Here is a 56,760-nt window from a genome sequence, read left to right on the forward strand (position 1 = left end):
GGCCCGCGGACGGAGTCCGGGGGTGGCCGCCCGCTCGACCTGGCCGACGTGCACGGCCGCCGGGTCGTGGAGACCCGGCACCTGGGCAACGTCAACGTGCGCGAGGAGAACGCGGCGGCGGCCCTGGAGGTCATGAGCCGCTTCGCCGTCGACCCCCGTCTTGTGCCGTACCTGCCGCCGACCATGGCGCCCACGGCCACCTCCCGCGAGGACGGCTACCTGGAGCACCCGGCCGAGGCCTTCGCCCAGTACCGGGGGGACGGCATCGCCCAGGTGGTGTGCGAGGAGAAGCACATGGGCTCCCGCGCCACGGTCCTCGTCTGCAAGGACGCCGACGCGGCTCGGACCCGCTTCGGGGTCGACGGCCCGACGGGCTCCGTCTACACCCGCACCGGGCGGCCCTTCTTCAAGGACCCGGAGGTCACCGAGGAGGTCCTCACCCGGCTGCGCTCGGCGGTCACCGACGCCGGCCTCTGGGAGGAGCTCGACACCGACTGGCTGCTGCTCGACGGGGAACTCCTGCCCTGGTCCCTGAAGTCCGCCGGCCTGCTGCGCAACCAGTACGCCGCCGTGGGCGCGGCCTCCGGCGCCGTCTTCCCGAGCGCCGTCGCCGCCCTGGAGGCGGCCACCGCCCGGGGCGTCGACACCGGCGAACTGCTGGAGCGCCAGCGCGGCCGGGCCGCCGACGCGGCCGCCTTCACCGACTCCTACCGGCGCTACTGCTGGACCACCGACGGGCTGGAGGGCGTACGGTTCGCGCCGTTCCAACTGCTGGCGGTGGCCGGGCGGTCGCTGGCCGCGGTGCCCCACGACGAGCAGCTGTTCTGGCTGGACCGGCTGGTCGCCGCCGATGAGGCGGCGGGTACCGGACTGCTCCGCCGCACCGGCCGGATCCTGGTGGACACCGCGGACGAGGACTCCGTACGGGCCGGTACTGACTGGTGGTCGGAACTGACGGCGGCCGGCGGCGAGGGCATGGTCGTCAAGCCGCTCCAGGCGTACGCCAGGGACGGCAAGGGCCGACTGGTCCAGCCCGGGGTCAAGGTCCGCGGACGCGAGTACCTGCGGATCATCTACGGCCCGGAGTACACCCGTCCGCAGCAGCTGGAGCGGCTGCGCGAGCGGTTCCTCGGGCACAAGCGCTCGCTCGCCCTGCGCGAGTACGCGCTCGGGCTGGAGGCGCTGGACCGACTGGCGGCCGACGAGCCGCTGTGGCGGGTCCACGAGGCGGTCTTCGCGGTGCTCGCGCTGGAGTCGGAGCCGGTCGACCCGCGGCTGTGAGCCGGCACCGCCGCGGGAGCGGGCCGCGTCAGCACGGCCCGTAAAGGGGTGGCCTCCGTACGGCCTCGAATTAGGTCGTATGGGGGAACTTTCGCGGAGAACTCCGGGAAAACCACCAGCGGGATCGTTCAACCAGGGCAGCGGAATGTCCGCGACCCTGGAAGGACGGAACGTCACCTATGAAGATGACCGCGCGCGGAAGCATTGCGGCACTCATGACCTGTATGGCCGCGGCCGGTGCGGCCACCCCGGCCATGGCCCAGTCGGTGCCGGTCGGTGTCCCGCTGGACGCCGTGAAGACCACGCTGGGCGTGGACGTCCCGCGCGTGGACACCGGAGTGCCGGTGCCGGCCGTGGGAGCGCCCGAGTCGCCACGCTTCCACAAGGGGAACATGCTCCCGACCCCACTGCTCCCGTCGGTCCCGATCGATACCGAGCTCGGCAGCACCCTCGTCACCTCGCCGGTGCCGAACCTGCTGGGCAAGCCGGAGACGGACGGCGAGGGTTCCGTCGAGGCGCCGGCCGCCGACCTGCTCGCCCGGACCCCCGGTCTGGTCGCCGGCGGTCTGCTGACGATGCCGGACGCCTCCAACTCCGGGGTGCCGAACCTGACCACGCCCGAACTGGGCCTGACCACCCCGGAGCTGACCGGCGCTCCCTCGGCGCTTCTCGGCCTCGCCTCCCCTCGCTGAGCGGACGCCAGGTCAAAAAGCCGTTCGGTCTGGGAATGTGTACGGCATGGGATTCCATGTCGACTCCGAGACCGGGCGGCTCCGCCGCGTCATCCTCCACCGGCCCGACCTGGAGCTGAAGCGGCTCACACCGAGCAACAAGGACGCGCTCCTCTTCGACGACGTGCTGTGGGTGCGCCGGGCCCGCCAGGAGCACGACGGCTTCGCGGACGTGCTGCGGGACCGGGGCGTGGAGGTCCACCTCTTCGGTGACCTCCTGTGCGAGGCCCTCGAGATCCCGGAGGCGAGACACCTCGTACTGGACCGGGTCTTCGACGAGAAGGAGTACGGGCCGCTCGCCACCGACCATCTGCGCTCGGTCTTCGACGGGCTGCCCTCGGCGGACCTCGCGGAGGCGCTGGTCGGCGGGATGACCAAGCGGGAGTTCCTGGAGCGGCACGCCGAGCCGGTGTCGGTGCGCTTCCACGCGCTGGATCTGGACGGTTTCCTGCTGGGCCCGCTGCCCAACCACCTCTTCACCCGGGACACCTCCGCCTGGATCTACGACGGGGTGTCGATCAACGCGATGCGCTGGCCCGCCCGGCAGCGCGAGACGGTCCACTTCGAGGCGATCTACAAGCATCACCCGCTCTTCACCACCTCCGGTGCCTTCCACTACTGGTCGCAGGGGCAGCAGGACTACCCGTCGACCATCGAGGGCGGGGACGTCCTGGTCATCGGCAACGGGGCGGTGCTGATCGGGATGAGCGAGCGGACCACCCCGCAGGCGGTGGAGATGCTGGCGCGCGGTCTGTTCGCGGCCGGTTCGGCGAAGACCATCGTGGCCCTCGACATGCCGAAGTCCCGGGCCTTCATGCACCTGGACACGGTGATGACGATGGTCGACGGAGATACGTTCACTCAGTACGCCGGACTCGGCATGCTCCCCTCCTACACGATCGAGCCGGGCGGCGGTCCGCACGAGCTGAAGGTGACCGACCACCCGGAGGACCACATGCACCGGGCCATCGCGGCGGCGCTCGGTCTGGACTCGATCCGGGTGCTGACCGCGACGCAGGACGTGCACTCGGCCGAGCGCGAGCAGTGGGACGACGGGTGCAACGTGCTGGCCGTGGAGCCGGGGGTGGTGGTCGCCTACGAGCGGAACGTGACGACCAACACGCACCTGCGCAAGATGGGCATCGAGGTGATCGAGATCCCGGGCAGCGAGCTGGGGCGGGGCCGGGGCGGGCCGCGCTGCATGAGCTGCCCGGTCGAGCGGGACGCGGTCTGAGGCGGCCGGACCTGGGGGAGGAGTCCCGGGTCCGGGGGAAGACCCCGGGCCCGGTCTGTATATCAATACAGAGGATCGTATAGACTTCCAGCATCCCCTGTCACCGTGACGCTGGAGCGACCCCATGGCCACCGACCTCGCCGGCCGTAGTTTTCTCAAGGAGCTGGACTTCACGGCCGCCGAGTTCCGCGGTCTGATCGAGCTCGCCGCCGACCTGAAGGCGGCCAAGAAGGCCGGGGTCGAGCAGCGCCTCCTCCGGGGCAGGAACATCGCGCTGATCTTCGAGAAGACCTCGACGCGGACCCGCTGCGCCTTCGAGGTCGCCGCCGCGGACCAGGGCGCGCACACCACCTACCTGGATCCGGCCGGCTCCCAGATGGGACACAAGGAGTCGGTCAAGGACACCGCCCGGGTGCTCGGCCGGATGTTCGACGGGATCGAGTACCGGGGCGACAGCCAGCAGGCCGTCGAGGAACTCGCCGCCCACTCCGGCGTCCCCGTCTTCAACGGCCTCACCGACGACTGGCACCCGACCCAGATGCTGGCCGACCTGCTCACCATGACCGAGCACACCACCAAGCCGCTGGACCGGATCGCCTTCGCCTACCTCGGCGACGCCCGCTTCAACATGGGCAACTCCTACCTCGTGACCGGCGCGCTGCTGGGCATGGACGTACGGATCGTCGCGCCCCGGGCCTACTGGCCCGCCGAGCCGGTGGTGGCCGCGGCGCGGGAGCTCGCGGCGAAGAGCGGCGCCCGGCTCACCCTGACCGAGGAGGTCACCGAGGGGGTCGCCGGCGCGGACTTCGTCGTGACCGACATCTGGGTGTCCATGGGGGAGCCCAAGGAGGTCTGGGACGAGCGGATCGCGGCCCTGTCCCCGTACGCGGTGACCATGGACGTGCTGCGCGCCACCGGCAACCCGGACGTGAAGTTCATGCACTGCCTGCCGGCCTTCCATGACCTCGGCACCAAGGTGGCCCGGGAGATCCACGAGCGGCACGGGCTCGACTCCCTGGAGGTGACGGACGAGGTGTTCGAGTCGGAGCACTCCATCGTCTTCGACGAGGCCGAGAACCGGCTCCACACCATCAAGGCAGTGCTCGTCGCCACTCTCGGCCGGCGGTCCGGCCGAGGTGACGCATAGTCATGCGCCGGTGGGGCCGGTCCGCTGCGCGGGCAGGGTGAACCACACGGCCTTGCCGTGCGGGGTGGACCGGTGGCCGCAGTCGGAGCTCAGGCTCCGGATCAGCAGCAGGCCGCGGCCGTGCTCCTGCCAGGGGTCGGGCCGGTCGGCGTCCGGACGGGCCGACAGGTTCCCGGGCGGGCAGGGGTCGCCGTCGTGGACCTCGACCTGGCAGCCGTTCGCCAGCAGTTGCACGACCAACTCGATCGCGGCGCCGGAGCTGGTGTGCTCCACGGCGTTGGCGACCAGCTCCGCCGTCAGGAGCTCCGCGGTGTCCCGGTCCGCGGGCGCGTCGGTGTCGGCCAGCGCGGTGCGGACGAGGGCGCGGGCGAGGGGTACGGCCGCCGCCGTGTGGGGCAGGGCGATCCGCCAGGCGGAGGCGTCGGGCAAGGAAGGGCCATCCGTTCCGGGGTCGGGGGGTCGGCTTCGGGCTCGGATCCGGGTAGGGAAGGTAGACATCCCACTTTCAACGATACGAAGTCGAATTCTCATTCCGCAGGCGCCCCCTGGATCCTCCTGCGATGGCGAAGATGTCGCGCTTCTGTGACGGCAGTCACGATCTGGTGATACCGTCGGTGAGGTGAGCCCCTTCATCGGTTCCACACCAGCGACCGAACGGTGGCACCACCTCCGGGTCACCCGGCAGGACGGCGTCGCCACCGTCACCTTCGACCGCCCCGAAAAGCTGAACGCGCTCACCTTCGGCGCCTACGCCGACCTGCGCGATCTGCTCGGCGAACTGTCCCGTGAGCGCTCCGTACGCGCCCTCGTGCTCGGCGGCGAGGGCCGCGGCTTCTGCTCCGGCGGGGACGTGGACGAGATCATCGGCGCCACCCTCGCCATGGACACCGCCCAGCTCCTCGACTTCAACCGGATGACCGGCCAGGTGGTCCGCGCCCTCCGCGAATGCCCCTTCCCGGTGATCGCCGCCGTGCACGGGGTGGCCGCCGGAGCCGGAGCCGTCCTCGCCCTCGCCGCCGACTTCCGGATCGCCGACCCCACCGCCCGCTTCGCCTTCCTCTTCACCCGCGTCGGCCTCTCCGGTGGCGACATGGGCGCGGCCTACCTGCTGCCCCGGGTCGTCGGCCTCGGCCACGCCACCCGCCTACTGATGCTCGGAGAGCCCGTACACGCGGCCGAGGCCGAGCGGATCGGCCTGCTCAGCGAGCTCACCGAGGAGGGCAAGGCCCACGTACGGGCCGCCGAACTCGCCGCACGCCTGGCCGCGGGCCCCGCCCTCGCCCACGCGCAGACCAAGGCGCTGCTCACCGCCGAGCTCGACATGCCCCTGGCGGCGTCCGTGGAACTGGACGCCAACACCCAGGCCCTGCTGATGCACGGCCAGGACTACGCGGAGTTCCACGCCGCCTTCACCGGGAAGCGGCCGCCGGAGTGGAAGGGCAGGTAGCCACATGACTCCTGGTGCCATGCGGGTCGCCGTCGTCGGCGGGGGACCGGGAGGCCTCTACGCCGCCGCGCTGCTGGCCCGCCAGGGCCACACGGTGGAGGTCTGGGAGCGCAATGCCCCGGACGACACCTTCGGCTTCGGCGTAGTGCTCTCCGACGAGACCCTCGGCGGCATCGAGCGGGCCGACACCGTCGTCCACACGGCCCTGAGCGCGGAGTTCGTGCGCTGGGACGACGTGGACATCGTGCACCGAGGCCGGCTGCTGACCTCCGGCGGCCACGGCTTCGCGGCCATCGGGCGGCGCCGGCTGTTGGAGATCCTGCACCAGCGCTGCGTCGGCCTCGGCGTCCGCCTCCGCTTCCGCTCCGAGGCCCCGGCCGTGGCCGAACTCGCCGCCTCGTACGACCTGGTGGTCGCGGCCGACGGGGTGCACAGCGCGATCCGGGAGGCCGGCGCCGCACACTACGGGCCGACGCTGACCGCCGGACGCTGCCGCTACATCTGGCTCGCCGCCGACTTCGCCTTCGACGCCTTCCGCTTCGAGATCGCGGAGACCGAGCACGGGGTCATGCAGCTGCACGCCTACCCCTACGCGGCCGACGCCTCCACGGTGATCGTGGAGATGCGCGACGAGGTGTGGCGGGCGGCCGGCTTCGACCTGTGCGACGAGGACGAGTCGGCGGCCCGCTGCGCCAAGATCTTCAGCGAGGCCCTGCGCGGGCGCCCGCTGCACGGCAACCGCTCCACCTGGACGCGGTTCCGTACCGTCGTCAACGAGGGCTGGTCGCACGACAACGTCGTCCTGCTCGGCGACGCGGCGCACACCGCCCACTTCTCCATCGGGTCCGGCACCAAACTGGCCGTCGAGGACGCGCTCGCGCTCGCCGAAGCGGTGGGCGCCGCACCGGACGACGTCCCGGCCGCCCTCGCCGCGTACGAAGCGGCACGCCGCCCGGCGGTCGCCAGCACCCAGCGGGCTGCGGCCGCCAGCCGGCAGTGGTTCGAGGAGATCGCCGGATACGTCGACCAGCCCGCCCGGCAGTTCGCCTTCAACCTCCTCACCCGCAGCCGCCGGGTCACCCACGACAACCTCCGGCTGCGCGACGCGCGCTTCACGCGGGCGGTGGAGAAGGACTTCGGCTGCCCGAACGGCACCCCCGCGATGTTCACGCCCTTCACCCTGCGGGGCCTGACCCTGCGCAACCGGGTCGTCGTCTCCCCCATGGACATGTACTCGGCGCGGGAGGGCGTGCCCGGCGACTTCCACCTCGTGCACCTGGGGGCGCGGGCCCTCGGCGGCCCCGGCCTGGTGATGACGGAGATGGTCTGTGTGTCCGCCGAGGGCCGGATCACCCCCGGCTGCACCGGCCTCTACACCGAGGAACAGGCGGCCGCCTGGAAGCGGATCGCCGACTTCGTCCACACCTCGGCGCCCGGCACCGCCCTCGGCGTCCAGCTCGGCCACGCGGGCCGCAAGGGCTCGACCCGGGTGATGTGGGAGGGCATGGACGACCCCCTGCCCGAGGGCAACTGGCCACTGGTGGCCGCCTCCGCGCTGCCCTACCGGCCCGGCGCCTCGGCGCTCCCGCGCGCCCTCGGGCAGGACGACATGGTCGCGCTGCGCTCCGAGTTCGCGGCCGCCGCCGTCCGCGCCGCCGACGCGGGGTTCGACCTGCTCGAACTGCACTGCGCCCACGGCTATCTGCTCTCCGGGTTCCTGTCCCCGCTGACCAACCACCGTGACGACGAGTACGGCGGCTCCCTGGAGAACCGGCTCCGGTTCCCGCTGGAGGTTTTCGACGCGGTCCGCGCGGTCTGGCCCGAGGACCGCCCGATGACGGTCCGCCTCTCGGCCACCGACTGGGCGCCCGGCGGCACCTCGCCCGAGGAGTCGGTGCGGAGCGCGGCCGCCTTCGCGGCCCGGGGCGCGGACGCCATCGACGTCTCGACCGGCCAGGTGGTCGCGGACGAGGCCCCCGAGTACGGGCGCTCGTACCAGACCCCGTACGCCGACCGGATCCGGGGCGCGCTCGGCGTCCCCGTCATCGCGGTCGGCGCCATCTCCTCCTGGGACGACGTGAACTCCCTGCTGCTGGCCGGCCGCGCCGACCTCTGCGCCCTCGGTCGCCCCCACCTCTACGACCCCCACTGGACCCTGCACGCGGCAGCCGAGCAGTCCTACGAAGGCCCGGGTGCGCCCTGGCCGGCCCCGTACCGCGCGGGCAGCCGCACCCCGCCGACGGGCCGCGGCTAGGCCGTCTCGGCGGTCCTGCCGGACCCGGTGGATCGCCGGGTCCGGCAGACGAGACGCCAGGCGCGCGGGGGCCGTCAGGCCGCGACGATCTCGGTGCGGTCCTCGACCGGGGTGTAGCCCAGACGCAGGTACACGCCGTTGCTGGTGGGGTTGGCCAGGTCCGTGAAGAGGAGGACCTCGGCGGCGCCGGTCGCGTACGCCGCTTCGCTCGCCGCGTGCGTGACCCCGGCGGCGTAGCCGCGGCCGCGGTGCTCCGGTGGTGTGTAGACCGGGCCGATGCGGGAGGCCGAGCCGATCGCGCGGGAGAAACCGGCCAGCGAGACGGGGGCCCCGGCCCGCTCCCACAGCAGGGCCCCGCCGTAGGAGATCCGGTCGCGCAGCACGGGCTCGGAGGCGCTGCCCGGCACACCCGCTTCGGCCTTGAAGGCCGTGACCCACTCCAGCAGCAGCGGGAGGTCGGCCTCGGTGGCGGGTCGGGCCCGCCCGGCCGGGGCGGGGTCCGGGGCGGCCAGGGCGGCCAGCCGGTACAGGCGCTGCTCCTCGGAGGTCCGGGTGGGCCGCCCCCAGGCCTCGGCCAGCACCCGGGCGTCCGCGCGGCGGGCGTTGAGCGTGCGGACCCCGGCGAGCAGCGGTTCGGTGGCGAGCTCGGCCCCCAGCGCGCGGACCGCCTCCTCGGGCAGCACGCCGAGGTGCAGCGGGAACGGCGGGGTGCACAGCAGGCCACCGGTGACGGCTCCGTCGGCCCCGGTCCACCAGCCGAAGAAGGGGGTGTCGCCGCCGTAGGTGCCGGTGCCGCGCCGCGCCAGCGCGTCGGTCACGCTCAGCAGGACGGTGTTGGGGACGGGCCGCGCGGCCAGGGCCGGGCCCGCCGCGCGCACGAAGGCCGCCAGGTCCGTGGTGAAGGTCCAGTTCATGGCCCATCGTGGCGCGGCGCGCGGCCCGCCCGCACCCGGATTTCCGCCCCGGGTCCGCGGGACGGCCGTCGAGGGTGGCGAACACGGCCGGTCAGGGGTGCGCGAAGCCCTCCCCGCCGGCGCGCAGCCGTTCGTGCAGCTCGGCGAAGACGGCCGCCGCCCGGTCGCCCGGCCAGTCCGCCGGGAGCAGGTCCCGCGGCAGGCCCGGATCGGCGTACGGCAGCCGGCGCCAGGTGTCCAGCGCCAGGAGGTAGCCCCGGTAGGCCTCCTCCGGGGTCGGCTCCGGGCCGGACCGCAGGGCGCGCAGGACGGGTTCGTGCAGGTCCAGGAATTCCTCGTGCTGCTTGGCCAGGGCCGCCAGGTCCCACCAGCGGGCCACCGCCTCGGCGGTCGGGGCGAATCCCAGGTGGGCGCCGCGGAACAGTTCCACGTACGGGGTCAGGTGCAGCCGCTCCAGGGTGTGCGCGGTCTCCTCGGCGAACCGGGCCGGAGCGATCCACACGCCCGGTGCCACCGCGCCGAAACCGAGCCGGGCCAGCCGCGAGCGCAGCAGGTGCCGCTTGTTCCGCTCCTGCTCCGGGACCGAGAAGACCGCCACCAGCCACTCGTCCGACAGCTGTGGGCTGCCGTAGATCCGGCGATCGCCGTCGTCGAGCAGCTGCCGGGCCTCCTCGGAGAGCCCGTACGCCGCCGAGCCGTCCGCCGTGCGCTCGGGCAGCAGGAAGCCGCGCCGCTTCAGCCGGGACACCGACGAGCGGACGGACGGGGCGTCCACGCCGGCCGCGCCCAGCAGGCGGATCAGCGCGGCCACCGGGACCGGGCCCTCGAAGGCCCGCCCGTAGGCTCCGTAGAACGTGACGATCAGGGATCGCGGGGTGTGCTGCTCGACCACGGGTTCACTCTAGATCCTGTGGGGCGGTTCAGGTCGGGCGTCGGGATCGCGCAGCCGGAAGCGCTGCAGTTTGCCCGTCGCGGTGCGGGGGAGGGCGGGGAGGAAGACGAAGGAACGCGGGCACTTGTGCGGGGCCAGTTCCGCCCGCATGAAGGTGCGCAGGACCTCCTCCGTCAGCACCGCGCCGTCGCGTGCCACGGTGTACGCCACCACGATCTGCCCGCGTCGCTCGTCGGGGAGGCCCACCACCGCCGCCTCCACCACGTCCGGGTGGCGCAGCAGGGCCTCCTCCACCTCGGGGCCCGCGATGTTGTAGCCCGCCGAGACGATCATGTCGTCGGCCCGGGCGACGTAGCGGAAGTAGCCGTCCGGATCGCGGACGTAGGTGTCACCGGTCAGATTCCATCCGTCCCGTACGTACTCGCCCTGCCGGGGATCGGCCAGGTAGCGGCAGCCCACCGGGCCGCGGACGGCCAGCAGTCCCGGCTCGTCGTCCGGGACCGGCCGGCCGGCCCGGTCCACCACCCGGGCCTCCCAGCCCGGGACCACCCGGCCCGTCGTACCGGGCCGGATGTCCTCGTCGGCGGCGGAGATGAAGATGTGCAGCAGCTCGGTCGCCCCGATGCCGTTGATGATGCGCAGGCCGGTGCGCTCGTACCAGGCCTGCCAGGTGGCGGCGGGCAGGTTCTCCCCGGCCGAGACGCAGCGGCGCAGCGCCGACAGGTCGTACATGCCCACGTCGTACGGGCCCAGCGAGTCCAGCATCGTCCGGTACGCGGTGGGCGCGGTGAACAGCACCGTCACCCGGTGCTCGGCGAGCGCGGGCAGCAGCCGGCGCGGCACCGCCTCCTCCAGCAGCAGCGCCGAGGCCCCGGCGCGCAGCGGGAAGACGACCAGCCCGCCGAGGCCGAAGGTGAAGCCGAGCGGCGGGCTGCCCGCGAAGACGTCGTCGGGGCGGGGTCGCAGCACGTTGCGGGAGAAGGTGTCGGCGACCGCGAGCAGGTCACGGTGGAAGTGCATGCAGCCCTTGGGCCGCCCGGTGGTCCCGGAGGTGAAGGCGATCAGGGCGACGTCGTCCGCCGAGGTCGGGGCGGCCGGGAACGGGTCGGGGTGTCTCTCGGCCAGCCGGAGCAGATCGTCCGGGGCGGCGCCCCCGTACACGGTGATCCGCAGCCCCGGCACCTCCGCCTTGACCAGGTCGTCCAGCACGTCCGCGTGGCACAGGGCGTGCCCCACCCGAGCCATCGCGCACACCGTGGCCAGCTCCTGCGCGCGCTGCTGGGGCAGTACGGTGACGGCCACCGCGCCCGCCTTCATCACCGCGAGCCAGCAGGCCGCGAGCCAGGGGCCGGTGGGCCCGCGCAGCAGCACCCGGTTGCCGGGGACCACGCCGAGGTCGGCGGTGAGGGTGTGGGCCAGGCGGTCCACGCGCTCGCGCAGACCGCCGTACGTCCACACCTCGCCCGTGGAGCTGCGGAAGGCCGGGCGGTCGGCGCCCGCCGGACCGAACCGGGCGATGGTGGCGTCGAGCAGCTCGGCCCCGCAGTTCAGGCGGTCCGGGTAGGCCAGTTCGGGCAGATCGAAGACAAGCTCCGGCCAGGTGCCCGCGGGTGGCAGATGGTCACGGGCGAAGGTGTCGGTGTGAGCGGAAGGCTTGAGGTCCAAGGCGGGTCGCCCCCCTTGCAGCGGTCCGGGGTGGGGTGGAGCCGGCCGTGCGGTAGTTCCCCCGGCCACAGCCGGAAGGTCCTTCCAGGAGCGTATCGTGATGGTGACGGCAGTCAACAGGACGCGATAGATGCGGGGATATTCGGATGACCGGATTCGCGCTCGGGGTGGACCAGGAGGAGTGGTGCGGGCAGCTGCGCGCACTGGCGGCGGAGCGGCTGCGGCCACTGGCCGAGAAGGGGGAACCGGGGCGGGTCAACCGGCCGCTGCTGGCGGCGCTGGGCGAGCTGGGCCTGCTGGAGCGGGTGTTCGCCTCGGGCGCGCTGGAACTGTGCCTGCTGCGGGAGTCCCTCGCCTACGGTTGCACGGAGGCCGAGACGGCGCTCGCCCTGCAGGGGCTCGGGGCGTACCCGGTCCTGCGGGCGGGCAGCGAGGAGCAGCGCGAGCGCTGGCTGCCGCGGGTACGCGCCGGGCAGGCGGTGGCGGCCTTCGCACTGAGCGAGCCGGGGGCGGGCTCGGACGCGGCGGCACTGGCCTTGGCGGCGACCGCCGATCCTGCCGTCGATCCGGCCGCCGGTGGTGGCTGGCGGCTCAGCGGTGAGAAGTGCTGGATCTCCAACGCTCCCGAAGCGGATTTCTACACCGTGTTCGCCCGAACGGGCGAGGGGCCGGGTGCGAAGGGGGTCTCGGCCTTCCTGGTCCCGGCCGACCGCCCCGGACTCTCCGGCGCACCCCTGGACATGCTCTCGCCGCACCCCATCGGCTCCCTCGCCTTCGACGGGGTGCCGGTCGGCCAGCGGGACCTGCTCGGCGAACCCGGGCGGGGGTTCCGCGTCGCGATGGACACCCTGAACCTCTTCCGGCCGAGCGTCGGCGCCTTCGCGGTGGGCATGGCCCGGGCCGCGCTGGACGCGACGCTCACGTACACGGCGGACCGGACCGCCTTCGGCGGGACGCTGAGCGACCTCCAGGCGGTGGCGCACCGGGTGGCCGAGATGGCCACCCGCACGGAGGCGGCCCGGCTGTTGGTGTACGCGGCGGCCGGGGCGTACGACCGCGGCGCGGGGGACGTCCCGCGCCGGGCGGCGATGGCGAAACTGCTGGCCACGGAGACGGCCCAGTACGTGGTCGACCACGCGGTCCAACTGCACGGCGCGGTCGCCCTCCAGCGCGGCCACCTGCTCGAACACCTCTACCGGGAGGTGCGGGCACCGCGGATCTACGAGGGGGCGAGCGAGGTGCAGCGCACGATCATCGCGAAGGAGCTGTACGCGGGGGTGGTGGCGCGATGAGCCTGGAGCGGATCAACCCGGCGGAGCTGTCGCCCGCGACGGGCTTCTCGCACGCGGTCGCGGCGACCGGCACCCGGCTGGTGTTCCTGGCGGGCCAGACCGCTCTGGACGGTGCGGGCAAGGTGGTGGGCGAGAGCCTGCCGGAGCAGTTCGAGATCGCCCTCACCAACCTCCTGACGGCCCTCGCCGCGGCGGGCGGCACCCCGGCGGACCTGGCCCGGGTGACGGTGTACGCGGTGGACGTGGCGGCGTACCGGACCCACGTGGCCGAACTGGGCCGCATCTGGCGGCGGTCGGCGGGCCGCGACTACCCGGCGATGGCCGTCATCGGCGTGGCCCGCCTCTGGGACGACCAGGCCCTGGTGGAACTCGACGGGGTCGCGGTCCTGCCCTAGGGGGTGTCCCGGGCGCCGGGACGGCCGCGGGTGCGTGGGTGGGGCTGAGCCCCGCCCACGCACCTGCGCACACGGCTTCGCCGGCCGGACCGTGGTCGCGCGCCCGTCCCGCGGGGGCACTCCGCCGTGTCCGCCCCGGACCCCGGCAAGATCCGAAAGAGACGACCTAGTCCCGTGCGCGGATACGGCGGTACTCGTCCGTCCGGACGCCGCCCACGCCCCAGTCCTCCAGCTCCACCTCGTCGATGAGGACGAAGGTGGTGGCCGGGTCCTTGTCGAGGACCTGGACCAGCAGGTCGGTCACACCGGCGATGATCTCGGCCTTCTGGGCGGCGGTGGCGCCTTCACGGGTGATCCTGACGTTGACGTACGGCATGGTGACGGATGTCCTTCCGGTGGGCAGGGGAGAGGGGCGTCGGCTCAGGCGCGACCGGTGACGTGGCCGCCGTCCACGCGCAGGGCGTGGCCGGTGACGAAGGTGGCGCCCGCGAGGTAGAGCACCGCCTCGGAGATCTCCGCGACCTCGCCGACCCGGTTCAGCAGGGCGAGCCCGCCGAAGGAGTCCACATCGGATCCCGCGTGCAGCGGGGTGCGGATGATGCCGGGGGACACGAGGTTCACGCGGATGCCGTCGGCGGCGAGTTCGGCGGCCAGGCTGGTCGTCAGCGCGTGCACCCCCGCCTTGCTGACCACCGGCGCGGAGGACGGGAAGCCCGCCAGCGCGTGGTCCACCAGGACGGTGCCGATGTTGACGATGCTGCCGCCCCGGCCCTGCGCGCGCAGCGCCCGTACGACGGCCTGGGTGGTGAGGTACGTGCCCTTGAGGTTGCCGGTCAGGAAGCCGTCGAGTTCTTCCTCGGTGACCTCGGTGAAGGGCTTGGGGGCGAAGGTACCCGCGTTGTTGACCAGGACGTCGATGCGGCCGAATCGGTCCAGGGCGGTACGGACGAGGGCCTCGCCCGTCGCCGGCTCGGCGATGGCGCCCGCGACCCACGCGATCCGCCCGGGGTGACCGAGGTCGGCCGCGGCCTTGGCGAGGCGGTCGCCGTCCCGGCCGTTCAGGACGACATTGGCGCCGCTCGCGAGGAAGGCGCGGGCGATGTCCAGGCCGATGCCGCTGGAGGAGCCGGTGACCAGAGCGGTGGTGGCGGTGTCGTTGATGTCCGTGTGCGTGTCGTTCATGGCGCTGTGCCTTTCGTCGGTGTCGTCCGTCGGGGTCCCGACCGGCTGACACCACGAACCTAGGAGCGCCCAACTCATAACACCACGACGAAGATTGGAGCGTGCCATAATCTTTGATTATGGATGTGGATCTGCGTGACCTGGAGCTCTTGGCCGCCACCGCCGAGGCCGGCTCGCTGACCGCCGCCGCCGAGCGGCTCTACGTGAGCCAGCCCGCCCTCAGCCAGCGGCTCACCCGGCTGGAGGCCCGCCTGGGCATGGCCCTCTTCGACCGCAAGGGCCGCCGCCTGGTCCCCAACGCCGCGGGCCGCCGACTGCTGGTCGCGGCCCGCCACGTCATCGGCGAACTGGACTCGGCGGCCCGGGACCTGCGCGAGATCCGTGACGGGCGCGACCGGCGGGTCCGCTTCACCGCGCAGTGCAGTACGACCTTCCCGTGGCTGCCGCCGGTGCTCCGCGCGTTCCGCGAGCGCGCGCCGGACATCGACGTACGCATCGAGACCGTTGCCGACGACGCGCCGATCCCGGCCCTGCTCGCCGACCTCGTCGACGTCGCGCTGGTCACCAAGCCGGACCTGCAGATGGACCGGGTGTCGCTGACCAGACTGTTCGAGGACGAGATGGTGGCCGTGGTGCCCGCCGGCCACCCGTGGGCCTCGCGCGCGCACCTGACCGCCCGTGACTTCGACGGAGCCGACCTCGTCCTCTACGACTTCTACGACCAGAAGCGGATCCCGTCGATGCCGCTGCCGATCCCCGTCGGGGCCCGGCCGGCCCGGATCACCACCATGCCGGTGGTGACCGACCTGGTGATCGAGATGGTGGCCGGCGGCCAGGGCGTGACCGTGCTGCCCAACTGGGTGGCCGCCCCCTACGCGGCCTCGCACGGCCTCGCCCTCGTCGGCATCGGCGCGCGGCCACTGACCCGTACCTGGTTCTGTGCCACCCGCACCGGACCGCGCCCGCCCCACGTGGAGGCCTTCGTCGAGGAGCTGACCGCCCGGCTCACCACCCCGCACAGCGTCTAGTGGTGTGACCCGGTGGACCTTTCCGGTCACAGCGCCAGGACGTTCAGGGAGTCTCCAGGAGCAGGCCCATCCACTCCTCGATGCCGGCCACCGTGCGCGGGAGCGCGCCCGACATCAGGCGGGCGCCGTCCGCCGTGATGACCAGGTCGTCCTCGATGCGGACGCCGATGCCCCGCAGTTCCGCCGGGAGGGTCTCGTCGTCGGGCTGGAGGTAGAGGCCCGGCTCCACCGTCAGGACCTGCCCCTCCTCCAGGACGCCGTCCAGGTACGTCTCGGCCCGCGCCTTCGCGCAGTCGTGCACGTCCAGCCCCAGCATGTGGCCGCTGCTGCACAGCGTGTACCGCCGGTGCAGGTCGCCCTCCGCGTCCTTCAGGACGCCCCACTCCGCCAGGCCCTCCGCGATCACCCGCATCCCGGCCCGGTGGAAGTCCCCGAAGCTCGCCCCCGGGCGCAGCGCCGCGATGCCCGCGTCCTGGGCGGCGAGGACCAGTTCGTACACCTGGCGCTGGACGGGGGAGAAGCGGCCCGACAGCGGGAGGGTGCGGGTGATGTCCGCCGTGTAGAGGGTGTCCGTCTCCACGCCCGCGTCCAGGAGCAGCAGCTCCTCGCCGTTCAGTCGGCCGTCGTTGCGGATCCAGTGCAGGGTGCAGGCGTGGGCGCCGGACGCCGCGATCGTCTCGTAGCCGGTGCCGTTGCCCTCCGCCCGGGCGCGCAGACCGAAGACCCCCTCGATCCAGCGCTCCCCGCGCGGATGCGCCAGCGCGCGCGGCAGGGCCCGTACGACGTCCTCGAAGCCCGCCGTGGTGTGGTCGACGGCCAGCTGGAGCTGAGCCACCTCCCACGCGTCCTTCACCAGGCGCAACTCCGAGAGGGCGGAGGCGAGTTCGGCGTCGGAGGTCGCGTTGCGGCCCGTCGGTGAACCGAGCCGGTCCAGGTGCGCGCAGCGGATGCCGGTGAGGCGTTCGGCCTCCGCGAGGTCGGGCCGGCGGCCCACCCAGAACTCCCCGTACCGGCGGTCCCGGTAGAACTCCCCGTCCCCGCCCGTCCGCGGCGAGCGCGGCCGCAGGTACAGCACGGCCTCGTGGGCGTGCGGACCCGACGGCTCCATGACCAGGACGTGGCCCGCCTGGTCCTCGCCGGTGAGGCCGGTCAGCCAGGCGTACGCGCTGTGCGGCCGGAAGCGGTGGTCGCAGGCGTTGGAGCGGACCTTCAACTCCCCGGCCGGGACGATCAGCCGCTCGCCCGGGAAGCGGGCGGAGAGCCGCGCCCGGCGGGCCGGGGTGACGTCGTGACCGGGGACGCGGGCGGAGTCGGGCAGCGGGCTCGCGGCCCAGTTCCCCGCCATGAACCGGGACAACTCGGGTGACACCGGACGGTCGTGACTGCCCGTGTTGAGCGGGGCGGGAGCGTGGGCGGAGGCGTCGGCGGGGGCTTCGGTCACGAGGACTCCCTCAAGAAGTTGTGAACTGGTGTGCGCACAGGTCTTGTCAGTGCAATTTCACATTACTATGTTACAGCTCACATCGCGGCACGTTAACCCCCGTCAAACGCCGTGTGACGCAGGGCAGTTCACGCACCACCCCCCACCTCACCCTCTCCAATCAGGAGTCATCGGTGCTCAAGCACAGAGCTGTGCGCTCTTCCCTTCTCGCCTCCGCCGTAGCCGTGACCCTCCTCGCCACCGCGGGACAGGCCACCACGCAGGCCGCCGAGTTCGCGGCCCCGGCACCCTTCACCGGCGCACAGGCCGCCCCGGCCGCCCCCGCCCCCGCCCCCGGCCCCACGGGGAACCCGTTCGACGAGGTCGACCGTCTGGCCGACCCGAAGGACAACACCCCGGCGCCGGCCCCGGCCCCGGGCGGGCAGAACATCACCGGGCAGGTCCCGGGCGCCGCGACCGCCGCCGCGCCCGCCGACGACCTGCAGAAGCGCGGTAGGACGGCCAAGGCGGCCCCCACCGCGAAGAGCGTCGCCGCAGGCGTCCCCTGCACCCTCGACGGGATCACCGGACTCACCCCCGAGCAGTTCGCCGACTTCCTCGCGGACCAGGCCGTGCTCGCCGACGGCTGCCTGCGCGGCCTGATCTGGACCTGGGACGCCCGCCTGACCCCGGTCATGTCGGACGCGCACGTGCAGGCCGTCTCCCGCCGGATATCCGGCCTGGCCGCCGCCCACGACGGCCGTAACTCCTCCCACCTGGAGGAGATGTTCACGTACCTGCACGCGGTCGCCTACCACGACTACTCGCGCCCCGAGATCGACGTCACCGACGCCCCCACCGTCGACGCCATGCGCCGCGCCATCGCCGACTTCGGCGCCGCCGCCCACACCTTCGACGCGACGCCCTCCAACGCCCGCACCCTGCGCGAGGCCCTCTACGCCGGCAGCGCGCCCGGCCTGCGCCAGCACCAGCTCGGCCTCATCAAGAAGGTCCTGGCCACCATGGACCCGGCCCACCCGGCCACCCACCTCGACGCCGGCTGGGGTGGCGCCGCGCTGGCCGCGCTGTCCGTCTCCTACCTGGGCGTCTACCCGGGCAACCAGGACGCGGCGTTCCACTCCGCCGTGGCCGCGGACCCCTCCTACCGCGACGCCTTCAAGGCCTTCGCCGGCTACACCCACCTCAAGGGCACCGGCAACGCCTGGGTGGTGCGCGACGCGCTGAGCGAGTACGCCCGGTTCGGCCAGGTCGAGGGCCTGCGGGACCGGGTCGTGGCCGACCTCGGCGCGATGCTCGGCCCGGTCCGGGCGGCCTTCGGCGACGGGAGCGAACCGTGGGCCAAGATCGTCTCGTGGCTCAACGTCTACGAGGCCTGCAAGCCGTACGGGGTGTGCAAGGAGGACATCGAGAAGCAGCTCTTCCCCTACACCTACTCCTACGACAACGGCGCCATCAAGGTCCGCACCGCCCTGGACCGGGCCACGGTCGACCAGCTCTACTACGCGAGCAAGCAGGTGAAGGCCCAGTACCACCGGGTGCTCGGCACCGACCAGCCGCTCGCGGGCGACCCCAACACCACGCTGAACATCGTGCTCTACGCCTCCCGCGCCGACTACGTGAACTACCACCCGATCCTGACCGGCTACGACACCAACAACGGCGGCATCTACATCGAGAACGGCGCCACCTTCTACACCTACCAGCGCCGCGTCCCGCAGGACTCCTCGCTCACCCTCGAGGAGCTCTTCCGGCACGAGTACACGCACTACCTCAACGGCCGCTTCGCCGTGCCCGGCTTCTTCGGCGAGGGCGAGTGGTACGAGAGCGACCGGACGACCGCCATGGACGAGGGCACGGCCGAGTTCTTCGACGGCGCCACCCGCGACAACGGCATCGCCGTCCGCAAGTCCCTGGTCAAGAGCATCATCAGCGACACGGCCGGCGGCGGCCCGCGCATGAGCGTCGAGCAGCTGCTGAACGCCACCTACGACGGCGACGGCTTCCGCTTCTACAGCTACGCGGGCACCTTCTTCGAGTTCCTGTGGACCGAGAAGCCCACGCTGCTGCGCGAGATGTACACGCACCTGCGGAACAACGACGTGGCGGCGTACGACGCCTGGCGCCACCGGATGGGCGCGGACACCTACCTCCAGCGCGACTACGACCGCTTCCTGGACGCGCAGATCGCCAAGGTCGACCAGCTCTACGTGCCGAACACCTCCTTCACCCCGAACGACCAGCTGCGCGACGCCGCGCTCGCCTCGGTGAAGTCCTCCTTCGCCACGGCCACGCAGAACACCCCGGACTGCAAGGAGAACGGCGACGCCGCCAAGCGCCGCTTCACCTGTACCGGTCGGATCACGGCGAACCTGAAGAACTGGCGCAACGACGACCAGGTCTTCAAGGACATGTCGGAGACGGTCGACTACTTCATCCTCGACCGGGCGGGCGCGGCCTCCAACAACCTCGCCGACATGAACTGCTCCTTCGGTCCGGTGGAGATCTGGACCAACAAGGTCGCGGGCACCTCCAGTTACAGCTGTGAGGGTCCCCTCCGCGGCTGACCGGCACCCGGCCCGGCGCCACCGCCGGGCCGACGCCGGCCCGGCACCGGGCCGGTCCCGCATCCGAGGGGGGTGCGGGACCGGTCCGGGCGTCTGGGCAGGCCCTAAAGAATGTGACATATTACTGCCGTGCTCAAGAGACACTCCCTGGACGCCGTGATCATCGGCGCCGGCGTCGTCGGGGCGGCCTGCGCCTACTACGCGGCCCGCGCCGGACTCTCCGTCGCCGTGGTCGACCGGGGCCCCGTGGCGGGCGGTACCACCGGCGCCGGCGAAGGCAACCTGCTGGTCTCCGACAAGGAGGCCGGACCCGAACTCGACCTCGCCCTGTTGTCCACCCAGCTGTGGACCGAACTCGCCGCGGTCCTCCCGCGGGAGATGGAGTACGAGCCCAAGGGCGGGCTCGTCGTCGCCCCCGACGAGACCACCGTGAAGGCCCTGCGGCACTTCTCGCAGGGTCAGCGCGCGGCCGGCGTCGACGCGGTCGAGGTGGCGGCGGACGCCCTGCACGACCTGGAGCCCCACCTGGCCCCCGGCCTGGCGGGCGGATTCCACTACCCGCAGGACGCCCAGGTCCAGCCCGCCCAGGCGGCGGCCCGGCTGCTGGCCGCCTCACGCGCCCGGGTGCACCTCGGCGAGGAGGTGACACAGATCCTGCTGGAGGGGGGTGCCGTACGCGGGGTGCGCACGGCGCGCCGCGAACTCCTGGCCCCGGCCGTGGTGAACGCGGCCGGCACCTGGGGCGGCCACATCGCCTCCCTGGCCGGGGTCACCCTGCCCGTCCTCCCGCGCCGCGGCTTCGTCCTGGTGACCGAACCCCTGCCGAGGGTGGTCCGGCACAAGGTCTACGCCGCCGACTACATCGCGGACGTCGCCAGCGGCTCCGCGGCCCTGCAGTCCTCGGCGGTGGTCGAGGGCACCCCGTCCGGCCCGGTCCTGATCGGCGCCACCCGGGAGCGGGTCGGCTTCGACCGCACCCTCTCGACGGAGGCCCTGCGTCGTCTGGCCGGTCAGGCCGCGGCACTCTTCCCCGTGTTGGCCGACGTCCGGGTGATGCGCGCCTATCACGGCTTCCGCCCCTACCTGCCCGACCACCTCCCGGCGATCGGCCCGGACCCGCGGCGCCCCGGACTGCTGCACGCCTGCGGACACGAGGGCGCGGGCATCGGCCTGGCACCCGCCACCGGAGCGCTGATCGCCGCCGCCCTGACGGGGGCCGAACCGCCGCTCTCCCCGCACCCGTTCCGCCCGGACCGCTTCGCCGCGGCGCCGCTCGGCCCCGACACTCCCGAGGAGCAGCACTGATGCGCAGCCCCCGCTCGCTGGTCGGCGGCAGCCCGGCAGCCGCGCACGAGATCACCTTCGACGGCCGGGAACTGCCCGCCCTGCCCGGCCAGAGCATCGCCGCCGTGCTCTGGGGCGCGGGCATCCTCGCCTGGCGGACCACCCGGGAGGGCGGGGCCCCGCGCGGCGCGTTCTGCGGGATCGGCAGCTGCTACGACTGCCTCATCACGGTCAACGGCCGCCCGAACCAGCGCGCCTGCCTGGTCCCGGCCCGGCCGGGGGACTCCGTCACCACCCAGGAGGGAACCGGCCATGCCGACCTCGCCGTCTGAACCCGCCGCCCCCGCTGCTGCCGGGCTCGTCGACCTGGCCGTCGTCGGGGCCGGCCCGGCCGGTCTCGCCGCCGCCGTCACGGCCGCCCGCCTCGGGCTGCGGGTCACCCTCCTCGACGCGGGCGACCGCCCCGGCGGGCAGTTCTACCGTCACCCCGCCCCGGGTCTGGGCGCGGCCCGCCCCGAGGCCCTGCACCACGGCTGGGCCGCGTTCGCGACCCGCGAAGCCGCCCTGCGCGCCCACGAGTCGGCCGGCCGGATCACCCACCTCGCGGGCCACCACGTCTGGTCGGTGCTCCCGCACGAGGGCGCCTGGATCCTGCACGCCGTCGCCGGTCACGCCCCCGAGGAGGAAGCCGCCGCCGTCACGGCCCGGGCGGTGCTCATCGCCACCGGTGCCTACGAGCGGCAACTGCCCTTCCCTGGCTGGACCCTGCCCGGTGTGGTCGGGGCCGGCGGGGCGCAGGCCATGCTCAAGGGTGGGCTGGTGCTGCCGGGCGAGCGGGTCGTCGTCGCCGGGAGCGGGCCGCTGCTGCTGGCCGTGGCCGGGTCGCTCGCCGCCGCCGGAGCCACCGTGCCCGCCGTGGTGGAGGCCGCCGCCTACACCGCGTACGCCGGCCAGGTCCCCGCCCTGCTGCGTAACCCCGGCAAGCTCGTCGAGGCGGCCGGCTACGGCGGCGCGCTGGCCCGCCACCACGTCCGGCTGCTCACCCGGCACGCCGTCACCGAGGCGCACGGCACCGACCGGGTCGAGGCCGTCACCGTGGCCCGGCTCGACCGGGACTGGCGGCCGCTGCCCGGCACCGCCCGGCGGATCCCCTGCGACGCCCTCGCCGTCGGCCACGGGCTGGTGCCCCAACTGGAGCTGGCCACCGGCCTCGGTTGCGAGACCCGCCCGTCCCCCGACGGCACCGTCGCCCTCGTCCTCGACGCCGAGCAGCGGACCTCCGTCCCCGGCATCTGGTCGGCGGGCGAGACCGGTGGCATCGGCGGAGCCCAACTGGCCATGACCGAGGGCGAACTGGCCGCGCACTCCGTCGCGGGCGCACCGCCCGGGGCGCGCCTCGTCCGCCGCCGCGCCCGGCTGCGGGCCTTCGCCGACGCGATGGCCGCCGCCCACCGTCCCGGCGAGGGGTGGACCGGTTGGCTCCGGGACGACGCCGTCGTCTGCCGCTGCGAGGAGGTACCGGCCGGGCGGATCCGCGAGGCGGCCGACGACCTCGGGGCGCGGGACGCCCGTACGGTCAAACTCCTCACCCGCGCCGGCATGGGCTGGTGCCAGGGCCGGATGTGCGGCCCGGCCGTCGCGGCCCTGGCCGGGGAGGAGCCCGCGCCCGACCGGCGGCCGCTGTCCTGTCCGGTTCCGCTGCGCCACCTCGCCGAACTTCCGCCCGCCACGCACTGATCGGGGCGCCAGGGCCCTTGTGGCCGCACCGCACCCGCTAGTAAAATGTCACACACCACACTAGGGAGCTCTCACATGACCCACGCGCACACCCCCGCGCCCCGTACCCGTCCCTGGCACGGAATCATGGTCGCCACCGCGCTCCCGCTGCGCGAGGACCTCACCGTCGACCACGACGCGTACGCCGAACACGTGGCCTGGCTGATCGCCAACGGCTGCGACGGCGTCGTCCCCAACGGCTCCCTCGGGGAGTACCAGACCCTCACCGACGAGGAGCGGGCGCGTGTCGTGCGTACCGCCGTCGAGGCGGCGGGCGACGGGAGCCGCGTCATGCCCGGCGTCGCCGCCTACGGGAGCGCCGAGGCCCGCCGCTGGGCCGACCAGGCCGCCGAGGCCGGCGCCGGCTCCGTCCTCCTGCTGCCCCCCAACGCCTTCCGGGCCGACGAGGACGCCGTACGCGCCCACTACGCCGAGGTCGCCCGCGCCGGGCTGCCCGTCGTCGCGTACAACAACCCCATCGACACCAAGGTGGACCTGACCCCGGACCTGCTCGCCCGGCTGTACGCCGACGGCTCCATCGTCGCCGTCAAGGAGTTCAGCGGGGACGTGCGCCGCGCGTACGAGATCGCCGAGCTCGCCCCCGGCCTCGACCTGCTCATCGGCGCCGACGACGTCCTCCTCGAACTCGCCCTCGCGGGCGCCGTCGGCTGGATCGCCGGCTACCCCAACGCCCTCCCGAACTCCTGCGCCCAGCTCTACCGGGCCGCGGTCGCCGGGGACCTGGAGACCGCCCTGCCGCTCTACAAGTCCCTGCACTCGCTGCTGCGCTGGGACTCCAAGACCGAGTTCGTCCAGGCCATCAAGCTCTCCATGGACCTCGCCGGGCGCCCCGGCGGCGCCACCCGCCCGCCCCGCTTCCCGCTCACCGGCGAGATCGAGGCCGCCGTCCGCGCCGCCACCGAGAAGGCCCTCGCCGAGGGCCTCAACTAGTCACCGGGGGAACCGCACATGCGCACGCGTCACGTCTACCACGCGGTGGACTCGCACACCGAGGGCATGCCGACCCGGGTGGTCACCGGGGGAGTCGGGGTGATCCCCGGCGCCACCATGGCCGAGAAGCGGCTCCACTTCATCGAGCACATGGACCACGTCCGGACCCTGCTCATGTACGAGCCGCGCGGGCACTCCGCGATGAGCGGCGCCATCCTGCAGCCCCCGACCCGCCCGGACGCCGACTACGGCGTCCTCTACATCGAGGTGTCGGGCCTGCTCCCCATGTGCGGGCACGGCACCATCGGGGTCGCCACCGTCCTCGTCGAGACCGGCATGGTCCCGGTCGTCGAGCCGGTCACCACCGTCCGGCTCGACACCCCGGCCGGGCTGGTGAGCGTCGACGTCCGGGTCGAGGACGGGGCGGCCACCGCCGTCACCCTCACCAACGTGCCCTCCTTCAGCGTCGGCCTGGACCTCAAGGCCGAGGTCCCCGGCTTCGGCACGATCACCTACGACCTGGCCTACGGCGGCAACTTCTACGCCTTCGTCGAACTCGACGCCCTGGGGCTGCCCTTCGACCGGGCCCGCAAGGAAGACCTGATCGCCGCCGGGCTCGCGGTGATGGACGCGATCAACGCCGGTCCGGACCGGCCCGTCCACCCCGAGAACCCCTCCATCGCCGGGGTCAAGCACGTCTACCTCGCCGCCCCCGGCTCCGACGCCCACCGCTCCCGGCACGCCATGGCCATCCACCCCGGCTGGTTCGACCGCTCGCCCTGCGGTACGGGGACCAGCGCGCGGATGGCCCAGCTGCACGCCCGCGGCCTGCTGGAACTCGACACGGACTTCGTCAACGAGTCCTTCATCAGCACCGAGTTCACCGGCCGGCTCATCGCGCAGACGACCGTCGGCGGGCTCCCGGCCGTGGTCCCCACCGTCACCGGCCGGGCCTGGATCACCGGCACCGCCCAGTACTTCCTCGACCCGACCGACCCCTTCCCCGGAGGTTTCCTCCTGTGATCGCCGTCCGCACGGTGGACTACCACACCGCCGGCGAGCCCTTCCGGATCGTCGACAGCGCCGCGCCGGGCATGCCGCCGGTCCCCGGGGACACCGTCGCGGAGCGCTGCGCCACGGTCATCGGCCCAGGAGGCTCCGGAACCGCTCCGCGCCGGGGTGCGCTGGACGACGTACGGCGCCTGCTCGTGCAGGAGCCGCGCGGGCACGCCGGGATGTACGGGGGGTTCGTGGTCCCGGCCGACGACGACGGGGCCCATTTCGGCGTGCTGTTCTGGCACAAGGACGGCTACTCCACCGCCTGCGGCCACGGCACCATGGCCCTCGGGGCCTGGGCCGTGGACACCGGCCGGGTCGCCGCCCCGGACGACGGGGACGCCCCGGTGCGCATCGACGTACCGTCCGGGCGGGTCACCGCCACCGTCCACCGCGCCGGGGGCCGCACCACCGGGGTCACCTTCCGCAACGTCCCGGCGGTGGTGGGTGCGCGCAAGGTGCCCGTCGCCACCTCGTTCGGGCTCGCCGAGGTGGACATCGCGCACGCCGGGGCCTGTTACGCCGCGGTCCGCGCGCGCGACCTCGGCCTGGACGTCTCGCGGGCGGCGCTGCCCGCCCTGGTGCGGGCCGGACAGGAGGTCCGGGCGGCGCTGGCCACCCACCCCGACACCTGGCACCCGGACGGCCCGCTGCTCTCCGGCGTCTACGGGGTGATCCTGTACGAGGAGCTGCCCGACACCCCCTTCGGGCCGCACCAGCGCAACGTCACCGTGTTCGCCGACGGGCAGATCGACCGCTCGCCCTGCGGCTCCGGAACCTCGACGCGGCTCGCGCTGCTGGCGCAGGACGGGCGGCTCGGCCCGGGGGAGGACCTGCTGCACGAGTCGGTCACGGGCACGGTGTTCACGGGGCGGATGGCGGCCGACGGGGTCACCGAGGTCACCGGCACCGCCCACCGCACCGGCGCACACACCTTCGTGGTGGACCCGCACGACGCGCTCGGTACCGGATTCCTGCTGTGACGGGCATCCCCCAGCTCGGGGCGGGACGGATGGCGGACCTGATCGGTCCGGCGGCGGCCGCCGACGCCGTGGCCGCCGCCCTGCTCGGCGGCCTCGACCCGGAGAGCTGCCCGCCGCGTTCCGCGATCGAGGTGCCCGGCGGGGGCGAACTGCTGCTGATGCCGGCCGCGTCCGGCACGTACGCCGGGGTGAAGATCGCCGGGGTCGCGCCGGGCAACCAGGCCCGCGGGCTGCCCCGGATCACCGGCTCCTACCTCCTGCTGGACGGGCCGACCCTGCGCCCGCTGGCCCTGCTCGACGGTGCGGCGCTGACCACCCTGCGCACCCCGGCGGTCTCCGCCCTGGCGCTGCGTCACCTGGCGCCGGGGGGTCGCCCGCTGCGTCTGGTGCTCTTCGGCTCGGGGCCGCAGGCGTACGGGCACCTGGAAGCGACCCTGGCCGTACGGGAGTTGGTCGAGGTGGTGGTGGTCGCCCGGGACCGCGGGCGGGCGGAGGAGCTCGCCGCGTACGCCCGCACCCTGGGCCCGGCCGCCCGGACCGGCACCCCGAAGGAGGTGGCCGACGCCGATCTGGTGATCTGCTGCACCACGGCCCGGGAGCCGCTCTTCGACGGGCGCCTGGTCGGGCCGGGCGCCACCGTCGTCGCGGTCGGGTCGCACGAGCCGACGGCCCGGGAGACGGACACCGCCCTTGTGCGACGGGCGGCGGTGTACGTGGAGTCCCGGGCGGCGGCCCTGCGCGAGGCGGGGGACCTCCTGGTCCCGGAGGCCGAGGGTGCCATCGGACCCGGCCATATCAGCGGCACCCTCGCCGATCTGGTCGGCGGCCGGATCCCGGCGGGCGGGCCGCGGAGTTGTCCACAGCTCTTCAAGAGTGTGGGCATGGCCTGGGAAGATCTCGCTGTGGCGGTCGCGCTGTACGAGGCCGCCGGAGTGTGAGCAGCGCAACGTGACATTGTACGCTGTTCCTCTCCTCGTCGGTGGTGTACGGGGGTCTCGGAGGAAAAGCAATGGGTGACCTGAAGCAGCACAGTCTCATCAAGGCCCAGGAACGCCTCCGCGACCAGGTCGGCCACGCCCTGCGGGCCGCGCTGATAGCGGGTGAGCTGCGCCCCGGCAGCGTCTACTCCGCACCGGGCCTCGCGGCCGAACTCGGCGTCTCGGCCACCCCCGTCCGCGAGGCCATGCTCGACCTGGCCCGGGAAGGGCTGGTCGAACCGGTCCGCAACAAGGGCTTCCGGATCACCGAGGTCAGCGAGCGCGACCTGGACCAGTTCACCGAACTGCGCACGATGATCGAGGTACCGACCATCGGCCGGATCACGAAGATCGCCACCGCCGAGCAACTGGAGGCGCTGCGCCCCGTCGCCGAGGAGATCGTCACCAGCGCGCGCGAGCACAACCTCATCGGCTACCTGGAGGCCGACCGCCGCTTCCACCTCTCCCTGTTGGCCCTCGCGGGCAACGACCGGCTGGTGGAGACGGTCGGCGACCTGCGCAAGCGGTCCCGGCTCTACGGCCTGACCGGCCTGGACGAGGCCGGCAAGCTGGTCTCCTCGGCGGAGGAGCACATCGAGCTGCTCGACCTGATGCTGAGCGGCGACGCCGAGGCGGCGCAGGAGTGCATGCTCCGCCACCTCGGCCACGTGCGCTCCCTCTGGGCCCAGGGCCGCGACGAACCGGTCGGCCGCACCCCGGGAGTCCTCGGTTCGGGCCTTTAGATCTGCGGCGGTGGGGACGGGCGCCGCGACGGCCTCCGTGCGACCGGCGGCGGATCAGCAGGGCGCGCGGCCCGCGTCGCGGGCCGGCTGCGGCCGGTCCGCCGAGATGATCGCCGCCTCCGGGCGCGGTACCGGGGTGCCGTCGGGCAGGAGCAGCACCGGTGGGTCCACCACGGTGCCCACCGCGCCCGCCGTGCTGCTCGCGGCCGCCGCGGTGACCCGCCCCCGGGGCTGCGGGGAGAGCACCGCCGTCTCCCGCACGTACGCCACGAAGCTCTCGAAGTCCCGTTGGTGCCGGTAGGGCTCCTCGAACTCGGAGAGGGCCGGATAGCCGTCGCTCGCGAGGAGCGTGTACGAGGGCGCCGCGAGCCGGTAGCGGCGGCCGAGGTCCAGCGCGACGCCGTCGACGAAGACGTCGGCGGGGTGCACCCGGTCCCCGACCGGGCCCCGGGCGTCGAAGCTGTAGCGCACGTTCCGGGAGACGGCGAGCGGCGCGAAGCGCAGCTCGCCGGCCTCCGTCGTCGTCCACTGCTCCTCCAGCGCGTCGTGGATCCGCTGTCCGCCGACCCACGCGCTGACGATCGGATCGCCGAACCCGATGGCCCGCCAGGCACTGCCGAAGGTGACGGCGCCGCCCGAGGCCGGGTCGAGGACGAGGTCACCGGCGATGACCGCCTGGCCGACCCGGGGTGCCGCGGCGACCACGGCGAGCTCGGCCGGGACGTTGGGGTGGATGTTGGCGTCGTTCTCGGGATCGGTGGGCCTGCTGCCCGCCCACAGCGCCCAGTCGGCGGCCAGGTTGCCCATGGTGCTCTCGCCGGCCGTGTTCCGGGCGCGCAGGAACGAGCCGGTCTGCCGTCCGATCGGGGTCCGGTCGCGCTCGGCCGCCTGCCCCGCCCAGTAGGTGACGACCTCCCGCAGCTCCGGATGAGGTGCGATGTCACGGGTGTTGGGATGGTTGGTGGAGACGGTCAGTTCCCGGATCACCCGGCCGGTGAGCGGGTCGAGCCGCAGGTTGATCTCGTTGATGACCTGGCCGTAGCAGCCGGCCTCGACGAACGGGCGGGGGACGCCGTTCGGGTCGGGGACCATCATGTTGAACCGGGTGTGCCAGTGCCCGGTGACGATCGCGTCGATGTCCGGGGAGACCCGCAGCGCGAGGTCGAGGGCCGGCCCCGAAGGGTCGACGCCGCTGTTGAAGTCGGCTCCCGCCACCGCCCCGTCGTGCAGGCTGAGCACGATCGCGTTCACACCCTGGCTCTTGAGCAGCGCGGCGTAGCGGTCGGCGGTGGCGACGTCGTCGAGGGTGGCGAGGCCCGGCTGGAAGGAGCCGGGGAAGCGCTCGCTGCCCACGGCGGTGAGGTGGATGAACCCGATGGGCAGCTCCCGGCCGTCGGCGGTGCGTACCCGCTCGATGTTGTAGGCGGGCAGGACCGTCCGCCCGTCCTGTCCCCGGACGAGGTTGGCGCTGTAGTAGCGGAAGTCGGCGCCGTGGAAGCGCAGGCCGGCGGAGTCGGTGAAGGAGGTGTCGCGGCCCTCGACCGGGAAGGGGATGCCCTGCTCCATGTGGCGCTGGAGCATGGCGGGCGACTTGTCGAACTCGTGGTTGCCGGCCGTCGCGAAGTCGAGCCCCATGCGGTTCAGGGCCTCGATCGTCGGCTCGTCGGCGAAGGCCGCGGCGTCGAACTCCCAGCCGGAGAAGGCGTCTCCCGGGGTGAAGAAGAGGGAGTTGGGGTGCCCGTCGCGGAGCCGTTCGAGGTGCGCGGCCATGTACGCGACGCCACCGACGGTGTAGCCGATGCCGCCGTTGCCGACGATGACGGAGTTGCTGCCGGGTGCGCCCTGCAGGAAGCCGTGCAGGTCGGTGATGTCGAGGAGCTGGACATCGACGTACTCGACGGCCGTGGCGGCGTCCCGGGCGGCGTCGGTGGCCCGTGCGGGGACTCCGAGCGCGAAGGTCGCCGCCGCGGCGCCCATCGCGGTGAGGAACTCCCGCCGTCCCGGTTCCCGCCGTCCCGGCTCCCGTCGCGCCGTGTTCCGCCGCCCTGAACTCCTGCTCCGCTGCGTGGCCTTGGCCGTGGTGATCACATCGGGCATGTTCTCGCCCGCCGGGTGGGCTGTCGTGCCGACGCGCCGCCCGGCCGTTTTGGACACGGCTGGATAACGGCGGCCCCCACCCCTTGTCAGTGCAATTTCACATTACTATGTTACCGGTCACATCCTAGAGCGCGGCCCTTCACTGGAGTGACCCATGACCAAGCGCACCCAACTCGCCCTCGCCACCGCCCTGGTGGCAGCTCTCGCACTCGGCGCCTCGGGCTGCTCCGACACCAAGAAGGGCTCCGCCGGCTCGGGCGGTTCCAACCCCGCCGCCGCCAACGACGGCAAGATCCTCGGCGGGACCCCGGTCAAGGGCGGCACCCTCACCGTCCTGTCCAACCAGGACTTCGCGCACCTCGACCCCGCCCGCAACTGGACCATGCCGACCATGGACTTCGGCACCCGGCTGCTCTACCGCACGCTCGTCACCTTCAAGGCCGAGCCCGGCAAGGCCGGCAGCGAGCTGGTCCCCGACCTCGCCACCGACCTCGGCACCTCCTCCAACGGCGGCCGCACCTGGACCTTCACCCTCAAGGAGGGCGTGAAGTACGAGGACGGCAGCCCGGTCAAGGCCCAGGACATCAAGTACAACGTCGAGCGCTCCTTCAGCCCCGACCTCACCGGCGGCCCCGACTACGCCGCCCAGTACCTGGCCGGGACCGAGGGCTACAAGGGTCCGCTCCAAGGGCAGCACCTGGACTCCGTCAAGACCCCTGACGACCGCACCATCGTCTTCGAACTGAAGCGCCCGGTCGCCGAGTTCTCCGCGACCGCGACCCTGCCGACCTTCGCCCCCGTGCCCCGGTCCCAGGAGAAGGGCACCCAGTACGACGCCCGCCCGTTCTCCTCCGGCCCGTACAAGATCGAGTCGTACGACCGCGACAAGAAGCTGGTCCTCGTCCGCAACGAGCACTGGAACCCGGCCACCGACACCGTCCGCAAGGCCTACCCCGACAGGTTCGTCGTCGTCATGGGCCTCAAGGGCGGCCAGATCGACGACCGGATCATCGCCGGCGAGGGCGCCGACGCCTCCACCGTCCAGTACGCCGACATGCGGCCCGAGAGCGCCCCCAAGGTGCTGCCCAAGCCGGAGGTCAAGGCCCGGCTGCTCGCCGAGTCCCAGGGCTGCACGGAGATGCTCCACCTGAACAACTCCCGCGCCCCCTTCGACGACCCGAAGGTCCGCGAGGCCATGCAGTACGCCGTCGACAAGGAGGCCGTCATCACCGCGGGCGGCGGCCCGGCCCTCAACGAGATCGCCACCGCCTACCTGCCCCCGGCCCTCTCCGGCGGCAAGCAGGCCGACATCCTGAAGATCGCCCCGGCCGGCGACCCGGCCAAGGCCAAGGAACTCCTCAAGGCCGCCGGCAAGGAGACCCTCAAGGTGTCCCTCTCGGTCTCCACCGGTGACAAGGGCAAGGCGGAAGCCATCCAGCAGGGCCTGTCCCGCGCCGGCATCGAGGTCGTCATCGACACCGTCGACCCGGGCGCCTACTACGACGTCATCGGCGACCTCTCCACCACCCCCGACATGACCCTCACCGGCTGGTGTCCCGACTACCCCTCCGGCTCCACCTGGATCCCGTTCGTCTTCGACGGACGCACCATCAAGGAGAAGGGCAACCAGGGCAACTACAGCCAGTTCCGCGACGAGGCGACCATCAAGCGGATCGACGAGATCAACGCCATGGCCGACGCCAAGGAGGCCAACCAGGCCTGGATCGACCTCGACGCCGCCCTGATGGCCAAGTCCCCGAACGTCCCGCTCCTCCTGGAGCGCAAGCCGCTCCTCGTCGGCACCAACATCGCCGGCGCCTTCGGCCACCCCGTGTGGACCGGCACCATCGACTACGGGACCGTCGGGCTCAAGGACCCCGCGAAGAGCCAGGGCTGAGGCCCCGAAGGATCCCCGCAGCCATGACCACCACCCCGTCCACCGCCGCGTCGGACACATCCGCGGCGTCGGCCACGTCCGCCGCGGCCGGTCCGGCCGGTCCGGAGGTGAAGGAGGTCCCCCCGGGGAGCAGCCCCTGGCAGCTCGCCCGGCGGGAGCTCCGCCGCCGCCCCGCCGTCCGCGTCAGCCTCGGCGTCGTCCTCCTCTTCGTCCTGATGGCCGTCACCGCCCCCTGGCTGGGCGCCCTCGGCGGATGGTCCCCGAACGAGTTCGACAAGACCGCCGTCGACCCCTACCTCGGGGGCCAGCCGCTCGGCGCCCTCGGCGGGATCAGCCCCGAGCACTGGCTCGGAGTCGAACCCGTCACCGGCCGCGACCTGTTCGCCCGCGTGATCAACGGCGCCCAGGTCTCCCTCCTGATCGCCTTCGCCGCCACCGCCATCGTGGTCGTCGCCGGTACCGCCGCCGGGATCGCCGCCGGCTACTTCGGCGGCCGCACCGACACGATCCTGTCCCGGCTCATGGACCTGACCATGTCCTTCCCCTCGCTGATCTTCATGATCGCGATGCTGTCCGTGGCCAAGGACGTCAACCGGATCGTCCTCATGACCACCGTCATCGGGGTCTTCGGCTGGCCCGGCGTCGCCCGCGTGGTCCGCGGCCAGACCCTGTCCCTCAAACACCGCGAGTACGTCGACGCCGCCCGCGTCGGCGGTTCCGGACCCTGGCGGATCCTGACCCGCGACATCCTCCCGGGCGTCTCCGGCCCGGTCATCGCCTACACCACCCTGCTGATCCCCGGAATGATCAGCACCGAGGCCGCCCTCAGCTACCTCGGCGTCGGCGTCCGCCCGCCCACCCCCTCCTGGGGCCAGATGATCGCCGAGTCCGTGGCCTACTACGAGACCGACCCCATGTACTTCGTCATCCCCAGCGTCTTCCTCTTCCTCGCCGTGCTCGCCTTCACCCTGCTCGGCGACGCCCTGCGCGACATCCTCGACCCGAGGGGCGGCCGCAGTTGATCCTCTACTTCGCCCGCCGGCTGCTCGCCCTCCTCGGCGTGCTCCTCGCCATCGCCGCCGTCACCTTCCTCATCTTCTACGTGCTGCCCGCCGACCCGGCCGCGGCCGCCTGCGGCAAGACCTGCAGCGCCGAGCGCCTGGCCGACGTACGCACGTACCTGGGCCTCGACCAGCCCCTGTGGCGGCAGTTCACCGACTTCCTCACCGGCATCTTCACCGGCCGCACCCTCGGCACCGGCCAGTACGCCGTCGACTGCGACTTCCCCTGCCTGGGCTACAGCTACGAGAACTCGCTGCCCGTGTGGGACCTGCTGATGGACCGGCTTCCGGTCTCCGCCTCCCTCGCCGTCGGCGCCGCCGTGCTGTGGCTGCTCCTCGGGCTCGGCGCCGGGGTCACCGCCGCCCTGCGCAAGGACACCGCCACCGACAAGGCCCTGATGGTCGGCGCCGTCGCCGCTGCCTCCCTGCCCGTGTACTTCACCTCCGTGATGCTCATCTACGGCGTCATCCGCGTCGCCGGCCTCCTGCCCTACCCCACCTACCAGGCCTTCGGCGACAACCCGCTCGCCTGGGCCACCAACCTGACCCTGCCCTGGATCGCCCTCGCCCTGCTCTACGCCGCCATGTACGCGCGGCAGAGCCGCGGCTCGATGATCGAGGCGATGGCCGAGCCGTACATCCGTACCGCCCGCGCCAAGGGCATGCCCGAGCGCACGGTCGTCGTCAAACACGGGCTGCGCTCCGGCATGACCCCGATCCTCACCATCTTCGGCATGGACCTCGGCGGACTGCTCGCCGGCGCCGTCATCACCGAGTCCATCTTCGGACTCCCCGGCATCGGGCGGCTGTTCTACGGCGCCCTGGTCAACTCCGACCAGCCCGTGGTCCTCGGCGTCACGCTGCTCGCCGCCTTCTTCATCGTCGTCGCCAACCTGCTCGTCGACCTCCTGTACGCCGTCATCGACCCGAGAGTGAGGTACTGATGGCAGCCGACACCGCCGCTCCGCTCCTCGCCGTACGCGATCTGCGCGTCACCTTCACCACCGAGCGGGGGACCGTACGGGCCGTCGACTCGATCGGCTTCACCGTCGAGGCCGGCCGCACCCTCGGCATCGTCGGCGAGTCCGGCTCCGGCAAGTCCGTCACCTCGCTCGCCGTCATGGGCCTGCACCGCGGCCCGGTCGAGGTCAGCGGCTCCGTGGCGCTGGCCGGACGGGAGCTGACCGGGCTCCCGGAACGGGAACTGTCCAAGGTCCGCGGCCGCAAGATGGCCATGATCTTCCAGGACCCGCTCTCCAGCCTGCACCCCTACTACACGGTCGGCGAGCAGATCGCCGAGCACTTCCGGGTGCACTTCAAGGCCGGTCGGGCCGCCGCCCGCAAACGCGCCGTCGACATGCTCGGCGAGGTCGGCATCCCCGAACCGGCCCGACGCGCCGGGGAGTACCCGCACCAGTTCTCCGGCGGCATGCGCCAGCGCGCCATGATCGCCATGGCCCTGGCCTGCGAGCCCGACCTGCTGATCGCCGACGAGCCGACCACCGCCCTGGACGTCACCGTGCAGGCGCAGATCCTGGAACTGATCGCCCGGCTCCAGCAGGAGCGCGGCCTCGGCGTCGTGATGATCACCCACGACCTGGGCGTCGTCGCCCGCGTCGCCCACGAGGTGCTCGTCATGTACGGCGGCCGCGCCGCCGAACAGGCCCCGGCCGACGACCTGTTCGCCGACCCCGCCCACCCCTACACCCGGGGCCTGCTCGACTCGCTGCCCCGCCTCGACACCGCCGACGACGTCCCCCTGCCCTTCATCCCCGGCTCCCCGCCCTCCCTGCTCGCGCCCGCCCCCGGCTGCGCCTTCGCCCCGCGCTGCCCGCGGGCCGCCGCGCGCTGCGTCGACGTACGGCCGGAGCCGGCGGCGTACGGGGACGGCCCCGCGCGGACCGTGGCCTGCCACTTCGCCGGGGACCGCACCGCCCAGGAGGCGGCCCGATGACCGAGACCGCCACGCCACTGCTGTCCGTACAGGACCTCACCATGACCTTCCCCGGCCGACGATCCGTGACCGGGCGCCGGGGGGCGCCCGTGCGCGCCGTCGACGGGGTCTCCTTCGACCTGGCGGCCGGGCAGACCCTGGGCCTGGTCGGGGAGTCGGGCTGCGGGAAGTCCACCACCGGCCGCATGCTGGTACGGCTGCTGGAGCCCACCGCGGGCCGGGTCGCCTTCGACGGCAAGGACATCAGCCGCCTCTCGCCGTCCGCCATGCGCCCGCTGCGCAAGCACATCCAGATGGTCTTCCAGGACCCGCACTCGTCCCTCAACCCGCGCCAGACCGTGGCCCGGATCATTTCCGACCCGCTGCTGGTGCAGGGCTGGAGCGCGGGGGACGCCCGCCGTCGGGCCGCCGATCTGATGGAGCTCGTCGGACTGATCCCGGAGCACATCGACCGCTATCCGCACGAGTTCTCCGGCGGCCAGGCCCAGCGCATCGGCATCGCCCGCTCGCTGTCCACCAGCCCCCGCCTGATCGTCGCCGACGAGCCGGTCTCCGCGCTGGACGTCTCCGTTCAGGCGCAGATCGTCAACCTGATGGAACGGCTGCGGGCCGAACTCGGCCTCGCCTACGTGTTCATCGCGCACGACCTGTCGGTGGTCAAGCGGGTCAGCGACCGGGTCGCCGTCATGTACCTCGGCAGGATCGTCGAGATCGGGGACAAGAAGTCCCTCTACGAGAACCCGCAGCACCCGTACACCCGGGCGCTGCTGTCCGCCGTACCGCTGCCCGACCCGGCGGCGGAACGGCGGCGGGAGCGGATCGTGCTGCTCGGCGACCCGCCGAGCCCGGCCGCTCCACCCCCGGGCTGCACCTTCCACCCGCGCTGCCCCAAGGCCCAGCCGATCTGCCGCACCGACCGCCCGACGCTGCGCCCCGCCGCCTCCCGCGAGGTGGCCTGCCACTTCCCTGGTGACTGACGGGGACCCAAGGGAAGCGGCGGTGCCCCGGAGACAAAGGCGTCTTCGGGGCACCGCCGTACGGCGCGGACACCCCACCCGCTCCCGCGGAGGCGCTCGGCTACGCTCCCGAGAACGACATCGAGGAAGTGAGGCGCGCGCCGCATGGCCGATCAGCGGATATCGGGGAGCATCCTGCGCGGGCCGGTGGTGACGGTCGCGTCGGCGGTCCTCCTGTTGCTGCTGCACGCCGGGGCGGGCTTCTTCGTCCTCGGTGCGCTGCTCACCGAGTCCGAGGGGTCGTGGGACCGTACGGTCACGGACACGGCGCGGCTGTGGGCCGTGCTCGGCCTGGCGGTGGAGCTGCCGGCCGTCGCCGTGACGGCGGCCTGTGTGGCGGTGGGCAGGCTGCGGCGCTGGTGGTACGCGCCGGCGGCGGCCCTGGTGCTCACCGCCCTGGCCCGGATGGTCTTCGCCCCGCGGCCCTGACCGGCCGGCCGGCCTGCCGGGCACGCCCCGCCGGCGCGGCGGCCTGCGGGGTGCGGGGGGCAGCGCTCAGGCCAGTTCCCGGCGGAAGAACTCCAGCTCCAGCGCCATCAGCTTCTCCCGGGTGCCGCCCGGGGTCATGTGGGTGACCCCGGGGAGGGCCAGGAGCTGGTGCGGGCGGCCCGCGTCCGTCAGCGCCTGTGAGAGTCGCAGGGTGTGGGACGGGTGGACGTTGTCGTCGGCCAGGCCCGTGATCAGCAGCAGGGGGCGGGACAGTTTCGGTGCGTCGGGGATGAGGGAGTCCCGCTCGTACGCGTCGGCAGACGGGGGCTGGTCCTGCGGGAGGCCCAGATACCGCTCGGTGTACGCCGTGTCGTAGTGCCGGAAGTCGGTCGGCGCGGCGCCGGCGGCCGCCGCGTGGAAGACGTCCGGGCGGCGCAGCACGGCCATGGCCGAGAGGTAGCCGCCGTACGACCAGCCGCGCACCCCGACCCGGCCGAGGTCGAGGTCGGTGTGGCGGGCGGCGACCGCGTGCAGCGCCGCGACCTGGTCGTCGAGGGTGACCTCGGAGAAGCCCCGGTACATGGCGTGCGTGTAGGCGGGGGAGACGTACGGGGTCCCGCGGTTGTCGATGGTGACCACCGCGAAGCCCTGGTCGGCCCACCACTGGCGGTGCTGGCGGCGGCGCTGGTCGGCGGTGATGTCCTGCATGCCGGGGCCGCCGTAGCCGTCGACCAGGACGGGCAGCCGCCGGCCGGGCACGTGGTCGCGGGGCAGCACGAGGGCGGTGGGGATGCCGCGCTCGGTGACCCGTTCCAGGATCGCGTCCACCCGGTAGGGCAGCGGCTCGGACAGGTCGGCGGGGGTGAACTCCCGCCCGTCGGGGGTGCGTACGGTGCGCCGTACCCCGTCGGCGTCGGCGGTGGTCAGCAGCAGGGTCCCGGCGGACGCGGACACGGTGTGCACGCCGGGTCCGTCGGCGACCGGGGTCAGCTCCCGGGTGTTCGGGTCCAGCAGCAGCACCTGCTGCTCGGACGGGTCGCGCAGGCCCGCCTCGATCAGCAGTCGGCTCTCGTGGACCCCGGCCACGGCACGGACCTGGATCCCGTCCCCGGTGAGCAGTTCGCCGTCCACCGCGAGGGCGCGGGCGGCGCCGTCCGGGGTGTCGGCGCAGGTCAGCATCCGCCCGTCGGCGAGGCGGGCCGGGGTGCCGGGGACCAGCGGGTCCACCCACTGCGGGTGCGTGGTGCGGGACAGCTCCCGGGTGCGGCCGGTGAGCGGGTCGGCGGAGAGCAGCAAGACGTTCTGCTGGAGCCGGTCCTGGACGGTCAGCAGGATCTCGGTCCCGGACTCCCAGCCCGCGTCGGAGACGTACGGGTAGGTGTCGGCGTCCCAGTCGAGCCGTACCCGGGTCCCGTCCTCACCGAGCACCCACAGCTGGACGTCGGCGTTGGGCCCGCCCGCCTCGGGGTAGGCGAAGTCCTCGGCGGGCCGCTCCGGGTGCGCCGGGTCGGCGAACCAGCGCCGCTGAAGGGCGGATTCGTCGACCCGGGCGGCCAGCAGGGTGACCCCGTCCGGGGACCACCAGTGGCCCCGGGGGCGGCCCAGCTCCTCGGCGGCGGCGAATTCGGCGAGGCCCCAGCGGGCCCCGTCGTCGGGGCTGATCCGGCCGCCCGGGGCGACGTACAGGACGTCGTCGGCGACGTACGCGGTGCGCGAGCCGTCGGCGTTGGGCCGCGGGTCCAGCGCGGGCCCGGCGGCCGGGATCTCCTTGGGGGTGCCGGCGCCGCCCGCGGCGACCTCGAAGAGCCGCCCGTACAGCGCGAGGACGGCGTGCAGGCCGTCGCCGGAGAGGGCGTACGAGCCGATTCCGGCGGCGACGAGCCGGGTCCGCTCGCGCAGCCGGCGCTCGGCCTCGGGGAGCGGGCCGGGTACGGGGCACAGTTCGCGGGGATCGGCGAGCCGGGTCTCGGCGCCGGTGGTGGTGTCCAGCACCCAGAGCGAGTCGAAGGCGTCGGTGGGGCCCGTCGACCGGAGGAACCAGAGCAGTCGGCCGTCGTCCCCGAAGGAGAAGGCGCGCGGGGCGCCGTAGGTGAAGCGGGCCGTGCTCGCGGAGAGCCTGAGGAAGTCATCCATGATCGTAGTGTGACATGTGAAATGTCACCATTACTAGGCTGTTCGAGTGGTGACCCCAGAGGCGCGGGCTTAGCGTCGAAAAGGTGGATCCGAACCCAACGCCGAGCAACAGCGGGACCGAAGGCAAGGTCCAGGGAAGCGGCAGCGGACTCGCCCTGTTCGTGATCGCCTCCTGCCAACTCATGGTGGTTCTCGACATCACGATCGTGAACATCGCGCTGCCACACATCCAGACCGCCCTCGGCTTCTCGACCGAGAGCCTTTCCTGGGTCGTCAACGCCTACACCCTCGCGTTCGGCGGACTGCTGCTCCTCGGCGGCCGCACCGGCGACATCCTCGGCCGCAAACGCGTCTTCATCTTCGGCGTCCTGCTCTTCGGGCTCGCCTCGCTCCTCGGCGGACTCGCCCAGAACGAGGGCCAACTGATGGCCGCACGGGCCCTCCAGGGCGTCGGCGGCGCCATCGCCTCGCCGACCTCCCTCGCCCTGATCACCACCACCTTCCGCGAAGGCCCGGCCCGCAACCGGGCGTTCGGCGTGTTCGCCGGAGTCTCGGCCGCCGGCGGTGCGATCGGCCTCCTCGCGGGCGGCATCCTCGTCGAATGGCTCGACTGGCGCTGGGTGCTCTTCGTCAACGTCCCCATCGCCATCGTGATCGCCGTGCTGGCCACGAAGGTCCTGCACGAATCCGAACGCCACCCGGGACACTTCGACTTCGCCGGCGCGCTGCTGTCCACCCTGGGCATGGTCTCGCTCGTCTACGGCTTCATCCGGGCGTCCCAGGAGGGCTGGCGCGACCCCATCACCCTCGGCTCCTTCGGCGCCGCCGTGGTCCTGCTGACCCTCTTCATCCTCAACGAACGGCGCTCGCCGCAGCCGATCACCCCGCTGCACATGTTCGCCGACCGTAACCGGGCCGGGACCTACGGCATCATGCTCATGCTCGCCTGCGCGATCTTCGGCATGTTCTTCTTCCTGACCCTCTTCGTGCAGATCGTGCTGGGCTTCAGCCCGATCCAGGCCGGCCTCGCCTTCCTGCCGGTCAGTGCCGTGATCGCGGTGGGCGCCGCGATCACCGCGAAACTGCTGCCGAAGTTCGGCCCCAAGCCCTTCATGGTCACCGGCGCGCTGTCCTCGGCGGCCGGCCTCGCCTGGCTGACGCAGACCGACGTGGACTCGACGTACCTCGGCAGCATCCTGGGCCCGATGCTCCTCTTCGCCTTCGGCATGGGCCTGCAGTTCGTCTCGCTGACGCTGATGGCCCTGTCCAACGTCTCCGACCGGGAGTCGGGCGCGGCGTCCGGCCTGCTGAACACGATGCAGCAGGTGGGCGGCTCGCTGGGCCTGTCGATCCTGGTGACCGTCTTCGGCACGGCGAGCCGCAACGAGGCCAAGCAGCAGATACCGGAGTTCCTCAGCACCGCCGGCCCGGTGCAGAAGGCCTTTTTCCAGCGCACCGGGCAACTCCCGAAACCGTGGGGCGACCAGGTCCTCACCTCGGGCATCAGCGCCGCCTTCGTCGTGGCGTCCCTGTTCACCCTGGTCGGAGCGCTGATCGCGCTGTTCGTCATCCAGGTCCGCCCCTCGGACCTCGCCCGCCTCCAGGGCAACCACACGCCGGCGGCGGACCGGACCTGAGGGCCGGGAGCGGGGCTCGGGTGCACCGCTGCAGCGCTAGACGGCTGTGACGCGGGCCGCGAAGGCGTTCAGGTTGTCGGACATGCGGGCGAGCCGCTCGTCCAGGGTCAGGGACTCCTCGTACTGTCCGGCGCGCAGCTTCGCCTGGCGCTTGCCGCGTACGTACAGGGGGCAGGCGAGGTCCGCGCAGATGTACGTGCCGACCGTGTTGCCCTCACGGCCGCGGGCGCCGGCCAGCGGTGCGGCGAGCAGGGTGACCCCGGAGGAGGCGTGGCCCGTCAGGCAGATCTGACACAGGCTGGACTTCACCACGCTGGTGCGGCCGACGGCCGGTACGCGCAGCGAGATCCCCAGCGGACCGGCGCCGTCCTCCCGGGGCAGCACGAGATGGGCCCGCAGGGGCGCTCCCGGATCCACCCAGCCCAGGAAGTCCAGGTCCTTCCAGGGGAGTTCGGCGAAGTCGAGCGGCAGGCGCAGCCGCGCCGCCTCGCCCTTGGTGCAGTTCACGAAGGACGAACGGATCTGTTTCTCGGTGAGAGGTTCCACGGGCATCGACCCTATTACCTGCCTTGACCTGCCCGCATCCCGTATATCCGTGACAAGACACTGCCTGCGGACACCCGCTAGGGGCGGTCTTGCCGGAACCGGTCCGACTGGCGGGGGCGGTGGGGCCCGGACAGACTGGATTGCAGGGGTGGTCTCCAGCGGTGGTCCGACCGGGAGGAGACCCGGATGTTCGGGCAAGTGCGAGCAGTTTCCGACAAGAGTCCGATCTTCATGATCAAGGTCAGCGTCTATCGCAGTGACCTCTCGGAGATCGATCACGTCTTCACCGACGAAGAGGGCCGGTACAGCGTGGCAATCGCCGCAGGTGAAACGGTCACCGTACGGTTCGACACGCACCACTCCCTCACCAATGCCAGGGATTGGCAGCCGTCGGTGGTCGTGAACGTGATCACCAGTGACGAGACCCCGTTGGACCGCTCTCTGCTTCCCACGGGTCAGGATCACGGCGCGGCGGGGAACATGGACGCGCTGAACGGCTATGTGATCGCCGCGGCCGTGCACGAGGTCGAGGAGTACGCCCCTACGGCCGCGTACCGCCTCTCGATGCTCAAGCAGCACAGCCTGGTGCTCAACAGTCTCCAGCAGCGGCTCCTGGACCACTTCAGCGAACCGGCCTAGAGCGTGTCCGGATGCGATCGGCGAAGTCGACCGGTCGATCGTCTGCGTCGACTCGACGATCGTGCGGGCCCGCGGCCTTCCCCTCGCGTTCACACTCACCGGCGGGAACGTCAACGACTGCACTCAGTTCGCGACTATGGCTCCCCAACTGGCATTGCGGACACGCCTTAGGGGGTGTCCAGGCGACGGATCCGGCAGCGCGCCGGCCCGGTCGTCCGCAGGGTGATCCCGGCGCCGACCGGGATCTCGGTGTCCACGGCCTCGAACTCGTAGGCCCGCAGGATCATCGCCAGCGCGATCACCGATTCCAGCATGGAGAAGTGCTGCCCGATGCAGGCGCGCGGTCCCCCACCGAAGGGGAACCACGCGTACCGCGGCCGCCCCGCCTCCGCCTCGGGCGTGAAGCGCTCGGGGTCGAAGCGGTCCGGGTCCGGCCAGTACACGGGATGGCGGTGCGTCACCCAGGGCGCCAGGATCACGTCCGCGCCGGCGGGGACGGTGTGCTCCCCGATCCGGGTGGCGGCGACGGCCTTGCGCCCGATGACCGGCGCGGCCGGATACAGCCGCATGGCCTCCTTGAGGACCTGGGTGAGGTACGGGAGCCGCTCCAGGTCGGCGGCCTCGGGCGTACGGTCGCCCAGCACGCGGGAGACCTCCGCGCGGGCCCGGTCCTGCTGCTCGGGGTGGAGGGACAGCAGGTGCAGGGCGAAACAGAGGGAGGTGGCGGTCGTCTCGTGCCCGGCGAGCAGGAAGATCAACACCTGGTCGCGCAGCTCGGAGGCGTCGAACTCCCCGTCGTCCGAGCTCTTGGCGGCGGCGAGCAGCGTCAGCAGGTCCTCGCCGGGGGCCCCCGCTCCGGCCCCGGCGCCGCCGCGCCGCCGCTCCGCGATGATCCGGTCGCACACCCCGTAGAGCTCGTCCAACGCGGCGGCGGCCCGCCGGTTGCCGGGGGTGGGCCAGTGGCGCGGGATGTTGGCGGGGGAGTAGCCGCGGCGCAGCACGTACTCGGTGATGACCGGAAAACATGCGGTCACGACATCGGCGGTGGCCTCGACATCGGTGCCGAAGAGGATGCGCGCGACGGCCCGCAGGGCGAGGTGCGCCATCTCGTCGGAGACGTCGACGACGCCGTCGAGGGCATCTCCCCAGGCGTCGATGACGGAACGGGTCTCGGCGGCGATTGCCTCGGCGTAACCGTCCACGCGGCGGCGCGTGAACAGCGGCTGCACGAGCCGGCGCTGGCGCAGGTAGTCCTCGTCCTGGCTGGTCAGCAGCCCGTTGCCGAAGGACTCCCGGACCTCCTGGTAGAAGCGGTTGTCCTTGCGGAAGCGGGCCGCGTCGGAGGCGAGCACCTGCTGCGCGCCCGCGGGGGAGAAGACGCAGTACAACTCGGCACGCACCCCGGGCGGACCGGCCGTGATCCGCACCAGGTCGCCGTGCTGGTGCTGGGCCCGCAGATAGGTCCCGAGGGAGTCGGACCTCAGGTCGAGGAGCGAGCCGAGCAACGGCATCCCCGCCGGTCCGGGAACCTCCGTACCCGCACCCGTACCTGTGTCCACGTTCGAGTTCACATCCACCGCCATGGCCCCCGCCCCCTTCGTCCTACGGAAGCCCGATTCTGCCGCCCCGTGCCCCGCCTGGCGAGGACACGGGCCCATCGGGCCGCACAGTGGCCTGATCGCGGCCCCGCCGGCGTGGCGATCACCGGGGGTGTGGCCGCACCGGACAGGGTCACCGTTCGTGTTGTCCCCCGAGGGACCCCGCCGGGAGGGGTGGCCGACGAACTCCCCCCTTTCCCCCGCTCGGGCCGCGAAGGACCGGGGGCGGTCAGTAGCCCCAGCGCTGGCCCACGCTGTCGTCGTCGCGGCAGTGGATCGTGCGTCCGCCGGCGTCCCGCCCGGACGTGCCGACATCGGCCTTCCGGCATATCTGACCGGCCCTGTAGCAGTTGCCGGCGTTGGAGCGGGGGTAGCAGTCGGCGGTTGCCTTGGTGGGCTCGGGCGCGGGTGCCTGGGTGCGGGTCCGGGTGGGGGCCGGCGGGGCGGGGGCGGCCTTGGTGGGCGCCGGCGCCTTGGTGGTGGGCGGCGCGGCGACCGGGGCCGGAAGGGTCGGCGCCGCCGTGGTGGGTTCGGCGCTCGGGGTCGCACCGGTACTGGCGCTCGGACTGGCCGCCACGGAGGGGCTGGGGCTCGGGGTCGCGCCGGTGGTGGCGGCGGCGCTGGTACCGGGGGTGCTGGTCGGCGCGGCCGGGTCGCAGGCGGCGAGCGACAGAACGGCGGCGAGGACGACGAGGGCGCCTCTGTAGCGCTTCTTCATCGCGTTGGTTCTGCTGCGGGGCGGGATGTTCATCGGTAACTCCTGGGTCGTGAGTGCTCCTTGAGCGGCGCTCAAGATACCCAGAAGGTTGAATTCGATACCAGTGTTGACGAGAGGTGGGACGGAGGAGAGGTTCGACGGGTCGGCGTCGGTGGCGCCGTTTCAAGTCGGTTGATGACGCACCGGATTGTGTAAGACGCTGGTCGCCGGCGTTCGGGTGGGTCCGTGACTCGACCGTCGAACAGCTCACAGCGAAGAGAGAGTGCCACCGATGAACGAATCTCCACCGGTCCGACCTGTTCCCGTCGGCGGATTTCCCGAATGGCTCCCTGAAATCCGGATGGTCGAGCAGAAATGGCTCGATCTCATTCGGTCGGGTTTCGAGAGATATGGGTTCTGTTCGATCGAGACGCCTTCGGTCGAGCCCCTTTCCGTACTCACCGCCAAGGGTGAGACCTCCAACGAGGTGTACGCGCTGCGCAGGCTCCAGGAAGATGCCGGCGACACCGGTGACTCCCGGATCGGGCTCCACTTCGATCTGACGGTGCCGTTCGCGCGCTACACGGCCCAGCACTTCAACGAGCTCGTGTTCCCGTTCAAGCGCTATCAGATACAGCGAGTATGGCGCGGCGAGCGGGCTCAGGACGGGCGATTCCGTGAATTCACGCAGTGTGACATCGACGTGATCAACGTCGACCACCTGCCGGCGTACTTCGATGCCGAGCTGCCGCGCGTGATCCACGAGATCCTGACCGGCCTGAATCTGCCCGCGTGGACCATCGACATCAACAACCGGAAGGTCCTCCAGGGGTTTTACGAAGGGCTCGGTATCGACGATCCGTCGGCCGTGATCCGTGCCGTCGACAAGCTGGACAAGGTCGGCCCGGAGGGCGTCGCGAAGATTCTTTCCGACGAAGTCGGTCTGTCCGCACGGACCGTGGATTCCTGCCTCGCGCTCGCCCGGACGCGGGGCACCGGCTCGGCCGTCGTGGAGGACGTCAAGGCCTTGGGCGTGACGTCCGAACTCCTCACCGAAGGTCTCGGCGAGCTGAGTCACGTACTGGATTCCCTCGACGATCTACCGGCCGGCAGTGTCGTCGCCGACCTCTCGATCGCCCGCGGGCTCGACTACTACACGGGAACGGTCTACGAGGGAAAGTTCGTCGACTGGCCGAACTACGGGAGCATCTGTTCCGGCGGGCGCTACGAGAACCTGGCCGGATCCTTCATCCGGCGCAGGCTCCCGGGCGTGGGAATGTCGATCGGACTGACGCGCATCTTCGCCAAACTCCTGGCGGAGGGGCTGCTGGAAACCACCGCGAAGTGCCCCAGCGACGTACTCGTGGTCGTCCCGCGGGACGAACGCCGCAACGAGGCCGAGGCCACGGCGGCGCGCCTTCGCGGGCGGGGGCTGAACGTCGAGCTCTACCACCAGGCCGACAAGGTGGCCAAGCAGGTCCGCTACGCGTCCCGGAAGGGCATCCCGTTCGTCTGGTTCCCGCCGTTCGAGGAGGGGGCGGCGCACGAGGTGAAGAATCTGGCGACGGGCGAGCAGCTGGCGTCCGACCCCACGACCTGGCTCCCGGCCCCGCGCTGACGGCGTCACGCCCCGACCGATGCCGACTCCCGCCGGTCTGTGAACGTCACGCCCGCGGCTTCCGGTGCCCGCCTCCCCGCTTCCCCGGCGCCGGCTGTTCCTGGGGTCGGGATCGGGGCGCGGGGTGGAGCGGGCGGCAGGCCGCCGCGTAGTCGTCGACCACGGTCACCGTCACCCACTGGAACCCGTCCCGCGCATGTCCAGATGCGGATGTAGTGCACATAGCGAACACTGAGTGAGGCGCAGCTTCAACACGGCCACGACCGGTGACGGTTCCGTGTCGTGGTCGACGTGCGGGCAGGCGGGACATGCCCGGTCCTCTTGCGCCCATCGTGGCCGCGATCGGCGGCGCAGTGGCAATCGGCGGTAGCCGATGCCATCCACAGCGAGACGAGGGCGAACGGCCATGATCTACGACCTGCTCGCCGGCAGTTGGACCTACCGCAGCTTCATCAACCGGCCCGATATCCTGCCCGACCTCGACCCCGAGCACATCGTGAAGGACGACGTCGGAAAGTGGGCCCGCTACCTCTTCGGCCAGGGCGTGATGACGTTTCACCCAACGGTCACGGGCGCGCTCACGGGGCTGTTCGAGATGGGCACCGAAGAAAGCCCGCTCGACATGCACCTGAACGGCAAGATCGAGGATCGCGACGGGGTCACCTGGATCAAGTGGAACGCCCACGGCGCGCCCGAAACGCCGAGCGACGGCTGGTTGTACGAGTACAGCGGGTACTACACCAGCAAATGGCCGGACGGCCGCCGACAGCTCGACGCGATCGTCGGCTCGGTCGTGCGCAGCCAGACGCACGACGACCTCAAGCCGAACCAGACGGCCGATCGCACGGCCCCGGCCGGCAGCGTCGCCTCGTTCGTCATGGTGCGCCCCGCATTCGTCGAGGCGCGCGACGTGATTCCGCTTCCTCCTGAGATGCTCGAAATGATGGGCTCGCGGGCCCATCGCCTGCACCACGCGATCTGGCACGGGCTGCGGGACAACTGGGCCGCACCGAGCGATGGCGAGATCTCGGAGAGCGACAAGGCGGAGATCACCGAGCTCGGTTGGGCCCCACCGCACCCGAACCAACGCCCCACGCGCGGAACCGTCGACCTGCGTGAGCCGGACAACGGCGCAGGCGAGGACTTCCTCTACATGCATCGCCAGATGGTCCAGCACGTCCGCGAGCTGCTGAGCGGACTCGGTCTGCCCGTGATCCAGGCGTGGAAGTCCATTCCCTCCCCGAACCGGCAGTCACGGAATGGCGACGGGTTCTCCGTGCCCCCGGCCTGGGATACGGGGGACGGCGAGTTCGGCTTCAAGTCGCTGGCGACCATCAAGAGCGATGAGTACTGGCAGTCTCGGATGACGTTTCTCGATCGGCGGTTCAAGGATCCGGCGTACCTTGCGACGCTGTCCCTCGACCAGCTCGGCGCGAAGATCGAATGGCTGATCCACAATCAGCTGCACATCCGGTGGTGCTCGCTCCCGACGGATCCCGAAAACGCGCTCACGCCGCTGCCTGCCGGCCGGCCGCCCACCGATACGTCCGACAAGTGGATCAAGGCGACGCGCAGCGGCAAGCCGTTCTACTACGACAATCTCAACGACACGTTCTCGTCGCACGTGCACCCCGTCTTCTGGCGCCTGCACGGCTGGGTCGACGACCGCATCGAGGACTGGTACGCGGCGCACGCCGCCGCGCACATGGGCCAGGTCACCCGCAAGGCTGTGGGAGGCGTTCCGTGGTTCGCCAAGGGTCCGTGGGTCGGCGTCGAGACACCGTGGGTGGGCCCGGCGCCCGCTGCGCACGAACCGTGTGAGCACGAGCACGGCGGTCACGAGCACGGCGGTCACGAGCACGGCGGTCACGAGGGTGGCGGTCACGAGCACGGCGGTCACGAGGGTGGCGGTCACGAGCACGGAGGTCACGAGCACGGAGGCCAGGAGCACGGAGGTCACGAGGGTGGCGGTCACGAGCACGGCGGTCATGAGGGTGGCGGTCACCCCGAATACGACGTCGACGTCATGCAGCGGGTCTACGATCTGATCTTCAAGCCCGCGACGGCGACAGTGGCCGCGGTGTCGGGAGCGACGGCAACGCGCAGCGTCCAGTTCACGGGCAAGATCATCGGCACCGGAACGCCCTGAGGTCGTCCCGACAGGACGGCCGGGGGCCCTCCAGGAGGAGTGACGGGGCCCCGGCGCGGAACCGTGCCCGTCGCGGCGATGCGGACAAGAACGGCATCGGGATTCGCCTCGCAGCACAGCAGTCGGCGCCAGGACCTGTCCCACAGGGCTCAGTCGTCCGGACCGCAGGCGCCGCCGCCGGGCTGCTGGCGGGAGTACCGGACGATGGCTTCCTGCGAGGTCGATGACGGGCTGCCGTCGGCGGGGGTGAGTGTGTAGAAGGCGATGACGCAACCGTCGGTGACGGCGTCCAGGACGCCGTCCCAGGGGATTGTGTAGCCGGCCGAGGCGGTGTCGGCGGTGATGCTCGCGACACCCTGGATCTCCGCAGCCGGCGTCTGCCCGGTGGCGTCGCTGCAGACCGTGATGTGGAAGGTGACCTTGTCGCCGGTCTTGAAAGGTATCTGGTCCACCACGACGAGGACGCCATTCCAGGGCTTCTGCCGGCAGGTGATGCCGCCGGGGGGTTCCTCGTAAGGAAATTCCGGGAAGTCGAGCTCGATGGACATGCGGGCTCCTGGTCGGTCGAAGGGCGGGGGCGAGAGATCGGACTCCGCTCCATGATCACGGACCGAACGCCAGGCCGTGAGGCCGGATCCGTTGAGGATGACCGGACTTGCCCGCCACCAAGACGGCCAGGAACACAACACGACTCGAACAGCGCTCCCCGCCGGCCGGGGCTTCAGCGTGGACGGCTGCGCGGCGTGAGGCCTGAGGCGTGAGGCGGATGCGAACGATCGTGACCAGTTGTCGTCGCCGGCCGCGGTGACGGCCCGTTCGAACAGGAGCAAGGCTGATCAGGATCCTTTCGAGTGGCTGCCACCAGCGCCGGATGCGTTGTGCCGGTACGGGGGAGTGAGCGGCGACGAAGCTGCTGTGGAGCCTGGCGGTCGGTGAACTGGAGCGGGACCGGCTGATGGACATCGCTGCTGGCTGTGGTGGCCCGGACGTGGAGTTCACCCCGGCCCCGGAGTCGGGCCGTACGGCCCGATGGGCTCCCACCCGGTTGCCGGGGTAGGGGTCATCGGCCGATCGCACCGGGCGCGGGTCATGGGCGAGTCCCGGCTGGCGGGGTGGTTCGGCACGGGATCCGTAGGTGTGCTGCCACCGGCGACGTTCGAACCGGCACCAGGGCCTCCGTCTTGCCCCTGCCTGGGCCTTCGGCCGGGCCGGAGGGCTGTGCCCCCGACTCTCCGGCAGGCGACGGACCATGGCAGGTATGGCGACAGAATGGCTGCGCGGTCACCGACCGGACCCGATGGACAGGGGCCACCCGCCTTGCCACCGGGTACGACCCACGGCGGGCCGGACGCCGGGACACCGCGGTAGCGGGACACCGGGACACCGCGGTAGCGGGACGTCCAAGGCTTCCGTCAGCCGGTCCGCCGCCACCCCGGCGCCGAACGAACCCCGGAACGTCCTCCATCACGGGGTGACGGAGTAGCCGCCGGAACTGCAGCGGGCACCGCAAGGACGATGGGCGCTCGGCATTCACCCGTTCGGAGCAGTCGCGCATAGGGAGATCGAACCAACGAATCCGCAGGTCGGGTACCGCTGCGGCCAGGCTGCGTGGCGGCGGGGCGGGACCGCTCGCCGGCAGTGCGCCGGGGACGGCCATTACCTGGAAGCACCCATCCAGGAGAGCAGGAGGAGCTCATGGCCAAGCAAGGCAAAGCGAAGGCCGCCTCGCGCAAAGCGGCGAGGGCGCGCCTGGAACGGGCCGTTGCTGACGTCGATCGCGTGCTGGGGTTGCAGGCGATGCGGGCCGACAAGGGTGATACCCCGGGCCTGATCGCCGGCTATGCAAGCGGCCAGTCGATCGGCTGCAGCCTGTACAGCGTGTCCTGCAGGACGATGTAGCCGTGATCCCGGAAGGACAGCGCATCCGCCGGGGCCGGCTCCGCTGCCCCGGCGGATGAGCGCCGTGGACCGCCAGGGGGCCATGGCCGCCCACCACCAATTCGGCCTCGTCGACGCCCGGTACTACGAGCCGCTTTCCCGCCGGACCCTCACGCCCGAGTACCGCGAGGCTCTCGAGCGCCTGCTGCCGGACGCCTGGACTCTGCACCACGCAGACGTGTGGCTGCAGGCCCGGATGGTGGCCGGAGCATCGCGGCGGACGTCCCCACCGCCCATCCAAGGCTTCAAGATCCATGTCTCCTCCGCCCCCGCCCACGCGTTGCGGCTGTTCGATCTCCTTGTGCCCGTATGCGTGGAGAACGACGTCGAGTTCAAGGCGGCCGCCGACCCGATGATCTTGGGCGTGATCAATTCGAAGACCCAGGAACGCGGCTTCTCGGGCAAGTTCATGACGATCTATCCGCCCGACGAGGACGTCTTCGTCGAGCTGATCGAGACTCTGTACCAGCGGACGGTCGACGAGGCGGTCGAGGGTCCGTACATCCTGTCCGACCGGCGGTACCGGGACAGCAAGGTGCTCTTCTACCGGTACGGAGGTTTCCGCGCGCTGAGGCGTCTCAACATCGACGGCACGCAGAGCATGTTTCTCATTTCGCCCGACGGAGAATATGTCGCCGACGAACGGTTGCCGTACGTCAGGCTGCCTCACTGGGTCCGTGACCCGTTCGACGAAGCACCGCCGGAGCAGCCCATGGCGGGATCCGTCGATGGATCGGAGGGCACCCTCTTGAAGGGCCGCTATCTCGTCGACGGTGTCCTGACGTTCTCCAATGCCGGTGGTGTCTACCGCGCCACGGACAGTGCCACCCAGGAGCCCGTCGTCGTGAAGGAGGCCCGGCGTCTCACCAACTGCAGGATGGCCGAGGGTCGAACGTTCGACTCGGTGGACGTGCTGTGCCATGAATACGACGTGTTGCGCCGGCTGGAAGGCCTTGAGTTCGTGCCGCGGCCACTGGAGCTCTTCCAGGAGTGGGAGCACACTTTTCTGGTCGAGGAGCGTCTGGAAGGCATTACGTTCCACGATTTCTGGGCACGGGAAGACGTTATCCTCGCGCCGTACATTCGCCGCGAGGGACGGGTGGCCCCGTTCATCTCCCGTTTCAAGGAGGTCGCGGGACATTTGATCCGCATGGTCGAGGAGGTGCACGCACGCGGAGTGGTCCTCGGCGACATGTCACCGAACAACATCCTGATTGACGCGGAGACGCTGCGGATGTGGTTCATCGACTTCGAAAGCGCGGTCCACGCCGATGGCGGGGAGGCGCGGTCGGCCTACGGGACACGGTGGGGCACACCAGGATTCCTGCACCCGGACCGCTTCTCCCGCGACCGGCTCCTCCCCTGCGACGACTGGTACGCCCTGGCCATGGTGCTCTACAGCACCGTCGTGCCGGCAACCGCGCTCTTCGGCCTCAACCCCGCAGCGCAGAGCCGCTTCCTCGACGAGCTGATGGCCCTGGGGGTCCCCACCCAGGTGGGGTCACTCGTATCGTCCCTGACCGCCGGCAGAATCGAAGAGGCGAAGACCGTGCTTGCCGACTGGGAGGAAGGGTGACGCAATGACCACCCTGGCGGCCAAGACCAGCGCAACCGGAGGCAGTGCCTCGACCCACTCGCACCCAGAAGTGCAACGCATCCTCGGCGGTATTGCCGACACTCTGCTCCGAACCTACGACGACCAGCGGGCCGACCGCCTCTGGCCTGCCGACTACATGGTCTTTGCGACGAACCCCCTCAGCGTGGCCTACGGCGCGTGCGGGACGGCCCTGTTCCTTCGTTCCAGGACGAGCGCCCAGGGGTCGGCAGCCGCACTGCCGACCGAGGTGACCTCCTGGATGCTGGGGCAGCCGCTCGGTACCGATACCTATCCGCCCGGCCTGTACCTCGGGTTGGCCGGAGTCGCCTGGGCCTTCCACGATCTCGGCTGGGACGACAGGGGCGAAGCCGCCATGGCGCTGCTCTACGAATCCCCCCTGTTGTACGACGAGCCGAGCATGTTCCTCGGAGTCGCCGGGTGGGGCCTGGCGTCGTTGCGCTTCCACGCGAGGACGGGGAGGCAGCTCTACCTCGACCGCGCCGTACAGGCGGGCGAAGAGCTCCTCAGGACGGCGCGGAAGGACGGCGACACCTGTTACTGGCAGTCCCCCCACGACGGTCGCGTCCACTACGGATACGGCTACGGAGCGAGTGGCATGGCCCTCTTCCTCCTCCACCTCGGCCTGGTGACCGGCGACGCCCGCTTCCGCTCGTGCGCCGTCCGCGCTCTGGAGTTCGATCTGGCCCATGCGACCGAGAGCAGTCTCGGCCTGCAGTGGCAGCGGTTCCAGGACGACATCGTCATGTACCCGTACTGGATTCAGGGAGCTGCCGGAGTGGGCAGCGTACTGCTCCGGTTCCACCAACTGCTGGGGATCGATCGGTACGGCGACCTCGCCCGACGGGTGGCGGACGACACGTTCGTCAAGTACGCCTACAACCCGGGCCTCTTCGAAGGCCTGGCCGGGATCGGCGAATTCATGCTGGACATGTACCGCTGCAGCGGCGACCAGGGCTACTGGAACAAAGCCTGCGACATCGCCGAGACGATCCTGTGGTTCAGGGTGGAAGACGACGACGGCACCGCGTTCCCCGGTCGCTGGCTCAACCGGATCACCCACGACTACGCGACCGGCTCAGCCGGCATCGGCATGTTCCTTTCCCGACTCGTCGAGCCCCGCGAACGTGACTTCGTTGACCTTTGAGACGTCATCTCATTCGGCGGATCGGGTAGGCGTCGGCGCCCGTGGCGCGGTGGACCGGCCGCTGCGCGATCGACTCGGTGAACATGCGGGCCCTGAACTGACCGAGGCCCCGTCACCCTCCGTTGCGGGGTGGCGGGGCCTCGCGCCGACTGGCGCTACGTCAGTTGCACTAGATGTCGCGGAAGGTCTCGATCTGGGCGCCCACCGAGTTGAGGCGCTCGGCCAGTTCCTCGTAGCCGCGGTTGATCACGTAGACGTTGCGCAGCACCGAGGTGCCCTCGGCCGCCATCATCGCCAGGAGGACGACCACCGCCGGGCGCAGGGCCGGCGGGCACATCATTTCCGCCGCGCGCCAGCGGGTGGGGCCCTCGACCAGGACGCGGTGGGGGTCGAGGAGTTGGAGGCGGCCGCCGAGGCGGTTCAGGTCCGTCAGGTAGATGGCCCGGTTGTCGTACACCCAGTCGTGGATCAGGGTCTGGCCCTGGGCCACGGCGGCGATCGCCGCGAAGAACGGGACGTTGTCGATGTTCAGCCCGGGGAACGGCATGGGGTGGATCTTGTCGATCGGGGCTTCGAGCTTCGAGGGGCGGACCGTGAGGTCGACCAGGCGGGTGCGGCCGTTGTCGGCCGTGTACTCCGCCGAGCGGTCGTGGTCCAGGCCCATCTCCTCCAGGACCGCGAGCTCGATCTCCATGAACTCGATCGGCACCCGGCGGATGGTGAGTTCCGACTCCGTGACGACCGCGGCGGCGAGCAGGCTCATCGCCTCGACCGGGTCCTCGGAGGGGGAGTAGTCCACGTCCACGTCGATGCTCGGGACGCCGTGGACGGTGAGCGTGGTGGTGCCGACGCCGTCGACCCGGACGCCCAGGGCCTCCAGGAAGAAGCACAGGTCCTGGACCATGTAGTTGGAGGAGGCGTTGCGGATGACGGTCACGCCGTCGTGCCGGGCCGCGGCCAGCAGCGCGTTCTCGGTGACGGTGTCCCCGCGCTCGGTCAGCACGATCGGGCGGTCCGGGGAGATCCCGGGGACGACCTTCGCGTGGTAGATGCCCTCGGTCGCGGTGATGTCCAGGCCGAAGCGGCGCAGGGCGATCATGTGCGGCTCGATGGTGCGGGTGCCGAGGTCGCAACCGCCCGCGTAGGGCAGGCGGAACGTTTCCATCCGGTGCAGCAGCGGGCCCAGGAACATGATGATGCTCCGGGTCCGGCGGGCCGCGTCCGCGTCCATCGCCTCCATGTCGAGGCGGGCCGGCGGGATCAGCTCCAGGTCCACGCCGTCATTGATCCAGCGGGTGCGGACGCCGATGGAGCCCAGGACCTCCAGGAGGCGGTAGACCTCTTCGATGCGGGCCACCCGCCTCAGCACCGTACGGCCCTTGTTGAGCAACGAGGCGCAGAGCAGGGCGACGCACGCGTTCTTGCTGGTCTTGACGTCGATGGCGCCGGACAGGCGGCGGCCGCCGACCACGCGCAGGTGCATCGGGCCGGCGTAGCCCAGGGAGACGATCTCGCTGTCGAGCGCTTCACCGATGCGCGCGATCATCTCAAGGCTGATGTTCTGGTTGCCGCGCTCGATCCGGTTCACTGCGCTCTGGCTGGTGCCGAGGGCGTCGGCGAGCTGACTCTGTGTCCAGCCGCGATGCTGCCGTGCGTCACGGATGAGCTTGCCGATGCGTACGAGGTAGTCGTCTGCCATAGGGGCACGCTATCTCAGATATGAGATGACTCCCGCGCTGGGTGTGGCAAATGGGTGAATTGAGCGGTTGTTACCGACCATCAGGTCCCATGACGGGGTCCCCGTGTGCGTGATGGTCGACGATCCGACCCAGCAGCCGGGTGAGCTGCTCCCGCTCCTGGGTGGACAGCGGGGTCAGTAGTTCCTCCTGGGCCGCTGTGAGGATCTGTTCCAGTTTGCGTAGGTGGCGCCGGCCGTGCGGGGTGAGGGTGACGACGTTGCGCCGGCGGTCCTCGGGGTCGGGGGTCCGCTCCACCAGTTCGCGTGCGGCGAGTTCGTTGATGACGGCGACCAGGTCGCTGCGGTGGATGCCGGTGCGGGCGCTGAGAGTGGCCTGGCTCGCCGGGCCGGACTCCTCCAGGGCGACCAGCGCCGCGTAGTGCCACGTGCGGGCATTCTCCCCGCTCAGTCCCTCGGTCACGAGCCGCTGCGCGTGGGTGGAGGCCTGTGCCAGCAGTCGGCTGGGCAGTTCGCGCAGCCGTGCGGGGACGCGGGGGCCGTTCTCTTCCGGGGTCATGGGGCGATGTTACCCATTGCGTTGGTGGCACTAACGATATAGCTTCGTTCGCGTCGCTAACGTTAGTCATCCCAACGATTGCCGGAGGGCCTCTCATGCCCACGATCGGCGTACTCGACTCGACGATGTACTACGAGGACCACGGCGGTGACCGCGGGCGCCCCGGCGGCGTGCCCTTCGTGTTCCTGCACGGCAACCCGACCTCCTCCCACCTCTGGCGGGGCGTCCTGCCCCGGATCGAGGGCGGGGTCCGTGCCCTGGCCCCGGACCTCATCGGGATGGGCCGCTCCGGAAAGCCGGGCGGGGAGTACCGCTTCGAGGACCACGCCCGCTACCTGGACGCCTGGTTCGACGCCCTCGGGCTCGACGAGGTGGTGCTGGTCGGTCAGGACTGGGGCGGAGCGCTCGCCTTCGATCGGGCCGCCCGCCTCCTCGGCCGGGTCCGCGGCGTCGCCTTCATGGAGACGATCGTGCGGCCGCTGAGCTGGGCGCGGTACCCGCCCGCCGCGCGGGCCCGGTTCGAGGCGATCCGCACCCCGGGCGTGGGGGAGGAGATGGTCCTGGACCGGAACATCTTCATCGAGGACAGCATCCGGCAGACGGTGCTGAACCCGATGGGCGAGGCGGACCGCGCCGTCTACGCCGCCCCCTACCCGACCCGCGAGAGCCGGCTGCCCATGCTGCGGTGGGCCCGCTCGCTGCCCATCGACGGAGATCCCGCCGATGTGCACGCCGTCGTCGAGAAGTACGACGCCTGGCTGGCGGACAGCCCGGAGGTGCCCAAGCTGCTGCTCACCTTCGACGGCTCTCCGGCCCTGATGGTCGGCCCCGAGACGGTCGCCTGGTGCGAGGAGAACGTCTCGGCGCTGGAGAGCGAGTACTGCGGCCGGGCCGCCCACCTCTGCCCCGAGGACCGGCCCGAGGAGATCGCCGCCGCGCTCAACTCCTGGGCCGCCCGCTACGGCCTCGCGGCCGGCTGAACCCGGCGGCCGAACCCACGGCGGCCGGGCCTGCGGCAGCCGAACCCACGGCGGCCGGGCCCCCGGCAGCGGCGGCGCCCCGCTCAGTGCTTGCAGGCGTGGTGCCGCCCCCCGGCGTGCACCGTCGCGTACGAGGCCGGGCGCGGGCCCGAAGCGGCGCCCGCCACCCGTGCCGAGGCCGCCTTCCCCGACGTCGAATCCGCGTCGTGCACCACCCGCCCGCCGACCAGGGTCATCCGTACCCCCGTCCCGCTGATGTCGGCCACCGGGCAGCGCGTCACGTCCCGGTCCAGGACCACCAGGTCCGCCGCCCTGCCCGGCTCCACCGTGCCCGTCAGCTCCTCCTGGCGTAGCTGCCACGCCGTTCCCGAGGTGTGCATCCGCAGCACCGCGTCCCGGTCGAGCGCCTCCAGTTCGCGGTACAGCGGACCCGCCCCGAAAGCACCCTGGCGGTCGATCGCGGTCCGCAGCTGGTTCCACACCTGGAGGGCGTCCACCGGCCAGTCGGAGCCGCCCGACAGCCGGGCCCCCGCCTTCTCCAGGCTCCGCGCCGGGTACATCCACCGGTGCCGCTCGGGTCCGATGTAGGGCAGCAGCGCCTCCATCGTCCAGGTGTCCTTCGCCGCCCACTGGAGCTGCATGCACGCCGTGACACCCAGCTGGGCGAAACGCCGCAGGTCCGCCGGGTCCACGAGCTGCAGGTGCGCCACGGCGTTGCGGGCGTCGCGAAGGCCCGTCACCCGCTTGGCGTACGCGTAACCGTCCAAAGCGGTGCGTACCGCACGATCGCCGAGTCCGTGCGCGTGCATCTGCCAGCCCGCCCGGTTGAAGGCGGCGGCGAGCCGACCGTAGTCCGCCGCCGAGGTGTAGAGCTCGCCCCGGTTGTCGGTCGGCCTGCCGTTCCCGTCGAGGTAGGGCTTCAGCAGCGCGGCGGTCTGCGCCGGGTACTCGATGACCCCGTCCAGGAACACCTTGACCATCCCGAACCGCAGCCCCCGCACGCCCGAGAACTCCCGCCGCAGGCCCCGCGCGTACGCCAGCGAGCCCGCCGGGTCCTTGGTCTGCTCCGCCTCCAGCCGGATCGCGGGCACGATCCGCTGCGGCAGCTTCCCGGCCGCCGACAGCGCCTGGTACAGCTCCAGTTCGTGCCGTCCCACCAAGGCGTCCATCATCGTCGTGACCCCGGAGGCGGCCGCCAGCTCCAGCACCTTGGCGCACGCCGCGACCAGGTCGGCCCGGGTGGGCTCCGGTATGTGCCGCCGCACCAGGCCCTGGGCGTCGTCCTTGAGGACACCCGTCGGCCGCCCGTCCGCGCCCTTGACCACCTTGCCGCCGACCGGGTCGGGGGTGGCCGCCGTGATCCCGGCGATGTCCAGGGCCCGCTGGTTGGCCCACAGGTTGTGGCCGTCGCCGCCGACGAGGGCGATCGGCCGCCGGGTCGGGAGCGCGTCCAGCATCGTGTGGTGGGGGTTGGTTCCCACGGGGAGCAGCCCGACCGGGTTCCAGTCCTCGACCACCAGCCAGCCGTCGGGCTCCGCGCCCGCGCCGCCCGTGTCGGCGAGGAAGCCGGTCAGGATCTCCTGGAGCTCGGCCAGGGTGGTCTCCGCGCCCTCCAGCGAGGGGGACAGCGAGCGCTCGCCCGCGCCGAGCGGGTGGACGTGGCCGTCGTGGATGCCGCTCATGACCGTGTTGCCGCGGGCGTCGACGACCTCGGTGTCACGGCCCACGTAGCGGCGCAGCGCCGCGTTCGTCCCGGTGGCCCAGATCTTCCCGTCCCGGCCGACCGCGACGGCCTCGACGCGCGCCCGGCCGCCGGTCCCGGTGAACACCGAGGCGTTGTGGACCACCATGGCCGCCGAACCGCGCCCGGTGGGGGAAGCGGCCGAGCGTGCGGGGGAGGCCGAGGCCGGGGCGGCCCCCAGCAGGCCGGCCGCCCCGGCGACCCCGGTGATCCCGGCGGCCGCGAGGAGTCCCCGACGGGACAGGTGCGAAGAAGACGTCATGCCCACTCCAAACGTTGGTGTGGCCAGGACACTGTTTGATTAACCGCTTAACCAGAAGCCGCCTCCACCGACGAAATCCGTACGATGGCCGCGTGCCAGAGCACCCACCCGCGC

Annotated in this window: 49 protein-coding genes and 3 pseudogenes (1 of these 52 only partly in view); 35 read left to right on the forward strand and 17 right to left on the reverse strand. The window is 71.9% G+C overall.

Features of this window, described 5'->3' with window-relative positions; all coding sequences use genetic code 11:
* The 4 genes and pseudogenes from AB8A24_RS11290 to argF all read left to right on the forward strand — a co-directional run.
* Positions 1-1,281 (forward strand): annotated as a pseudogene (locus tag AB8A24_RS11290) (polynucleotide kinase-phosphatase); the annotation flags it as partial.
* A gap of 185 nt (positions 1,282-1,466) precedes the next feature.
* Positions 1,467-1,973 carry a hypothetical protein gene (locus tag AB8A24_RS11295; protein ID WP_328961216.1) on the forward strand — a complete coding sequence of 169 codons (507 nt, stop codon included), beginning with the start codon at positions 1,467-1,469 and terminating at the stop codon, positions 1,971-1,973.
* A 46-nt stretch (positions 1,974-2,019) separates the two neighbouring features.
* Positions 2,020-3,246: an arginine deiminase gene (locus AB8A24_RS11300; protein WP_328961215.1), complete on the forward strand. Its 1,227-nt coding sequence runs from the start codon at positions 2,020-2,022 to the stop codon at positions 3,244-3,246.
* Positions 3,247-3,370: 124 nt separating this feature from the next.
* Positions 3,371-4,393, forward strand: a complete 1,023-nt coding sequence (gene argF / locus AB8A24_RS11305; RefSeq protein WP_328961214.1) for an ornithine carbamoyltransferase — start codon at positions 3,371-3,373, stop codon at positions 4,391-4,393.
* Here the strand turns inward: argF and AB8A24_RS11310 are convergent, their stop codons facing one another.
* On the reverse strand, positions 4,394-4,822 hold the full coding sequence (locus tag AB8A24_RS11310) for an ATP-binding protein (RefSeq protein ID WP_369475448.1): 429 nt from the start codon (positions 4,820-4,822) through the stop codon (positions 4,394-4,396). It lies immediately after the preceding gene.
* A 190-nt stretch (positions 4,823-5,012) separates the two neighbouring features.
* On the opposite strand from AB8A24_RS11310, the gene AB8A24_RS11315 reads away from it, so the two are divergent.
* The gene (locus AB8A24_RS11315) at positions 5,013-5,840 is read left to right on the forward strand and encodes an enoyl-CoA hydratase family protein (protein WP_030712961.1); all 828 of its coding nucleotides are present in this window, start codon (positions 5,013-5,015) and stop codon (positions 5,838-5,840) included.
* Positions 5,841-5,844: 4 nt separating this feature from the next.
* On the forward strand, positions 5,845-8,094 hold the full coding sequence (locus AB8A24_RS11320; protein ID WP_369475449.1) for a bifunctional salicylyl-CoA 5-hydroxylase/oxidoreductase: 2,250 nt from the start codon (positions 5,845-5,847) through the stop codon (positions 8,092-8,094).
* Between the two features lie 74 nt (positions 8,095-8,168).
* Here AB8A24_RS11320 and AB8A24_RS11325 read toward each other — a convergent pair whose 3' ends face one another.
* The 3 genes from AB8A24_RS11325 to AB8A24_RS11335 all read right to left on the reverse strand — a co-directional run bounded on the left by AB8A24_RS11325 (position 8,169) and on the right by AB8A24_RS11335 (position 11,565).
* The gene (locus AB8A24_RS11325) at positions 8,169-9,008 is read right to left on the reverse strand and encodes a GNAT family N-acetyltransferase (protein WP_328961212.1); all 840 of its coding nucleotides are present in this window, start codon (positions 9,006-9,008) and stop codon (positions 8,169-8,171) included.
* 91 nt (positions 9,009-9,099) lie between these two features.
* The gene (locus AB8A24_RS11330; RefSeq protein WP_328961211.1) at positions 9,100-9,900 is read right to left on the reverse strand and encodes a PaaX family transcriptional regulator C-terminal domain-containing protein; all 801 of its coding nucleotides are present in this window, start codon (positions 9,898-9,900) and stop codon (positions 9,100-9,102) included.
* Between the two features lie 9 nt (positions 9,901-9,909).
* Positions 9,910-11,565 (reverse strand): AMP-binding protein, encoded by a 1,656-nt coding sequence (locus AB8A24_RS11335; protein WP_328961210.1) that lies wholly within the window; start codon positions 11,563-11,565, stop codon positions 9,910-9,912.
* Between the two features lie 146 nt (positions 11,566-11,711).
* Between AB8A24_RS11335 and AB8A24_RS11340 the strand changes: the two genes are divergently transcribed.
* A complete protein-coding gene (locus AB8A24_RS11340; RefSeq protein WP_328961209.1) occupies positions 11,712-12,857 on the forward strand; it encodes an acyl-CoA dehydrogenase family protein in 1,146 nt (381 codons plus the stop codon).
* Complete coding sequence (locus AB8A24_RS11345) at positions 12,854-13,252, forward strand: RidA family protein (protein WP_328961208.1); 399 nt, start codon at positions 12,854-12,856, stop codon at positions 13,250-13,252. The genes AB8A24_RS11340 and AB8A24_RS11345 overlap by 4 nt, the downstream gene beginning before the upstream one ends.
* Before the next feature lie 166 nt (positions 13,253-13,418).
* Here the strand turns inward: AB8A24_RS11345 and AB8A24_RS11350 are convergent, their stop codons facing one another.
* Both AB8A24_RS11350 and AB8A24_RS11355 read right to left on the reverse strand, forming a co-directional pair.
* A complete protein-coding gene (locus tag AB8A24_RS11350) occupies positions 13,419-13,628 on the reverse strand; it encodes a 4-oxalocrotonate tautomerase family protein (RefSeq protein ID WP_328961207.1) in 210 nt (69 codons plus the stop codon).
* Between the two features lie 44 nt (positions 13,629-13,672).
* Positions 13,673-14,434 carry an SDR family oxidoreductase gene (locus AB8A24_RS11355; protein WP_328961206.1) on the reverse strand — a complete coding sequence of 254 codons (762 nt, stop codon included), beginning with the start codon at positions 14,432-14,434 and terminating at the stop codon, positions 13,673-13,675.
* Between the two features lie 119 nt (positions 14,435-14,553).
* Here AB8A24_RS11355 and AB8A24_RS11360 point away from each other — a divergent pair, with 119 nt between their 5' ends.
* Positions 14,554-15,462, forward strand: coding sequence for a LysR family transcriptional regulator (locus AB8A24_RS11360; RefSeq protein ID WP_328961205.1), 909 nt, complete (start codon positions 14,554-14,556; stop codon positions 15,460-15,462).
* Positions 15,463-15,505: 43 nt separating this feature from the next.
* Here the strand turns inward: AB8A24_RS11360 and AB8A24_RS11365 are convergent, their stop codons facing one another.
* Positions 15,506-16,903: an aminopeptidase P family protein gene (locus AB8A24_RS11365; RefSeq protein ID WP_369475450.1), complete on the reverse strand. Its 1,398-nt coding sequence runs from the start codon at positions 16,901-16,903 to the stop codon at positions 15,506-15,508.
* A 173-nt stretch (positions 16,904-17,076) separates the two neighbouring features.
* On the opposite strand from AB8A24_RS11365, the gene AB8A24_RS11370 reads away from it, so the two are divergent.
* The 9 genes from AB8A24_RS11370 (at position 17,077) to AB8A24_RS11410 (ending at position 27,237) form a co-directional block, all read left to right on the forward strand.
* Entirely contained in the window at positions 17,077-19,467 is a 2,391-nt protein-coding gene (locus tag AB8A24_RS11370; RefSeq protein ID WP_369475451.1) for a collagenase, read from the forward strand.
* A gap of 129 nt (positions 19,468-19,596) precedes the next feature.
* Complete coding sequence (locus AB8A24_RS11375; RefSeq protein WP_369475452.1) at positions 19,597-20,772, forward strand: NAD(P)/FAD-dependent oxidoreductase; 1,176 nt, start codon at positions 19,597-19,599, stop codon at positions 20,770-20,772.
* Positions 20,772-21,083: a (2Fe-2S)-binding protein gene (locus AB8A24_RS11380; protein ID WP_328961201.1), complete on the forward strand. Its 312-nt coding sequence runs from the start codon at positions 20,772-20,774 to the stop codon at positions 21,081-21,083. Before AB8A24_RS11375 ends, AB8A24_RS11380 begins: the two co-directional genes overlap by 1 nt.
* Positions 21,064-22,488 (forward strand): NAD(P)/FAD-dependent oxidoreductase, encoded by a 1,425-nt coding sequence (locus AB8A24_RS11385; protein ID WP_369475453.1) that lies wholly within the window; start codon positions 21,064-21,066, stop codon positions 22,486-22,488. Before AB8A24_RS11380 ends, AB8A24_RS11385 begins: the two co-directional genes overlap by 20 nt.
* A gap of 75 nt (positions 22,489-22,563) precedes the next feature.
* Positions 22,564-23,478 carry a dihydrodipicolinate synthase family protein gene (locus AB8A24_RS11390; protein ID WP_328961199.1) on the forward strand — a complete coding sequence of 305 codons (915 nt, stop codon included), beginning with the start codon at positions 22,564-22,566 and terminating at the stop codon, positions 23,476-23,478.
* Between the two features lie 18 nt (positions 23,479-23,496).
* A complete protein-coding gene (locus AB8A24_RS11395; RefSeq protein WP_369475454.1) occupies positions 23,497-24,501 on the forward strand; it encodes a proline racemase family protein in 1,005 nt (334 codons plus the stop codon).
* Positions 24,498-25,517, forward strand: coding sequence for a proline racemase family protein (locus tag AB8A24_RS11400; RefSeq protein ID WP_369475455.1), 1,020 nt, complete (start codon positions 24,498-24,500; stop codon positions 25,515-25,517). Before AB8A24_RS11395 ends, AB8A24_RS11400 begins: the two co-directional genes overlap by 4 nt.
* Complete coding sequence (locus AB8A24_RS11405) at positions 25,514-26,455, forward strand: ornithine cyclodeaminase family protein (RefSeq protein WP_369475456.1); 942 nt, start codon at positions 25,514-25,516, stop codon at positions 26,453-26,455. Before AB8A24_RS11400 ends, AB8A24_RS11405 begins: the two co-directional genes overlap by 4 nt.
* A 71-nt stretch (positions 26,456-26,526) precedes the next feature.
* On the forward strand, positions 26,527-27,237 hold the full coding sequence (locus AB8A24_RS11410; protein WP_328961195.1) for a GntR family transcriptional regulator: 711 nt from the start codon (positions 26,527-26,529) through the stop codon (positions 27,235-27,237).
* A gap of 54 nt (positions 27,238-27,291) precedes the next feature.
* Here AB8A24_RS11410 and AB8A24_RS11415 read toward each other — a convergent pair whose 3' ends face one another.
* Positions 27,292-29,214 (reverse strand): bifunctional metallophosphatase/5'-nucleotidase, encoded by a 1,923-nt coding sequence (locus AB8A24_RS11415; protein WP_328965822.1) that lies wholly within the window; start codon positions 29,212-29,214, stop codon positions 27,292-27,294.
* Positions 29,215-29,488: 274 nt separating this feature from the next.
* Between AB8A24_RS11415 and AB8A24_RS11420 the strand changes: the two genes are divergently transcribed.
* The 6 genes from AB8A24_RS11420 (at position 29,489) to AB8A24_RS11445 (ending at position 35,691) form a co-directional block, all read left to right on the forward strand.
* A complete protein-coding gene (locus tag AB8A24_RS11420; RefSeq protein ID WP_369475457.1) occupies positions 29,489-31,231 on the forward strand; it encodes an ABC transporter substrate-binding protein in 1,743 nt (580 codons plus the stop codon).
* Between the two features lie 23 nt (positions 31,232-31,254).
* A complete protein-coding gene (locus AB8A24_RS11425) occupies positions 31,255-32,253 on the forward strand; it encodes an ABC transporter permease (protein ID WP_369475458.1) in 999 nt (332 codons plus the stop codon).
* A complete protein-coding gene (locus tag AB8A24_RS11430; RefSeq protein WP_328961192.1) occupies positions 32,250-33,236 on the forward strand; it encodes an ABC transporter permease in 987 nt (328 codons plus the stop codon). The genes AB8A24_RS11425 and AB8A24_RS11430 overlap by 4 nt, the downstream gene beginning before the upstream one ends.
* Complete coding sequence (locus AB8A24_RS11435) at positions 33,236-34,246, forward strand: ABC transporter ATP-binding protein (protein WP_266378265.1); 1,011 nt, start codon at positions 33,236-33,238, stop codon at positions 34,244-34,246. Before AB8A24_RS11430 ends, AB8A24_RS11435 begins: the two co-directional genes overlap by 1 nt.
* Positions 34,243-35,223 carry an oligopeptide/dipeptide ABC transporter ATP-binding protein gene (locus tag AB8A24_RS11440; RefSeq protein WP_328961191.1) on the forward strand — a complete coding sequence of 327 codons (981 nt, stop codon included), beginning with the start codon at positions 34,243-34,245 and terminating at the stop codon, positions 35,221-35,223. Before AB8A24_RS11435 ends, AB8A24_RS11440 begins: the two co-directional genes overlap by 4 nt.
* Positions 35,224-35,367: 144 nt before the next feature.
* Positions 35,368-35,691 (forward strand): hypothetical protein, encoded by a 324-nt coding sequence (locus AB8A24_RS11445; RefSeq protein WP_369475459.1) that lies wholly within the window; start codon positions 35,368-35,370, stop codon positions 35,689-35,691.
* A 66-nt stretch (positions 35,692-35,757) separates the two neighbouring features.
* Here AB8A24_RS11445 and AB8A24_RS11450 read toward each other — a convergent pair whose 3' ends face one another.
* Complete coding sequence (locus tag AB8A24_RS11450) at positions 35,758-37,824, reverse strand: prolyl oligopeptidase family serine peptidase (protein ID WP_369475460.1); 2,067 nt, start codon at positions 37,822-37,824, stop codon at positions 35,758-35,760.
* 83 nt (positions 37,825-37,907) lie between these two features.
* Between AB8A24_RS11450 and AB8A24_RS11455 the strand changes: the two genes are divergently transcribed.
* On the forward strand, positions 37,908-39,461 hold the full coding sequence (locus AB8A24_RS11455) for an MFS transporter (RefSeq protein WP_369475461.1): 1,554 nt from the start codon (positions 37,908-37,910) through the stop codon (positions 39,459-39,461).
* Between the two features lie 36 nt (positions 39,462-39,497).
* On the opposite strand, the gene AB8A24_RS11460 is transcribed toward AB8A24_RS11455, so the two are convergent.
* Complete coding sequence (locus AB8A24_RS11460) at positions 39,498-40,007, reverse strand: FBP domain-containing protein (RefSeq protein WP_328965821.1); 510 nt, start codon at positions 40,005-40,007, stop codon at positions 39,498-39,500.
* Between the two features lie 186 nt (positions 40,008-40,193).
* Here AB8A24_RS11460 and AB8A24_RS11465 point away from each other — a divergent pair, with 186 nt between their 5' ends.
* Both AB8A24_RS11465 and AB8A24_RS11470 read left to right on the forward strand, forming a co-directional pair.
* Positions 40,194-40,646 (forward strand): carboxypeptidase regulatory-like domain-containing protein, encoded by a 453-nt coding sequence (locus tag AB8A24_RS11465; protein WP_328961187.1) that lies wholly within the window; start codon positions 40,194-40,196, stop codon positions 40,644-40,646.
* Positions 40,647-40,656: 10 nt separating this feature from the next.
* Positions 40,657-40,776, forward strand: a pseudogene (locus AB8A24_RS11470) (IS5/IS1182 family transposase); the annotation flags it as partial.
* A gap of 37 nt (positions 40,777-40,813) precedes the next feature.
* Here AB8A24_RS11470 and AB8A24_RS11475 read toward each other — a convergent pair.
* Positions 40,814-42,229 (reverse strand): cytochrome P450, encoded by a 1,416-nt coding sequence (locus AB8A24_RS11475; RefSeq protein WP_369475462.1) that lies wholly within the window; start codon positions 42,227-42,229, stop codon positions 40,814-40,816.
* 244 nt (positions 42,230-42,473) lie between these two features.
* Complete coding sequence (locus tag AB8A24_RS11480) at positions 42,474-42,995, reverse strand: hypothetical protein (protein ID WP_369475463.1); 522 nt, start codon at positions 42,993-42,995, stop codon at positions 42,474-42,476.
* A 238-nt stretch (positions 42,996-43,233) separates the two neighbouring features.
* Between AB8A24_RS11480 and hisS the strand changes: the two genes are divergently transcribed.
* Positions 43,234-44,559: a histidine--tRNA ligase gene (gene hisS, locus AB8A24_RS11485; protein ID WP_369475464.1), complete on the forward strand. Its 1,326-nt coding sequence runs from the start codon at positions 43,234-43,236 to the stop codon at positions 44,557-44,559.
* A 46-nt stretch (positions 44,560-44,605) separates the two neighbouring features.
* On the opposite strand, the gene AB8A24_RS11490 is transcribed toward hisS, so the two are convergent.
* Positions 44,606-44,890 carry a DUF6087 family protein gene (locus tag AB8A24_RS11490; protein WP_369475465.1) on the reverse strand — a complete coding sequence of 95 codons (285 nt, stop codon included), beginning with the start codon at positions 44,888-44,890 and terminating at the stop codon, positions 44,606-44,608.
* A 75-nt stretch (positions 44,891-44,965) separates the two neighbouring features.
* On the opposite strand from AB8A24_RS11490, the gene AB8A24_RS11495 reads away from it, so the two are divergent.
* Positions 44,966-46,708: a hypothetical protein gene (locus tag AB8A24_RS11495; protein WP_369475466.1), complete on the forward strand. Its 1,743-nt coding sequence runs from the start codon at positions 44,966-44,968 to the stop codon at positions 46,706-46,708.
* Positions 46,709-46,857: 149 nt separating this feature from the next.
* On the opposite strand, the gene AB8A24_RS11500 is transcribed toward AB8A24_RS11495, so the two are convergent.
* Entirely contained in the window at positions 46,858-47,256 is a 399-nt protein-coding gene (locus AB8A24_RS11500; RefSeq protein WP_266481825.1) for a hypothetical protein, read from the reverse strand.
* Between the two features lie 205 nt (positions 47,257-47,461).
* Here AB8A24_RS11500 and AB8A24_RS11505 point away from each other — a divergent pair.
* From AB8A24_RS11505 to AB8A24_RS11520, 4 genes and pseudogenes are all read left to right on the forward strand, one after another.
* Positions 47,462-47,765, forward strand: a pseudogene (locus tag AB8A24_RS11505) (hypothetical protein); the annotation flags it as partial.
* A gap of 638 nt (positions 47,766-48,403) precedes the next feature.
* Positions 48,404-48,607: a hypothetical protein gene (locus AB8A24_RS11510; RefSeq protein WP_266378241.1), complete on the forward strand. Its 204-nt coding sequence runs from the start codon at positions 48,404-48,406 to the stop codon at positions 48,605-48,607.
* 55 nt (positions 48,608-48,662) lie between these two features.
* The gene (locus AB8A24_RS11515) at positions 48,663-50,222 is read left to right on the forward strand and encodes an RIO1 family regulatory kinase/ATPase (RefSeq protein ID WP_328961182.1); all 1,560 of its coding nucleotides are present in this window, start codon (positions 48,663-48,665) and stop codon (positions 50,220-50,222) included.
* A gap of 4 nt (positions 50,223-50,226) precedes the next feature.
* The gene (locus tag AB8A24_RS11520; protein ID WP_328961181.1) at positions 50,227-51,408 is read left to right on the forward strand and encodes a lanthionine synthetase C family protein; all 1,182 of its coding nucleotides are present in this window, start codon (positions 50,227-50,229) and stop codon (positions 51,406-51,408) included.
* A 169-nt stretch (positions 51,409-51,577) separates the two neighbouring features.
* Here AB8A24_RS11520 and AB8A24_RS11525 read toward each other — a convergent pair whose 3' ends face one another.
* Both AB8A24_RS11525 and AB8A24_RS11530 read right to left on the reverse strand, forming a co-directional pair.
* Positions 51,578-53,107 (reverse strand): UDP-N-acetylglucosamine 1-carboxyvinyltransferase, encoded by a 1,530-nt coding sequence (locus AB8A24_RS11525; protein ID WP_161291952.1) that lies wholly within the window; start codon positions 53,105-53,107, stop codon positions 51,578-51,580.
* 70 nt (positions 53,108-53,177) lie between these two features.
* Positions 53,178-53,663, reverse strand: coding sequence for a MarR family winged helix-turn-helix transcriptional regulator (locus AB8A24_RS11530; RefSeq protein ID WP_369475467.1), 486 nt, complete (start codon positions 53,661-53,663; stop codon positions 53,178-53,180).
* A 95-nt stretch (positions 53,664-53,758) separates the two neighbouring features.
* On the opposite strand from AB8A24_RS11530, the gene AB8A24_RS11535 reads away from it, so the two are divergent.
* A complete protein-coding gene (locus AB8A24_RS11535) occupies positions 53,759-54,643 on the forward strand; it encodes a haloalkane dehalogenase (RefSeq protein WP_369475468.1) in 885 nt (294 codons plus the stop codon).
* An 83-nt stretch (positions 54,644-54,726) separates the two neighbouring features.
* Here AB8A24_RS11535 and AB8A24_RS11540 read toward each other — a convergent pair whose 3' ends face one another.
* Complete coding sequence (locus AB8A24_RS11540) at positions 54,727-56,646, reverse strand: amidohydrolase (protein ID WP_369475469.1); 1,920 nt, start codon at positions 56,644-56,646, stop codon at positions 54,727-54,729.
* Between the two features lie 92 nt (positions 56,647-56,738).
* Between AB8A24_RS11540 and AB8A24_RS11545 the strand changes: the two genes are divergently transcribed.
* Positions 56,739-56,760, forward strand: partial view of a LacI family DNA-binding transcriptional regulator gene (locus AB8A24_RS11545; RefSeq protein WP_369475470.1) — the beginning only. It continues 1,055 nt past the right edge of the window; the window shows 22 of its 1,077 coding nt (coding positions 1-22); it begins with the start codon at positions 56,739-56,741; its stop codon lies off the right edge, out of view.

The sequence above is a fragment of the Streptomyces sp. BF23-19 genome (assembly GCF_041106355.1).
In the GTDB taxonomy this organism is placed as follows: domain Bacteria; phylum Actinomycetota; class Actinomycetes; order Streptomycetales; family Streptomycetaceae; genus Streptomyces; species Streptomyces virginiae_A.

Coding starts and splice junctions, on each gene's coding strand:
- AB8A24_RS11420 (WP_369475457.1), top strand. CDS start 29,489: ATGACCAAGCGCACCCAACTCGCCCTCGCCACCGCCCTGGTGGCAGCT.
- AB8A24_RS11395 (WP_369475454.1), top strand. CDS start 23,497: ATGCGCACGCGTCACGTCTACCACGCGGTGGACTCGCACACCGAGGGC.
- argF (WP_328961214.1), top strand. CDS start 3,371: ATGGCCACCGACCTCGCCGGCCGTAGTTTTCTCAAGGAGCTGGACTTC.
- AB8A24_RS11480 (WP_369475463.1), bottom strand. CDS start 42,995: ATGAACATCCCGCCCCGCAGCAGAACCAACGCGATGAAGAAGCGCTAC.
- AB8A24_RS11350 (WP_328961207.1), bottom strand. CDS start 13,628: ATGCCGTACGTCAACGTCAGGATCACCCGTGAAGGCGCCACCGCCGCC.
- AB8A24_RS11495 (WP_369475466.1), top strand. CDS start 44,966: ATGATCTACGACCTGCTCGCCGGCAGTTGGACCTACCGCAGCTTCATC.
- AB8A24_RS11415 (WP_328965822.1), bottom strand. CDS start 29,214: ATGGGCGCCGCGGCGGCGACCTTCGCGCTCGGAGTCCCCGCACGGGCC.
- AB8A24_RS11515 (WP_328961182.1), top strand. CDS start 48,663: ATGAGCGCCGTGGACCGCCAGGGGGCCATGGCCGCCCACCACCAATTC.
- AB8A24_RS11325 (WP_328961212.1), bottom strand. CDS start 9,008: ATGAACTGGACCTTCACCACGGACCTGGCGGCCTTCGTGCGCGCGGCG.
- AB8A24_RS11300 (WP_328961215.1), top strand. CDS start 2,020: ATGGGATTCCATGTCGACTCCGAGACCGGGCGGCTCCGCCGCGTCATC.
- AB8A24_RS11450 (WP_369475460.1), bottom strand. CDS start 37,824: ATGGATGACTTCCTCAGGCTCTCCGCGAGCACGGCCCGCTTCACCTAC.
- AB8A24_RS11445 (WP_369475459.1), top strand. CDS start 35,368: ATGGCCGATCAGCGGATATCGGGGAGCATCCTGCGCGGGCCGGTGGTG.
- AB8A24_RS11535 (WP_369475468.1), top strand. CDS start 53,759: ATGCCCACGATCGGCGTACTCGACTCGACGATGTACTACGAGGACCAC.
- AB8A24_RS11530 (WP_369475467.1), bottom strand. CDS start 53,663: ATGACCCCGGAAGAGAACGGCCCCCGCGTCCCCGCACGGCTGCGCGAA.
- AB8A24_RS11520 (WP_328961181.1), top strand. CDS start 50,227: ATGACCACCCTGGCGGCCAAGACCAGCGCAACCGGAGGCAGTGCCTCG.
- AB8A24_RS11345 (WP_328961208.1), top strand. CDS start 12,854: ATGAGCCTGGAGCGGATCAACCCGGCGGAGCTGTCGCCCGCGACGGGC.
- AB8A24_RS11490 (WP_369475465.1), bottom strand. CDS start 44,890: ATGGGCGCAAGAGGACCGGGCATGTCCCGCCTGCCCGCACGTCGACCA.
- AB8A24_RS11500 (WP_266481825.1), bottom strand. CDS start 47,256: ATGTCCATCGAGCTCGACTTCCCGGAATTTCCTTACGAGGAACCCCCC.
- AB8A24_RS11475 (WP_369475462.1), bottom strand. CDS start 42,229: ATGGCGGTGGATGTGAACTCGAACGTGGACACAGGTACGGGTGCGGGT.
- AB8A24_RS11360 (WP_328961205.1), top strand. CDS start 14,554: ATGGATGTGGATCTGCGTGACCTGGAGCTCTTGGCCGCCACCGCCGAG.
- AB8A24_RS11390 (WP_328961199.1), top strand. CDS start 22,564: ATGACCCACGCGCACACCCCCGCGCCCCGTACCCGTCCCTGGCACGGA.
- AB8A24_RS11320 (WP_369475449.1), top strand. CDS start 5,845: ATGACTCCTGGTGCCATGCGGGTCGCCGTCGTCGGCGGGGGACCGGGA.
- AB8A24_RS11295 (WP_328961216.1), top strand. CDS start 1,467: ATGACCGCGCGCGGAAGCATTGCGGCACTCATGACCTGTATGGCCGCG.
- AB8A24_RS11510 (WP_266378241.1), top strand. CDS start 48,404: ATGGCCAAGCAAGGCAAAGCGAAGGCCGCCTCGCGCAAAGCGGCGAGG.
- AB8A24_RS11340 (WP_328961209.1), top strand. CDS start 11,712: ATGACCGGATTCGCGCTCGGGGTGGACCAGGAGGAGTGGTGCGGGCAG.
- AB8A24_RS11435 (WP_266378265.1), top strand. CDS start 33,236: ATGGCAGCCGACACCGCCGCTCCGCTCCTCGCCGTACGCGATCTGCGC.
- hisS (WP_369475464.1), top strand. CDS start 43,234: ATGAACGAATCTCCACCGGTCCGACCTGTTCCCGTCGGCGGATTTCCC.
- AB8A24_RS11440 (WP_328961191.1), top strand. CDS start 34,243: ATGACCGAGACCGCCACGCCACTGCTGTCCGTACAGGACCTCACCATG.
- AB8A24_RS11525 (WP_161291952.1), bottom strand. CDS start 53,107: ATGGCAGACGACTACCTCGTACGCATCGGCAAGCTCATCCGTGACGCA.
- AB8A24_RS11385 (WP_369475453.1), top strand. CDS start 21,064: ATGCCGACCTCGCCGTCTGAACCCGCCGCCCCCGCTGCTGCCGGGCTC.
- AB8A24_RS11465 (WP_328961187.1), top strand. CDS start 40,194: ATGTTCGGGCAAGTGCGAGCAGTTTCCGACAAGAGTCCGATCTTCATG.
- AB8A24_RS11380 (WP_328961201.1), top strand. CDS start 20,772: ATGCGCAGCCCCCGCTCGCTGGTCGGCGGCAGCCCGGCAGCCGCGCAC.
- AB8A24_RS11355 (WP_328961206.1), bottom strand. CDS start 14,434: ATGAACGACACGCACACGGACATCAACGACACCGCCACCACCGCTCTG.
- AB8A24_RS11425 (WP_369475458.1), top strand. CDS start 31,255: ATGACCACCACCCCGTCCACCGCCGCGTCGGACACATCCGCGGCGTCG.
- AB8A24_RS11410 (WP_328961195.1), top strand. CDS start 26,527: ATGGGTGACCTGAAGCAGCACAGTCTCATCAAGGCCCAGGAACGCCTC.
- AB8A24_RS11540 (WP_369475469.1), bottom strand. CDS start 56,646: ATGACGTCTTCTTCGCACCTGTCCCGTCGGGGACTCCTCGCGGCCGCC.